The sequence below is a fragment of the Saccharibacillus qingshengii genome, assembly GCF_013185195.1.
Lineage (GTDB): Bacteria > Bacillota > Bacilli > Paenibacillales > Paenibacillaceae > Saccharibacillus > Saccharibacillus qingshengii.
Window position 1 is genome coordinate 1 of sequence record NZ_JAAZWC010000031.1, and the last position, 52,276, is coordinate 52,276.

The 52,276-nt window shown below is 57.4% G+C and carries 47 protein-coding genes, 1 pseudogene and 1 riboswitch; of the genes and pseudogenes, 24 read left to right on the forward strand and 24 right to left on the reverse strand.

What is annotated here, in order from left to right:
• Positions 1-678 (forward strand): annotated as a pseudogene (locus HRQ60_RS20015) (hypothetical protein); the annotation flags it as partial.
• A gap of 108 nt (positions 679-786) precedes the next feature.
• On the opposite strand, the gene HRQ60_RS20020 reads toward HRQ60_RS20015, so the two are convergent.
• On the reverse strand, positions 787-1,284 hold the full coding sequence (locus HRQ60_RS20020; RefSeq protein ID WP_172199339.1) for a hypothetical protein: 498 nt from the start codon (positions 1,282-1,284) through the stop codon (positions 787-789).
• Between the two features lie 426 nt (positions 1,285-1,710).
• Here HRQ60_RS20020 and HRQ60_RS20025 point away from each other — a divergent pair, with 426 nt between their 5' ends.
• The 7 genes from HRQ60_RS20025 (at position 1,711) to HRQ60_RS20055 (ending at position 9,288) form a co-directional block, all read left to right on the forward strand.
• Entirely contained in the window at positions 1,711-2,391 is a 681-nt protein-coding gene (locus HRQ60_RS20025) for a hypothetical protein (RefSeq protein ID WP_172199342.1), read from the forward strand.
• A gap of 110 nt (positions 2,392-2,501) precedes the next feature.
• Positions 2,502-3,251, forward strand: a complete 750-nt coding sequence (gene gpmA / locus HRQ60_RS20030) for a 2,3-diphosphoglycerate-dependent phosphoglycerate mutase (RefSeq protein WP_172199345.1) — start codon at positions 2,502-2,504, stop codon at positions 3,249-3,251.
• Positions 3,252-3,299: 48 nt separating this feature from the next.
• Positions 3,300-3,890 carry a GNAT family N-acetyltransferase gene (locus tag HRQ60_RS20035; protein WP_172199348.1) on the forward strand — a complete coding sequence of 197 codons (591 nt, stop codon included), beginning with the start codon at positions 3,300-3,302 and terminating at the stop codon, positions 3,888-3,890.
• A 588-nt stretch (positions 3,891-4,478) separates the two neighbouring features.
• Positions 4,479-4,838 carry a class Ib ribonucleoside-diphosphate reductase assembly flavoprotein NrdI gene (nrdI, locus tag HRQ60_RS20040; protein ID WP_172199351.1) on the forward strand — a complete coding sequence of 120 codons (360 nt, stop codon included), beginning with the start codon at positions 4,479-4,481 and terminating at the stop codon, positions 4,836-4,838.
• Positions 4,825-6,909: a class 1b ribonucleoside-diphosphate reductase subunit alpha gene (gene nrdE / locus HRQ60_RS20045; protein ID WP_172199354.1), complete on the forward strand. Its 2,085-nt coding sequence runs from the start codon at positions 4,825-4,827 to the stop codon at positions 6,907-6,909. Before nrdI ends, nrdE begins: the two co-directional genes overlap by 14 nt.
• Before the next feature lie 283 nt (positions 6,910-7,192).
• Positions 7,193-8,182: a class 1b ribonucleoside-diphosphate reductase subunit beta gene (gene nrdF, locus HRQ60_RS20050; protein WP_343044761.1), complete on the forward strand. Its 990-nt coding sequence runs from the start codon at positions 7,193-7,195 to the stop codon at positions 8,180-8,182.
• A gap of 149 nt (positions 8,183-8,331) precedes the next feature.
• Entirely contained in the window at positions 8,332-9,288 is a 957-nt protein-coding gene (locus tag HRQ60_RS20055) for an NAD(P)-dependent alcohol dehydrogenase (protein ID WP_172199360.1), read from the forward strand.
• Positions 9,289-9,450: 162 nt separating this feature from the next.
• Here the strand turns inward: HRQ60_RS20055 and HRQ60_RS20060 are convergent, their stop codons facing one another.
• The 3 genes from HRQ60_RS20060 to HRQ60_RS20070 all read right to left on the reverse strand — a co-directional run bounded on the left by HRQ60_RS20060 (position 9,451) and on the right by HRQ60_RS20070 (position 16,632).
• Positions 9,451-12,855 (reverse strand): S8 family serine peptidase, encoded by a 3,405-nt coding sequence (locus HRQ60_RS20060; protein ID WP_172199363.1) that lies wholly within the window; start codon positions 12,853-12,855, stop codon positions 9,451-9,453.
• Positions 12,856-13,393: 538 nt separating this feature from the next.
• The gene (locus HRQ60_RS20065; protein ID WP_172199366.1) at positions 13,394-15,685 is read right to left on the reverse strand and encodes a YcdB/YcdC domain-containing protein; all 2,292 of its coding nucleotides are present in this window, start codon (positions 15,683-15,685) and stop codon (positions 13,394-13,396) included.
• A gap of 263 nt (positions 15,686-15,948) precedes the next feature.
• A complete protein-coding gene (locus HRQ60_RS20070; protein WP_172199369.1) occupies positions 15,949-16,632 on the reverse strand; it encodes a TIGR00266 family protein in 684 nt (227 codons plus the stop codon).
• Positions 16,633-16,778: 146 nt separating this feature from the next.
• Between HRQ60_RS20070 and HRQ60_RS20075 the strand changes: the two genes are divergently transcribed.
• The 3 genes from HRQ60_RS20075 to HRQ60_RS20085 are packed head-to-tail and all read left to right on the forward strand — an operon-like array spanning position 16,779 to position 18,536.
• Entirely contained in the window at positions 16,779-17,483 is a 705-nt protein-coding gene (locus HRQ60_RS20075) for a peptidylprolyl isomerase (protein WP_172199372.1), read from the forward strand.
• A gap of 1 nt (position 17,484) precedes the next feature.
• A complete protein-coding gene (locus tag HRQ60_RS20080; RefSeq protein ID WP_172199375.1) occupies positions 17,485-17,751 on the forward strand; it encodes a YkgJ family cysteine cluster protein in 267 nt (88 codons plus the stop codon).
• A gap of 38 nt (positions 17,752-17,789) precedes the next feature.
• Entirely contained in the window at positions 17,790-18,536 is a 747-nt protein-coding gene (locus tag HRQ60_RS20085; RefSeq protein ID WP_172199378.1) for a hypothetical protein, read from the forward strand.
• Positions 18,537-18,570: 34 nt separating this feature from the next.
• Here the strand turns inward: HRQ60_RS20085 and HRQ60_RS20090 are convergent, their stop codons facing one another.
• Positions 18,571-19,317 carry a metallophosphoesterase gene (locus tag HRQ60_RS20090; RefSeq protein ID WP_216671656.1) on the reverse strand — a complete coding sequence of 249 codons (747 nt, stop codon included), beginning with the start codon at positions 19,315-19,317 and terminating at the stop codon, positions 18,571-18,573.
• 168 nt (positions 19,318-19,485) lie between these two features.
• Here HRQ60_RS20090 and HRQ60_RS20095 point away from each other — a divergent pair, with 168 nt between their 5' ends.
• Both HRQ60_RS20095 and HRQ60_RS20100 read left to right on the forward strand, forming a co-directional pair.
• Positions 19,486-20,412 carry a substrate-binding domain-containing protein gene (locus HRQ60_RS20095; protein ID WP_172199381.1) on the forward strand — a complete coding sequence of 309 codons (927 nt, stop codon included), beginning with the start codon at positions 19,486-19,488 and terminating at the stop codon, positions 20,410-20,412.
• Positions 20,413-20,566: 154 nt separating this feature from the next.
• Entirely contained in the window at positions 20,567-20,713 is a 147-nt protein-coding gene (locus tag HRQ60_RS20100; protein ID WP_172199384.1) for a hypothetical protein, read from the forward strand.
• Positions 20,714-20,927: 214 nt separating this feature from the next.
• Here the strand turns inward: HRQ60_RS20100 and thiD are convergent, their stop codons facing one another.
• The 4 genes from thiD to HRQ60_RS23935 all read right to left on the reverse strand — a co-directional run bounded on the left by thiD (position 20,928) and on the right by HRQ60_RS23935 (position 23,984).
• Complete coding sequence (thiD, locus tag HRQ60_RS20105; RefSeq protein ID WP_172199387.1) at positions 20,928-21,764, reverse strand: bifunctional hydroxymethylpyrimidine kinase/phosphomethylpyrimidine kinase; 837 nt, start codon at positions 21,762-21,764, stop codon at positions 20,928-20,930.
• Complete coding sequence (gene thiM, locus HRQ60_RS20110) at positions 21,761-22,606, reverse strand: hydroxyethylthiazole kinase (RefSeq protein WP_172199390.1); 846 nt, start codon at positions 22,604-22,606, stop codon at positions 21,761-21,763. Before thiM ends, thiD begins: the two co-directional genes overlap by 4 nt.
• Before the next feature lie 47 nt (positions 22,607-22,653).
• Positions 22,654-23,319, reverse strand: a complete 666-nt coding sequence (gene tenA, locus HRQ60_RS20115; protein ID WP_172199393.1) for a thiaminase II — start codon at positions 23,317-23,319, stop codon at positions 22,654-22,656.
• A 128-nt stretch (positions 23,320-23,447) separates the two neighbouring features.
• Positions 23,448-23,552, reverse strand: a riboswitch (TPP riboswitch).
• A 69-nt stretch (positions 23,553-23,621) separates the two neighbouring features.
• Positions 23,622-23,984, reverse strand: coding sequence for a YesK family protein (locus tag HRQ60_RS23935; RefSeq protein ID WP_281358147.1), 363 nt, complete (start codon positions 23,982-23,984; stop codon positions 23,622-23,624).
• Between the two features lie 333 nt (positions 23,985-24,317).
• Here HRQ60_RS23935 and HRQ60_RS20125 point away from each other — a divergent pair, with 333 nt between their 5' ends.
• Positions 24,318-24,623, forward strand: coding sequence for a hypothetical protein (locus tag HRQ60_RS20125; RefSeq protein ID WP_172199399.1), 306 nt, complete (start codon positions 24,318-24,320; stop codon positions 24,621-24,623).
• Between the two features lie 350 nt (positions 24,624-24,973).
• On the forward strand, positions 24,974-27,382 hold the full coding sequence (gene abnB, locus HRQ60_RS20130; RefSeq protein ID WP_172199402.1) for an arabinan endo-1,5-alpha-L-arabinosidase AbnB: 2,409 nt from the start codon (positions 24,974-24,976) through the stop codon (positions 27,380-27,382).
• Positions 27,383-27,561: 179 nt separating this feature from the next.
• Here the strand turns inward: abnB and HRQ60_RS20135 are convergent, their stop codons facing one another.
• The 5 genes from HRQ60_RS20135 to HRQ60_RS20150 form a co-directional block, all read right to left on the reverse strand.
• Complete coding sequence (locus HRQ60_RS20135; protein ID WP_172199405.1) at positions 27,562-29,463, reverse strand: DUF2357 domain-containing protein; 1,902 nt, start codon at positions 29,461-29,463, stop codon at positions 27,562-27,564.
• A gap of 6 nt (positions 29,464-29,469) precedes the next feature.
• Entirely contained in the window at positions 29,470-29,724 is a 255-nt protein-coding gene (locus HRQ60_RS24045) for a membrane dipeptidase (RefSeq protein ID WP_343044762.1), read from the reverse strand.
• Entirely contained in the window at positions 29,688-30,446 is a 759-nt protein-coding gene (locus tag HRQ60_RS20140) for a dipeptidase (RefSeq protein ID WP_343044758.1), read from the reverse strand. Before HRQ60_RS20140 ends, HRQ60_RS24045 begins: the two co-directional genes overlap by 37 nt.
• A 5-nt stretch (positions 30,447-30,451) precedes the next feature.
• Positions 30,452-31,795: a cryptochrome/photolyase family protein gene (locus tag HRQ60_RS20145; RefSeq protein WP_172199408.1), complete on the reverse strand. Its 1,344-nt coding sequence runs from the start codon at positions 31,793-31,795 to the stop codon at positions 30,452-30,454.
• A 321-nt stretch (positions 31,796-32,116) separates the two neighbouring features.
• Positions 32,117-32,560 (reverse strand): GNAT family N-acetyltransferase, encoded by a 444-nt coding sequence (locus HRQ60_RS20150; RefSeq protein ID WP_172199411.1) that lies wholly within the window; start codon positions 32,558-32,560, stop codon positions 32,117-32,119.
• 131 nt (positions 32,561-32,691) lie between these two features.
• On the opposite strand from HRQ60_RS20150, the gene HRQ60_RS20155 reads away from it, so the two are divergent.
• Positions 32,692-33,096 (forward strand): cupin domain-containing protein, encoded by a 405-nt coding sequence (locus HRQ60_RS20155; RefSeq protein ID WP_172199413.1) that lies wholly within the window; start codon positions 32,692-32,694, stop codon positions 33,094-33,096.
• A 415-nt stretch (positions 33,097-33,511) separates the two neighbouring features.
• Positions 33,512-34,024: a hypothetical protein gene (locus HRQ60_RS20160; protein WP_172199416.1), complete on the forward strand. Its 513-nt coding sequence runs from the start codon at positions 33,512-33,514 to the stop codon at positions 34,022-34,024.
• A gap of 630 nt (positions 34,025-34,654) precedes the next feature.
• Here the strand turns inward: HRQ60_RS20160 and HRQ60_RS20165 are convergent.
• The 7 genes from HRQ60_RS20165 to HRQ60_RS20195 form a co-directional block, all read right to left on the reverse strand.
• The gene (locus tag HRQ60_RS20165; RefSeq protein WP_172199419.1) at positions 34,655-35,677 is read right to left on the reverse strand and encodes an NADH:flavin oxidoreductase/NADH oxidase; all 1,023 of its coding nucleotides are present in this window, start codon (positions 35,675-35,677) and stop codon (positions 34,655-34,657) included.
• Positions 35,678-35,876: 199 nt separating this feature from the next.
• Positions 35,877-36,323 carry a MarR family winged helix-turn-helix transcriptional regulator gene (locus HRQ60_RS20170; RefSeq protein WP_172199422.1) on the reverse strand — a complete coding sequence of 149 codons (447 nt, stop codon included), beginning with the start codon at positions 36,321-36,323 and terminating at the stop codon, positions 35,877-35,879.
• A 268-nt stretch (positions 36,324-36,591) separates the two neighbouring features.
• On the reverse strand, positions 36,592-38,604 hold the full coding sequence (locus HRQ60_RS20175; RefSeq protein WP_172199425.1) for an McrB family protein: 2,013 nt from the start codon (positions 38,602-38,604) through the stop codon (positions 36,592-36,594).
• A 131-nt stretch (positions 38,605-38,735) separates the two neighbouring features.
• Positions 38,736-40,034, reverse strand: coding sequence for a DHA2 family efflux MFS transporter permease subunit (locus HRQ60_RS20180; RefSeq protein ID WP_246281415.1), 1,299 nt, complete (start codon positions 40,032-40,034; stop codon positions 38,736-38,738).
• Positions 40,035-40,371: 337 nt separating this feature from the next.
• A complete protein-coding gene (nikC, locus tag HRQ60_RS20185; RefSeq protein ID WP_246281417.1) occupies positions 40,372-41,235 on the reverse strand; it encodes a nickel transporter permease in 864 nt (287 codons plus the stop codon).
• Between the two features lie 55 nt (positions 41,236-41,290).
• On the reverse strand, positions 41,291-42,295 hold the full coding sequence (locus HRQ60_RS20190; RefSeq protein ID WP_172199430.1) for an ABC transporter permease: 1,005 nt from the start codon (positions 42,293-42,295) through the stop codon (positions 41,291-41,293).
• A 116-nt stretch (positions 42,296-42,411) separates the two neighbouring features.
• A complete protein-coding gene (locus HRQ60_RS20195; RefSeq protein ID WP_172199433.1) occupies positions 42,412-44,085 on the reverse strand; it encodes an ABC transporter substrate-binding protein in 1,674 nt (557 codons plus the stop codon).
• Between the two features lie 525 nt (positions 44,086-44,610).
• Here HRQ60_RS20195 and HRQ60_RS20200 point away from each other — a divergent pair.
• Both HRQ60_RS20200 and HRQ60_RS20205 read left to right on the forward strand, forming a co-directional pair.
• Positions 44,611-44,868 (forward strand): hypothetical protein, encoded by a 258-nt coding sequence (locus HRQ60_RS20200; RefSeq protein ID WP_172199436.1) that lies wholly within the window; start codon positions 44,611-44,613, stop codon positions 44,866-44,868.
• 132 nt (positions 44,869-45,000) lie between these two features.
• Positions 45,001-45,714, forward strand: a complete 714-nt coding sequence (locus HRQ60_RS20205) for a hypothetical protein (protein ID WP_172199439.1) — start codon at positions 45,001-45,003, stop codon at positions 45,712-45,714.
• Between the two features lie 29 nt (positions 45,715-45,743).
• On the opposite strand, the gene HRQ60_RS20210 is transcribed toward HRQ60_RS20205, so the two are convergent.
• The gene (locus HRQ60_RS20210; RefSeq protein WP_172199442.1) at positions 45,744-46,913 is read right to left on the reverse strand and encodes an NAD(P)/FAD-dependent oxidoreductase; all 1,170 of its coding nucleotides are present in this window, start codon (positions 46,911-46,913) and stop codon (positions 45,744-45,746) included.
• Positions 46,914-47,213: 300 nt separating this feature from the next.
• On the opposite strand from HRQ60_RS20210, the gene HRQ60_RS20215 reads away from it, so the two are divergent.
• Positions 47,214-47,540: a hypothetical protein gene (locus tag HRQ60_RS20215; RefSeq protein WP_172199445.1), complete on the forward strand. Its 327-nt coding sequence runs from the start codon at positions 47,214-47,216 to the stop codon at positions 47,538-47,540.
• Between the two features lie 101 nt (positions 47,541-47,641).
• Here the strand turns inward: HRQ60_RS20215 and HRQ60_RS20220 are convergent, their stop codons facing one another.
• Positions 47,642-48,085 (reverse strand): hypothetical protein, encoded by a 444-nt coding sequence (locus HRQ60_RS20220; RefSeq protein ID WP_172199449.1) that lies wholly within the window; start codon positions 48,083-48,085, stop codon positions 47,642-47,644.
• Positions 48,086-48,237: 152 nt separating this feature from the next.
• Between HRQ60_RS20220 and HRQ60_RS20225 the strand changes: the two genes are divergently transcribed.
• The 4 genes from HRQ60_RS20225 to HRQ60_RS20240 all read left to right on the forward strand — a co-directional run bounded on the left by HRQ60_RS20225 (position 48,238) and on the right by HRQ60_RS20240 (position 51,497).
• Positions 48,238-48,582 carry a hypothetical protein gene (locus HRQ60_RS20225; RefSeq protein ID WP_172199452.1) on the forward strand — a complete coding sequence of 115 codons (345 nt, stop codon included), beginning with the start codon at positions 48,238-48,240 and terminating at the stop codon, positions 48,580-48,582.
• 126 nt (positions 48,583-48,708) lie between these two features.
• Complete coding sequence (locus HRQ60_RS20230; RefSeq protein ID WP_172199455.1) at positions 48,709-49,935, forward strand: FAD-dependent monooxygenase; 1,227 nt, start codon at positions 48,709-48,711, stop codon at positions 49,933-49,935.
• A gap of 46 nt (positions 49,936-49,981) precedes the next feature.
• Positions 49,982-50,326, forward strand: a complete 345-nt coding sequence (locus HRQ60_RS20235; RefSeq protein WP_172199458.1) for a hypothetical protein — start codon at positions 49,982-49,984, stop codon at positions 50,324-50,326.
• A gap of 661 nt (positions 50,327-50,987) precedes the next feature.
• A complete protein-coding gene (locus HRQ60_RS20240; RefSeq protein ID WP_172199461.1) occupies positions 50,988-51,497 on the forward strand; it encodes a hypothetical protein in 510 nt (169 codons plus the stop codon).
• Between the two features lie 573 nt (positions 51,498-52,070).
• Here HRQ60_RS20240 and HRQ60_RS23515 read toward each other — a convergent pair.
• Positions 52,071-52,276: transposase (locus HRQ60_RS23515; protein ID WP_425501727.1), on the reverse strand; the 206-nt coding region annotated here is incomplete at its 5' end.

Here is a 52,276-nt window from a genome sequence, read left to right on the forward strand (position 1 = left end):
CAAATGTCTAGGCTGGAAGTCTACACACGAATCGTTTCAGGACGAAGTGTTGCACTTGGATTGACAATCCGTCATATCGAAAACGCAGACGGGGAAGTTTTGGACGGCAATAACAATTCCCCTTTCAATGGCTCTCCGATCTTCGATCAATGGAGCGGCAGGTCGCGCTGGTTCTATACGCTGCATGATTCTGTTTATAACAGCAGTTCCCTTCGCTTCGTCTTGGACAGCTATGTCATCGCGGAGAAGAGCAAGGCTGCCGTGACTTTCGACCCGGCCGAAATTTCGCCGGAAAATCCGGCTTTATTCAACGATTCCGCTGATCGTTTCCGTTTTACCGGATTTGCGGTCGAACCCAATCCGAATAGCGGGCCAACGGGTTCTGAGGCGGGTGTCCTTACCCTGAGCGGGTCCTTCAATAATCCCGGATTCATAGACGATACGTGGATCGCCGTGGATGAAAACGGACACGAATATCCGTTATCATTCAGAGGCGCGGTCAACATAGACATTCGCGGCACGAAACTCGACGGCGATCAGCAGTTTATTGCCGAAGGTATGAAGGTCATGCCGAAGAAGCTCACTGTTAAGCGCACCGTCGTGCATCATCTATACCGAGATGCGGATTGGTCGTTTCCAATCCCGCAGGGCGGAAGTCCGGGCGTTATCGCAGAATAGTCGAAGGAACGCCGCATTCAAATTCTTGTTCCATCTTTGCCAAGTTAACCTAAAAAGGCGACACGGCCCAATGCCGTGTCGCCTTTTTCGTCGCAGCCTTCTATCCGTTTACTCTTCCGCTTCCAGCTCTTTCCGGCGTGTCTCCTGAATCTCCACGTAATCCTGCATGGCGCGCAGGCTGTCCACCGGTGTGAACCAGCCCTGCTCGCCTTCGTTGAAGCGTACGCCGTACAGCCCCGAACGACCGATCTCTTCCAGCCAATCGATCATCGCGTCCACTTTCATCTTGGCAATCAGCACGTTGCCGCCCGGGGTGATCAGATTATTGTTGCGGCCGAATACCTGCGCGTGCATCGGATCCGTAAACAGGAATGCCCATCCGTGTCCGTCCATATTGCCGAAGAAAGGCTCCGGCTGCTGGGGATCGTCGGTCGGCTTCATCAGAATCAGCCAGCTGTCCAGCTTGAACGCTTCCGTCCAGATCAGCGTCTGCCCTTCCGCAAACTGCATTTCTCTCGCCTGTTCGACCGTTACGTCGAAATGCGCGGCCAGATCCGCAGCCTCGCGCACCTGCTGCTGTCGTTGTGGGTCCTGCTCTTGGGTCATCGTCAAACGCTCCTCTCGATTGTCGCCCGGTGCATCCCGCCTGATCGGGGGTACCGGGCATTCGCATAATGAACACTCTTATCCATTGTACCCAATCGGAAGGCGAATGCGAAACCCGAAGCCGCCGATTCGTCTAAACCGGACAGGCAGCAGGATGTTGGCCGTTAGGTTGCTTCTATTATAGAAGCAGGCGGAATGGAGAATCGTACCCCAACAAATCCGCAGCCGCGGTCCGCTTTTCTTATTCTTCCGGGGCGGCAAGTTTGCATCCGGCTCGCTTTTTGGGTAACAATACGAAGGAAGACTTTTCGCGAAGCTCCCAAACTTCGCAGACGCGGCCGCACTCTCGCCTTTTTTTGCGGCGGCCGGCCGCCGTGTAACTTTTGAGAGACTTCGGCGTATAACCATTTGGAGGTGTTTGACTGAATGAATAAAATGAAATCTTTATCCTATCTGGCCCTGACTCTGATGCTGACGGGCGTATTGGCCGCATGCGGCAGCGACGAAGCGAATTCGCCGGCACCCGCCTCGCAATCGGAATCGGATGCGACTACGCTGCCTCCGGAAGAGACCAAGACCAAGGAAGACAACGCGAACCATCCGACCAACGAGACGGATATCGATCTCGACGAAGATGCACCGGCCGCCGGCACGACGGACAACGGCGACACACCGGAGAGCAAGGATTCCCAAAAACTGCCGGACGCCAAGGATTCGAGTATCACGATCGATGAAGGCGCGACGACGCAGGGCAATACGACGGAAACTCCTGTTCCAAGCGACGATGACAAAGACAAAGATAGCTCCGCAGCCGCAACGACCCCTTCCAAAGACAGCAGTGCAGAGACCAAGCCTGCCGAGACCAAACCGGCCGATACCGCTGCAGCCGCGCAAACGGCGGCAGGTGAATATGTCGGTCTGGCAGACGGCCATACCGCTGAGATTGAAGTCAAAGGCGAAGCGGTAGCGTACCAGCTGTCCGAAGAAGCGCAGGCGCAGATCGGCAAGATTCCTGCGGATGCCAAAGTCACGTTCACGTATACGGAAGAACAGTTTGATGCCGAGACCAAAATTCTGACGATTACCGACATCAAAGCCGCCGAGTAATCGGTTCAACCGCTCCTTTCCGTTTCGGCTCCGGCCTGGCGGAAAGGAGTTTTTCTTTTTGTAATTCATCCACGAGACCTGTTAAGTTTTTGCCAAAAGGAGATGCTTCTATGTATCGGGTAGTCATGATCAGACACGGTCAAAGCGAGTGGAACAAACGCAATCTGTTTACCGGCTGGACGGACGTCGACCTGACGGAGCAGGGCATCGAAGAAGCCAAAGACGCCGGACGCATCCTGCGCGAATCGGCTTATACGTTCGATGCCGCTTACGCCTCCGTCCTGCAGCGCTCGATCAAAACCCTGCATTATGCGCTGGACGAGCTTGGACTGCTGTGGATTCCGGAAGAGAAATCGTGGAAGCTGAACGAACGGCATTACGGGGCCCTGCAGGGTCTCAGCAAACCGGAAACGACCGAAAAATACGGCGAAGACCAGGTTCACCTCTGGCGCCGCAGTCTGACGGTCCGTCCCCCGCTGCTGGAAGCCGGCGACAAACGGCTGCCGGGCAGCGATCCGCGGTATGCCCACCTGCCCCCAGGCGAACTGCCGGCCGGCGAAAGTCTGCAGGACACGATCCGGCGCGTCGGCGAGTTCTGGGAAGAGGAAGTCGCGCCGCGCGTGCGGGAAGGCCAGCATCTGCTGATCGCCGCGCACGGCAACACGATCCGGGCCCTGATCAAGTTTATGGAAGACCTCGAAGAGCATGAACTGCTCGATCTCAATATTCCGACCGGAGTACCGCTTGTCTACGAACTCGACGACGACGTGAAACCGATCCGGCGGTTTTATCTCGGGCATCCCGACCATGTGGAAAAGAAAAAACGCCAGGCGGCCGATCCGGATCACGATCCCGATTGAGAAGCGGGCCGCTTCCTGGCTGTCTTTATTCCGAAAGGGGCAGACGAAATGACCTATTCTTCCTTATTTGAGATCTATCCGGCCGAAGCAAAAGATGCGGAAGCCGTCTCCCGGCTCATGTATGAAGCGATCGGCGATATCGCGCATACTCTCGCGGGCACCACGGATCTGCCGGAGACCCTGGAGACGCTCGCGGAACTGTTTCGTTCGCCGGGCTGCCGCTTAAGCCGCGAGAACGCGCTCGTCTGCAAAGACGAATACGGCCGGTTGGCCGGATTCGCGCTGAGCTATGCCGGTGCCGACGCGGAGGCGCTGGACGCGCCGCTGCTTCGGCGCCTGCGGGAGCGGGGGCTTCCTACGGCGGGACTGCTGCCGGAAGCCCGGCCGGGCGAATACTATCTGGATTCGCTGGCGGTGGACGGGGCTTACCGCGGGGCCGGACTCGGGACCCGCTTGATCGAAGCGTTCGAGCGCCGGGCGTCGGAGCTGGGCGAGCGGCAGGCGATGCTGCTCGTCGACCGCGCGAACGTTAAAGCCCGGGCGCTCTATGAGCGCCTGGGCTACCGCGAAGACGGCCCCATCGAGCTGAGCGGACATCTGTACGACCGGATGATCAAGCCGGTCGGGTCGGAAGGCTAATAGAACGAAGCAGGCTTTCCCGCTTCGCTTTACCGGGAAAGCCTACCTTCCGTCTCTTCTTCCTTGACCCGATGCTTCGCTTTCGAGCGGACATCGGGTTTTTGCGTACGGCGCCGGCCCGGCGGATATCCCCATGATCCCCGTTATCCACAGTTTGCTTTTTGGAGATATCCCCGCCATCCACAGATTTTCCTTCCATAGAAACGCTTCGATCTGCAGACGCCTCTTCATCCTTTTCCCGCATATCTAACTTTTTTTCACTTAGGAATTCCGAATTTCCGAACGCCTCTTTGCACTTCTTCACCTTTTTTGCTTTGGGGCCTGTCTTGCGTTCCGCACCGCTGCGCCATTCTCCAGAAACTCCCTCTGCTTTCGTGCCCGTCAATCCCCGTATAGGCATTCTTAGGCTGCAAAACCGCCTTTTTCCCTTCGATTGCTCGCTTTTTCGCGTCCGCAGACAATTTCAACGGTTTTATTTTCTAAAATTTGTGCTTTGACAAACCCCATATCTGGTTATAAAATGAGTAACACTGACCCGGTTAAAACTAGATATAGATTTAAGCGGGCAATCGAGGAGCGTGAAAGCACATGGTGATCGCTTACGATTCCAAGACTGGAAACGTACGGAGATTTATTGATAAATTGGAACTTCCTTCAGTTCAGATCGACGAGACGATGAAGCTGGACGAGCCTTTCATCCTCGTTACCTATACGACGGGCTTCGGTCAGGTACCGGACAAAGTCAATCTTTTCCTTCAGCAGAACGCACAGCAGCTGCGCGGCGTATCCGCCAGCGGCAACCGCAACTGGGGACACAGCTTCGCCAAGAGCGCGGATACCATTTCCCAGACTTACGGTGTGCCTGTCCTCTGCAAATTCGAACTGTCCGGAACAAAAAAAGATATTTTACATTTCAAAGAGGAGTTGAACAGCCTTGCGGCATATTGAACTGAACAACCAACTGATGCTGAGAAACGCCGACGGATTTTTCCGACTGGAGAAAGACAAGGAAGCCGTAGCCGTATTCATGGAGGAAGTCGCCCAGCGCAGCCTGACTTTCCCCGACTTCGCTTCCCAGGTCGATTATATGATCGAAAACGACTACTACGAGAACGTGTACGAAAACTACACGCGCGAAGAAGTCGTGTCGGTGTTCGAGACGTCACATAACGTTCCGTTCGAATTCGCTTCGTATATGGCCGCTTCCAAGTTCTACACGGATTACGCAATGAGAAGCAACGACAAGTCGACTTACCTGGAAACCTACGCCGACCGCGCCGCGATCGTGTCCCTGCATCTGGGTGCCGGCAATGTCGACAACGCCAAGTCGCTCGTAACGGCGATCATGGAGCAGCGCGTACAGCCGGCGACCCCGACGTTCCTGAACGCGGGCAAAAGCCGCCGCGGCGAACTGGTCTCCTGCTTCCTGCTCGAAATGGACGACGCGCTCAACTCGATCAACTACGTGCTCTCGACCTGCATGCAGCTGTCGAAGATCGGCGGCGGCGTAGCCGTCAACTTGTCGAAACTGCGCGGGCGCGGCGAGCCGATCAAAGGCGTCGAAGGCGCAGCCAAAGGTGTGATGCCGGTCCTGAAATTGATGGAAGACGCGTTCTCCTACGCCGACCAAATGGGTCAGCGCAAAGGTTCCGGCGCCGCTTACTACAACATTTTCGGCTGGGACGTGCTTGAATTCCTGGACAGCAAAAAAATCAACGCCGACGAGAAATCGCGCCTCAAAACGCTGTCGATCGGCCTCATCATCCCGAACCGTTTCTACAAGCTTGCGGAAGACAATCAGCCGCTCGTGGTGTTCGGTCCTTACTCCGTCTACAAAGAGTACGGCAAACATCTGGACGATCTCGAGATCGACGAGATGTACGACGAACTGCTCGCGAACGACAACATCAAGAAAAAGACCGTGATGAGCGCCCGCGACATGCTGGTGAAGATCGCCATGATCCAGCTCGAATCCGGCTACCCTTATATCATGAACAAGAGCAACGCCAACAACAATCACGCGCTCAAAGATCTGGGCATGGTCAAAATGTCCAATCTGTGCACGGAAATCTACCAGCTGCAGGAAACGTCGACAATCGGCGATTACGGCCAAGCGAACGATATCCGCCGCGATATCAGCTGCAACCTGGCTTCCCTGAATATCGCAAACGTCATGGGCCTCGGCAAAATCCGCGAGTCCGTGCACGAAGCGATGATTGGCCTCACCGCCGTCAGCGACATGACCGAAGTGCAGAACGCTCCGGGCGTAGCCAAAGCGAACCGCGAGATGCATTCCGTCGGTCTTGGCGCAATGAACTTGCACGGCTACCTGGCCAAGAACAAAATCGCGTATGAAAGCGACGAAGCGATCGACTTCGTGCGTACGTTCTTCATGATGATGAACTACTATTCGATCGAGAAAAGTATGGAAATCGCCCGCGATCGCAATGTCACGTTCGCAGGTTTCGAGAAATCCGAGTATGCCAAAGGTACATACTTCGACAAGTACGTACAGACCGACTACAGCCCGCGTACCGACCGGATCAAGTCGCTGTTCGAAGGCATGCACATCCCGACGACGGCGGATTGGAACCATCTGCGTACGCTCGTTCAAGCCAACGGCCTGTACCACGCTTACCGTCTGGCGATCGCGCCGACGCAAAGTATCTCGTACATCCAGAACTCCACGTCGAGCGTTATGCCGATCGTCGATGCGATCGAGACGCGCACGTATGCCAACTCGACGACGTATTTCCCGATGCCTTTCCTGGCTCAGGAAAACTTCTTCTACTACAAATCGGCTTACCAGATGAACCAGTTCAAGGTCATCGATCTGATCTCCGAGATCCAGGAGCATATCGATCAGGGCATCTCGGCCATCCTGCACGTCAACAGCAACGTAACGACGCGCGACCTGGCCCGTTATTACCTGTATGCCGCTCGCAAAGGACTCAAAGCCCTGTACTACACGCGGACGAACCACCTCAGCGTGGAAGAATGTATCAGCTGCGCCATCTAAGTCGTACTTGACCACGAATAGGGCAGGAACGAATACACTCACCTGTTTTTAAAAAGCTTGAACGATAATGTGACACTGCGGGGCGCCTTTTCCACGATCCGGACATTCCGGTCTCGAGCAAAACGCCCCGCTTTACTTTTGCTTGGTTTACGCCGATAATAAGAATTCTGTGCAGCCGTCCCGGATTGCCCGCAATCCGGTTCATCTGTGCTCATGAATATCCAACATTGCCCACAATTAACTTAATTTATATAACCCACACCGAAAGGGATGACTAGACATGATCAAAGCCGTCAACTGGAACCGTCCCGCAGACGACTTCACCCTGATGTTCTGGAATCAAAATATTATGCAGTTCTGGACCGACGACGAGATCCCGCTGTCCGACGACAAAATGTCCTGGATCACGCTCACCGAAGACGAGCAGGAAGCGTACATGCAGGTCCTCGGCGGCCTCACGCTGCTCGATACCGTGCAGGGCGGAGTCGGCATGCCGCAGATCATGGAGCATGTCGAAGACCTCCAGCGCAAAGCGGTACTCGCGTTCATGGGCATGATGGAGCAGATCCACGCCAAATCCTACAGCAGCATCTTCACGACGCTTGCCTCCACCGAAGAGATCGACAAGGTGTTCCGCTGGGTCGAAGAAAATCCGCTGCTGCAAAAGAAAGCCGAAATCATCTCCAAGTATTATCAGAACATCCAGACGCCAAAAGATCTTTATCTGGCGATGGGCGCTTCGGTTATGCTGGAAAGCTACCTGTTCTACAGCGGCTTCTTCTACCCTCTCTATCTGGCCGGACAAGGCAAAATGACGAGCAGCGGCGAAGTGATCGACCTGATTCTGCGCGACGAGAGCATTCACGGCCTTTACGTCGGCGTGCTGGCCCAGGAAGTGCTGCGCGATCTCCCGGCATCGGAAGCCGAAGCGGCGACGAAGGAACTGTACGAGCTGCTGCACACGCTCCAGGTTAACGAAGAGCTGTATACGGAGCAGCTGTACACGAAGATCGGCCTCAAAGACGAAGTCGACAAGTTCGTACGCTACAACGCCAACAAAGCGATGATGAACCTGGGCCTGGAGCCGCAGTTCGAAGAAGACGAGGAAAGTATCAACCCGATCGTCATGAACGGCCTCAAGACGCAGACCAAACAGCACGATTTCTTCTCCAAAAAAGGCAACGGCTACGTACGCACGGTTCACGTGGAACCGCTGCGCGACGAAGACTTCCTGTTCGATACGCTGGAAACGCCGGTACCGAGCGTCCTGTAAGTCCACATACAGTTTCATAAGGAACATTCGGAGGCCTCGGCCGCGAAAGAACTGCAGGATTTGGGTTCTATCGCGGACGGGGCTTCTTTTGGGTGTCGAATAGGGTAATAGCACAAGTGACCCAAGCGAAAAGAAAGCAGGCGATTCAAATGAAAGCGGCAGTGATACGAAAATACGGAGGACCGGACGTCTTCCGGATCGAAGAGGTCAAAGAACCCCAGCCGCGTGCCGGAGAGATCAAAGTACGCGTACGGGCCACGTCCATCAATCCGATCGACTTCAAAGTACGCAAAGGCTATTTGTTTTTCCTGTCCGGATTTCGTTTCCCCAAGATTCTGAATTCCGATTTCGCGGGTATTGTGGAAGAATGCGGCGCCGGCGTCGACGAATTCGTTCCCGGCGATGAAGTATACGGCTTTACCAACGGTGCTTCGCAGGGCGGCGGACTGGCGGAAGCGCTCTGCTGCAAAGCTTCCGTCGCTTCCCGCAAACCCCTTTCGCTGAATTTCGACGACGCGGCAGCCGTTCCGCTGGCCGCCTCGACGGCTTATCAGGCGCTTGTGCCGATCGGCAAGCTGACGTCGGGCATGCGGGTGCTGGTGATCGGCGCAACCGGCGGCGTCGGCCATTATGCGGTTCAGATGGCCGCAATCCTCGGTGCCCATGTCACGGGCGTCTGCCGGTCTTCCGGCGAAGCCGCGGCAAGAGCGCTGGGCTGCGAAGACGTGATCGCTTACGACCGGGACGATTTTCACAAAAGCGGAAAAACGTTCGACGTCATCTTCGACGCCGCGGGCAAATACGGATTCCGGGACTGCCGCGTCTTATTGAACGAACAAGGAACCTACGTGACGACGGTACCCGGTCCTTCCTCGATGGTCGGACGTGTCCTCTCCGGTTCGACAGGGCGCAAAGCACGCTTCATTATCGCAAACTCCAACGACGCGGACCTGAGCCTTCTGCGGCAGTGGTGCGACGAAGGGCTGATGCAGCCGCTGATCGAAGCCGTGTTTCCGCTTGAAGAAACAAGCGCCGCCTACGAACTGGCCGAATCCGGCCGCACCCGGGGCAAGGTTGTCATTCGTACCCATTCTTCCCGCAGCTAAAAGAGTTCCACGGCCTGCCCTGCCCCATGTCTGTTCAAACCTGACCGGCCTCCGCCCAGCGGAAGCCGGTTTTATCGGGTTTCCTCTATGATCCACAACTATCCACAAAAAAAACGCCTTTACGGGAAATCCCGTAAAGGCGCCGGAGTCAAACATACACGCTTACTGCTTCGGCAGCAGAGTCACCGGTACGATAAACGTTTCATTGATCTTGGAATTCTTCTTGTAGGAAGCGGTCACTTCCAGATTGACGACCGTTGGTGTCGACGGCAGGGCGCGGAGAGCGCCTTTGCTGTTGATGAGGTTCGGATGATCGCTTCCGGTCACCTGGAACTTCACTTCATTCGTCGATTTCAGCTCCAGTACATTCGGTCCGATCCGGGTCGTGTTGACGACTGCAGCCGCTTTGTCAAAAGCTGCAATCGCTTCGTCGACCAGCAGTTCTTTGCGATCGGCAATACGGTAGCTGGAATAAGCCAGGTACTGGATTTCGTCAACGACGGCGCCGGAAGAATCCAGCTGCGCAGCCAGCAGTTCGAGCTGGTAGGTTCCCGGCTCAAGCTTGCCGATCTTCATCGTTTTCTCGTCCAGATAATAATCGTCGATATCTTCAAAGACGTAGCGGCCCGGTTCCAGCATCTTCAGGCTGCCGTTCTCGTCTTCGTCGACAATTTGTCCCACCAGTCCGATATACTCATCGTCGATGCCGTAAACGGCGATCTGGATATAGTTCACATCATCGGCCGAGAGGGTGAAGGAGACATCGGTCGCATCGCGGTTTCCGTCTCCGTCAGGAGTAATGATACGTTCCGACAGCTCGATATCCTGAAGTCCGAAGCCCGTTGCCGGCTTCTCATCGCCGATATGGACGGCGAACGGCAGATGCAGATCCGGTCCTGCCGAAGATTTCAGCAGCACTTCGCCTTCATACACGCCTTTGGCCGCATCGGACGAAGGATCGATCGCCAGACCGAATTCGGCCGGAGTGCCCGCCGAAGCGCTGACCGATCCGCCGGACAGTCCCGTCAATTTCGCCGAAATCTTGCTTGTATCCGGCGTAGCGATCGGGTTGGTCGGATCGGAAGTCACGTTGTCATGCCACACTACGCTCGCCGTATAGGAGACCGGCGCGCCCGTTACGCTCTTCAACTGCAGGTCACGGCTTACTTCGCCGCTGTCCGCGCTCAGAACACCGAACGAGGTGGAAGAAGCGTAGTTGGTCACCGGCACTTCGACCAGATCGGTATTCAGCACGCGGATTTCTTCAACCGCCTGCAGCAGGGCAGGCGTATCGAGCGCATCCGCTACATAAGCGCGGCCCGCACCCTGCGAATAGACATCGTAAGGAGTGCCCGCATCGTCCGCAATCGTATCGGCCGTATTGGCCAGTGCCGCCCGTACATCAAACGGCGTCCAATCCGGATATTTCTGTTTCAGCAGCACAGCCAGACCGGCGATATGCGGAGCCGCCATGCTGGTACCGCTGGAACGCGCATACGCTTCATCATAGCTGATTCCGTCATCGAACTTGCCGTATTCCGGGTAAGTCGACAGCAGATTGACGCCCGGCGCCACCACGTCCGGTTTGATGCTCAGGTTCTCGTCCCCATTCGGGCCGCGCGAACTGAACGACGCCATCTTGTCGCCTTCCACAACCGTCTTCGGATATTCGTCGCCGAACGAAATTTCAAATTCCGGCGATCCCGATTCGACCAGCTGTCTCGCAAGCTTGCGTCCTTCGACGCCGCTCATGTCGAAGTAAGGGACGTAATCGAAGCTGTCGCCCAGGAAGGCTACCGAACCGACCGGCGCATCACGGCCCGGAAGCGACTCGGACAAGTCGGCCAGATTCGGATTGCCTGGAACCGTGTTGCCGTTGAAGATAACGACGGCTTTGGCTCCGTGCGCCGCAGCGCCGCGAACTTTGGCATCGAAGGTCAGATTGCCGCGGGAGACCACGACGACCTTACCCGCTACTTCGACTCCGTCCGCAGCCAGCTTGTCGTAATCCGCATCCGTACCGAGATTCGCATATACGGCTTCGTTTGGCTCCGTGCCGAGCAGCGAAGCGAAATCTTCCTGGCCGGTTTTCCAGGCCAGAACATCCGTCTGATAGGGACCGTATTCGCCATAGACGGCCTGCGTCACCGTATCGGCCGCGTCGCTTGCGGCCGGTGCTGCCGCGGTTTCTTCCGCTGCCGGAGCCGCTGCCGCTTCGCCTTCCGCCGCTTGCGCAGCCGGCTCTTCGCTTGGCGCCGGTGCTTCGGCCGTGGTTTCTTCCGCCGCTTTCGGCGCCGCTTCCGCTGCCGCAGGAGCGGCCGGAGCCGTTTCGACAGCCGCCGAGAACGTAGCCGCATAATGATTGCTTTCGCTTGTTACGGCGCCGACCGAGATGGCCAGCTGCGACGATGCCGGAGAGCCCATCGAATAATAGTAAGGACCTTCGTCCGCCGCATTGCCGCTTGCAATAACAGCCGTAACGCCGGACAATACCGCATTATTGATCGCTACCGCATCCGGCGAATTGGGATCTTTGTTCGAGTCCGATCCCAGCGACAGATTGATGACGTCCATGCCGTCTTTGACCGCATGTTCGATGCCGTCGATGACCTGCGCGGAAGAACCCGAAGCGCGGCCGGTCTCGAGGTTGCGGCCGAGTACCTTGTACACATACAGATCGGCATCGTAGGCCACGCCTTTTTGAACCAGTTCCGATGTCGGATTCGTGCCGCGTCCCACGATGGTGCCGGAGACGTGCGTACCGTGGCTGGTCCCTTCATAAGTCGTTCCGTCGATGACGATCGGCGGTTCTTCGTAAGGATCGTTGTCCTGCTCGAACGAATCGTAGCCGCCTTTGTAAGCGTCTTTGAGATCCGGGTGCAGATAGTCGACGCCGGTATCGATGACGCCGACTTTCAAGCCTTTTCCGGTAAATCCTTCGCTCCAGGCTTCATCCACGCCCATCTGCTTCAGCGGCTGGATCTCGAAGTTGTCGCCGGCGGACGCTTCTTTTTCATCGACCGGAATTTCGAGATACGTCTGGTTTTCGTCGATCGAGACGACATTCGGAATCGAAGCCAGCGCGGTCAGGTCTTTCGACGATACCGTTACTTCAAGACCGTTCAGCACGGTATTGTACTGGTAGTTGACCTGCAGATCGATGCCAAGAGCCGCAGCCCGGGCAATAAAATCGGTCTGTTCGCTGTCGACCAGCTGCTCCGCCGAAGCGGCCGAGAAACTTCGAAGCCCCGCCTGGCCGGCTGTCGATTCGGCAGCGGCAACCGGCTCGCGGCTGAGCTGCACGATAGCGCGCACTTTATGTAGGGATCGGGTATCCAGTTTCGGCGAGATAATGGAAGCGGGATCGCGGGTCTGAACGGCAAACGCGCTCATCGTATCCTGGGCCGCTCCGCCAATCGAATCTTTGGACAGGTTGTACGGAACCAGTTCGTTCGGCGATTTCTGCGACTGTGCGGATGCCGCGGTCGGAAGCGCCGTTCCCAAGACCAGAGCCAGGCTCAGTGACACGCCCGACCATTTACGGAACAAATGCTGTTCTTTTTTCAATGCAACTTCCCCTCTCTAATTGTTAAAATGTGAACGTCCAAGCTTACACCGCAGCACACTTGCTGTCAGCTATGTTTACAGATCAACGAAAATCGACTCCAGAAACCGTCCTCCCTTCGCATGGTGTCAAAAAGCTTGCCACCTATGTTAGCATCGGCACAAAGAGTTGACCACCTGTAAATTTTTCGAAAAAGGTGTTTCAACACTTACCCTAAGCGGATTTTGTCGAATACACTTTGCCGATTCTTTTCCCTTTTCTTCTTACCTGACATGTAAAGCAAGCAAAAGTCTCATTCATCCCTTTAATATGCAAAAGCCTTTCGCTTTCTCTGCATCTTTTGGTTGCTTCACCCCACTTGCTTATAAGTCCAAAGACTTAATTTTTCGACAAAAGGCTGTGTGGGTCTGTTGGAAGGTACAGCAGCCGGGTTTATTTCTTCGTTTGCGCGATCCTGCGGACCGCAAAAAAGCCCCGCACCAAAGGCGCAGGGCTTTCCCATTCTTATTTCCAATCATTTGGCTGTCCGAAAATCGGCGTTTACCAGGAATTCCAGTTCATGAACGTATCCGTTTTGCCCTGAAGTTCGGTGAGCTTGAGCAGCACGACCGCCGCATCCGCTTTGGTAACCGGCCGGTCCGGCAGGAAGCTTCCGTTTACGGCAGGCAGCAGACCCAGTTTGATGGCGATTGCCGCATCCCCCTTGTGTTCGATAGCCGCAGCATCCGCGATTCCCGGCAGCTCCACAGTCGAGTTATAGAAGGAAGCCAGTTTATCGTAATTCAATACGCCCATCAGCAGATGGGCCAGTTCGTCGCGGGTCAGTCCGGCTTCGGGTTTGAAGTCGGATGTCCGGTCGGGCGTCAGCCAACCCTGACTGATCAAGAAACCGATCGCGGCCCGGTACGGACTGTCTTCATTCGTATCCCGGAACAGGTCGCCTCCGTAATCTCCGTTATACATCGGATAATCCGGCTGCGCAGCTCGCGCCAGCATATCGGCCCACTCGCCGCGGGTCAGAGGGGTATCCGGATTCACGCGTCCTTCTGCGTCGGGAACCAGAACGCCGTGCTCGACCATCTTCTCCAGAGCCGCCTGGTTGGCGTGACCCGCAAAATCGGAAGCTTCGGGAGAATCCGGCTGCGCAGCATTGGCGCCGTACAGCGATTTCCATGTTCCGTCTGCCGCATCGAGGATCGTCGAGATGCCGAAATCTGCACCCGATGCCGATACCGGCAGATAGGTCAGGATCATCTTGGCGTCCGGCTGCTGGCCGGCATTGTCGGAAGGCCGATCGAAACGGCTGTACGCCAGGCGGAGTTCGGTCGCTTCCAGGAACTTGGCCGTTGCCTCGGCGGCAGTCAGCTTGGCCGAAGCGGCCGGCGGGAATGCTCCCACTTTCGAAGCCGAAGGCTCGCTGACATAAAACTCGCTGAGGCCGCCTTTTTTGTCGACCGTAACGATCGCCGTATCTCCAACAACGGGAAGCCCCGCTTCATAACGCTGGAACCCGTAAGCCAGCGTCCAGCTGCTGCTGCTTGGCACCGACACCAGCCGCCACTGCGCCGCATTCGGCAGCAGTTTGGCCGCCCAATCGACCGCATGGGACTTGTCCGCCGCCGTCGGCTGCACATTTCCGCCGGACGTATTCGGTTCATAGCGGTAGTAATTGTACAGCTGCCCCGTATCGGCGTTCAATTGGGCGTTTACATTGCCCGTCTCGCCCTGAACTGTCCGGTTCAGATCCAATACCCATACCTTTGTGTCTTTCTGCGGATAATCCTGCGTATAGGTCTGCTGACCGCTCAGTTTGTAGCCGTCCGGAATCAAGCCGAGCCGGGTCAGACGGTTCTGTGCGGCTTCTTCCGTCTTGAGCGGATTCATGGCCGCAGCCGACAGATTGGAAGACTTGATCGCTTCGCCTTCCCGGGCTACCGTATTGGCGTAAGGCAGACCGGTCGCCGTATCCAGCTGCTTGCCGGACGCGGCATCAATCGGAGCTGCCGATTCGTCGTACGGCATATAACCGAGATAATAGCGCGAACCGATACCGCCCCATCCGTTCTCGGGAATGTAAGCCAGTTTCAAGCCGAAGTCCGCTTCATAGGCGCGGCGCGCTTCGGCAGCCGAGAGAGTCGGAACCGCGGACGGATAAGGCAGGCGGTTGATGCTGCGCGTATAGTTGACGATTTCCCCGCCGCCCGACAAGGCTACGAAGACGGTCTCGCTCTGGGAAGGAACGCCGTTTACCTTGAGCCGGAACGAGAACGTGTGATTCGAACTGCCGAACAGCGGCGTGACCGAACCGCTGCCTTCATAAGCCGGCACGCCCGCTTCGACGGCAAAATCCGAGGCCGACTTGCCGGGCATCGCTTTGAGCACAAAAGCCAATGCACGCTCGGAGGCTTCTTCGCGCTTCAACTTCGCATCGCCTGCTCCCGAAGCCGGCAGATAGGCATCGACCAGCACTCCGCTGACCGCGTCGACCGATACCGAAGCGGAGGCATTTTCTTGGCCCGTAAACTCGTATGTAAGTCTCCAGGTCTTGTTCGCATCCGCTTCACTCGCATAATACGCGCTGTAATCGGCCGCTGCGAGGCGGGCCGGCGTGAGTTCCGGAAACAGTTTCTGCACCGCAGCCGCCGCGGCTGCGGACGACACTTTGGCGCCTTCCGGAATCGCTTTGGTCAGCGTTGCGCTCGAGAAGCTTTCCGCTCCTCCCGTCTCCGCCGCCGATACGATTCCGCCCGCAGGCGCACACAGCAGGGCCGCCGCCAATACGGCTGCCGTCGCTGCGCGCGGAGAAGCAAACTCCCATTTGCCTGTCTTCATGTTCTTATCCCCTCTCTTGGGTACATGCTGGATTTCTTCTTTTTGCCGTCGGACCTTCCGCCAAGCTTCAAACCGCGTTTTTCGCTCTCATTTTATCATCGGCACCGTCTGCAGAAGTTACGTTTCGGCTACGGAAAAATGACAATTCAACCGCTTACAAAAAAGAAAGAAACAGGAAGGCTTGCTAGGCGGATCCGCCCAAGCCAAAAAGCCCGCCTTGCGGCGGACTTCGCGGGTCAAACTCTTTCCCCTAAGGCCAGGTCTCAGCCCCGCCCTCCCGGTATGTACGGTCTGATCCATGCGCCGAACGATTTGGGACTGCGGGTCTGGATCAGGACGACGCCTTCGCCGCGGAACCGGCAGACCAGTCCTTCGCCGCTCGTAAAGCTCGATACCCAGCCTTTGGACGCTTTCTCGATGTCATACTGCATATAATCCGGCCAAGCCACAAGGTGTCCGTTGTCGACGACGACTTCCTGGCCCGCCTGCAGATTGATCGCGTGGATGCCTCCGTACGAAGACAGGAAGACCGTCCCGCGTCCGCTGATCTCCACGATGAAGAACCCTTCGCCGGACATCAACCCTTTGCCGAGATTCTGCATTTTCGTATTGACTTCGATCCCGGCCGTGCCGGCCAGAAATCCGTCTTTTTGCACAAGCAGCTTGTACGATCCGTCCAGCTCTACGGCTTCGATGCCGCCCGGACTGGAAGGTGCCAATGTCGCTTCGCCGTAACGGCCGACCGACAGCAGCTCCTGGAAGAAGAACGACTCCCCGCTGAGCATCCGGCCCAGACCGCGCATAAGACCGCCGTCGGTCGTGCCCCGCAGTTCGATATTCGGCGACATCGATACCATGGCTCCCGCTTCGGCTTTGATACTCTCTCCGCTTTCGAGCTGAACTTGCAGCAGCGGGAAAGCGCCTTGATACAAAATTTGATACTCCATACCTGTTAGCCCCCTCTCTCCTTCATCTTAAAGAGATTTCACCTGCGGCGCAATGGAGTTCGTACACGGCTGTGCTATAATCAAATGCAGCAATACGCAAGGCGGTACAAGATCGCCGCTATTATTCTTTCAAGGGGGCAACATCCATGTACAGAAACAAGAGAGTCGGGCTCCGGTTCACGCTGACCGCGCTCCTGATGCTGACACTGCTCGTACTCGCCGCGTGCGGCACCAAGGCACCTCAGGCATCCGCTCCGGCCGGGACCGAAACTCCGGGCAAGGAAGCCGGTACACCCGCTTCGACGGAACCGGCTCCGGGCAGCGAGGGCAAACCGGTCGTCACGATCGAAATGGACAACGGAGGCATCATCAAGCTCGAGTTGTATCCGGAGATCGCGCCGAATACGGTCAACAACTTTATTTCGCTGGTCAAATCGGGCTTCTATGACGGAGTCGCTTTCCACCGGATCGTGCCCGGCTTCGTTATTCAGGGCGGCGACCCCGAAGGTACGGGCGGAGGCGGTCCCGGTTATGCGATCAAAGGCGAGTTTACGTCGAACGGCTTCGACAATACGCTGCTGCACACCGAAGGCGTGCTGTCGATGGCGCGGACGGAAGAACCGGACTCCGCAGGTTCGCAGTTCTTCATCATGCTGGCCGACCAGCCAAGTCTCGATGAACAATATGCGGCGTTCGGCAAAGTGATCGAAGGCATGGACGTCGTGCAAGCGATCGCCGCACTGCCGGTCGACGGAAAAGACAAACCGACTTCGGCCGAAGGCGCCACGATGAAGACCGTAACGGTCGATACGCTGGGCAAAGAATATCCGGAACCGGAGAAGATCCAATAAGATGACAGCCGAGTTCGAATGCCGTCCGGACTGCGGCGCCTGCTGCACGGCCGTCTCGATCACCTCGCCGATTCCGGGCATGCCCGGCGGCAAGCCGGCCGGCGTACCGTGCGTGCAGCTGGACGAACGCAGACGCTGCCGACTGTTCGGCCGCCCCGAACGTCCGGACGTATGCGGCGGACTTCCGCCTTCGCCCGAGATGTGCGGTTCGTCCGCAGAGGAAGCTTTCGCTTATCTCGAATGGCTGGAGCGCGAGACAACGCCTTGAGCGAAACGGGGCATTACCGCCCCGGAAAGGAAGAAGATATGCCGATACATTCATCCCCCGATGCGCCGCGCCGCCCGATGCGCCGCTTGGCGGCGTTGATTCTGCCGATCGCGCTGTGCCTGCCGCTTGCCGCCTGCGCCCAGGGCGTAGTCGATGTAACCATCAACTGCGACGGCACCGCCGATATCCGGATGGACGCAACCATCGACGAATCGGCGCTCGATACAATCGGGCAGAGCGATCTGCCCGATCAGATTGCGGAGAGCCTGCGCAAGCAGGGACTCGAAGCCGAAGCCATCCATCAAGACGGACAGGCGGGTCTGAGCGCTTCGCACAAAGTCGAGCTCGACGGCGGAACCCTGCCCGAGATGCCGGAAGGCATCACCGTACAAAACAACAAGGAAACCGGATGGTTTACAACCACCCACAATCTTGTGGTCGTCGCCGATCCGCCTGAATTGATTCCCCGCGAAAGCTCGTCGCTGGCCGGCCGGATCGGTTCCAGCCTGCTGAGCAGACTCGTCGATAATGAATTCGATTTCGACTTCAAGCTGACGCTGCCGCTCAAGCCAGGTGCCAACAACGCGGACGAGATTTCAGGCAACGGCCGTACGCTGACTTGGAATCTGGACGTAACCCGCGAGAATCGGATCGAACTCAGCTTCACGGTTCCGAATATCCGCCGGATCGTCTATGCGGCTTCCGCCGTACTGCTGATCGTAATCGCGGCGGTCATCACGCTTCTGCTGCGCCGCAAACGCCGCAAAAAAGCGGCTTCCGCCTAAAAGCACGCAAAGAAAAGGCTGACGGAATCTTCCGTCAGCCTTTTCTCCATGTGCGGCGCGTCACTTCTGCGCTTGCACAGTTGTACAGCGCATAGTCGCCTCCGGTCAGATCCACCAGCGCCAGGGCGCGCGATTCCCGGATCGCATAGGTCTGCGAGCCGAGATCGCAGTTCAGCCGCGCTCCGTCGAAACAGATAAACTCGCAGGGCGTATGTCCGTGCACAACCGGACGACCGCCTGTGGCCCGCAGAATCGTATCGCACGGGTACGCATAGAATTCTTTTTCCGACATCCAGAGAATATCCCGGCTCTGTTCGTGCAGCGGCCGATCCGGCGCAAATCCGGCATGCGTATATACATATTCCTCGTCTTCAGCCACCATGGGCAGCGTCAGCAGCCAGTTCAGATTCTCCCGACTCTCCGCTTCGTCCTCGAAGGTGCGTTCGAAGCTCGCCAGCGCTTCCGCTCCGCCGTGGATCAGCCACATGTCGGTTTTGTCGGCGCGGTACCATTTGAGCATCTCTTCGTGGTTGCCGGTCAGCACCGTCACCCGCTCCGGATGCATCCGATGCAGCGTGCGCAAATAACGGACGACCAGCGCGCTGTCCGGCCCGCGGTCGATCAGATCGCCGCCTACCGTCAGCCGGTCGCTAAAAGCGTCATAGTCCATTTCCCGCAGCAGCTCGATCAGTCCGCGGTACTCGCCGTGGATATCCGTAACAAACAGCTTGCGCCCTTTTTCCACCCGATCCGCCCCTTCCGCTTCGGCTTGAATTCGCATTCGATCAAAGCTCTGTTTCTATTGTAGCCTCCGACCGCAGCAGCGTCCAAACCGTTTGGGGAATTGACACCTTTTTCAGGATGGTCTATCATTTTCATCAAAACCCGGTAAGCGCTACCATTCCTAGAGACACGCTGCTTGATTCATCTTGAGAAAGGAAACGATCCCATGAATCTTCCTCAAAAAAAGAACGCTCAATCCACTTCCCGGGAATCCGTTCTCCCGGACGATTCCATACCGACAAGGCGCCGGATTTCGCTGGCTATCGCTTTCCCCGAGCTGCCCCGGGAATTCTGGAGCCAGGTGGAGAAAGGCATCGATGCCGCTATCTTGCAGTACCGCGACTTGGGTCTTACGGTCCGCTCCGTCCGCTCCAAAGATTACGATCTCACCGACCAGAAACAAAAAATGCTGGAACTGGTCGATTCGGGAGAGTATGACGCGATCGCGATTTCTCCGAACGATCCGCAGGAAATGACCGACGTGATCGACTATGCGGTCAGCCGCAATCTGACGGTAAGCACGTTCAACAGCGATTCCCCGCTCAGCTCCCGTCTGTTCTATATCGGATGCGATTATCGCGTAGCCGGCCGTCTGGCCGCGGACACCCTGTGCCGATTCGTAGGCCGCAAAGGCCGCGTCGGCCTGATCATGTCGTATACCAACCTGCAAATGCAGCAGAAAGTAACGGGATTTCGCGAAGTCATCGGCAGCTATCCGGATGTCGAACTGCGTGCCCCGTTGAAGCTCGGTCCGGAAGAAGACACGCCGTTCGAGACCTTTGCCGAATATTTCGAAGGGCTGGACGGCCTCTATGTGGCGAGCGCCAAACTCCATCTGATCGCTTCCCACCTCGAAGCGGCAGGATTGGCCGGACGCCTCGCCCTGATCGGCCACGATATGAACGAAGACATTCACGAAGGCCTGAAGCGCGACGCGATCACGGCCACGATCTGCCAGGACCCGTTCAGCCAGGGCTACCTCATCGTCAAGTCGCTGTTCGAGTATCTTTCCTCGAGAAAACAGCCCGGTCCCGATGAGAAAAGAATCAAGCTGGAACTGGTGACCAAAGAGAATGCGCGGTATTATGTGTGAGTTTAGAGGGGGCTGCGGCGGAGGTGCCTCCTAAAACTTTAGTGCGTTCCGGCAGAAAAGAGAAGGAAATCATAGCTTTAGCCGCGAACCTCCTTTAGAATAGAAAAAAATTGAACTAATTTTATGCCGTCATCTTCAGGAAAAGGAGGAACCCATGCCGAACCGCAACAAAAACAAGTGGCTGATCGCGCTTGCCGCCGCTCTGCTGCTGCTGAACGTCTGGTCGTGGAGCCACGATGCCGCGTCGCTGGCCGTTAACAGCACTCCGTCGCATTCTTCGATTCTGACGTTTCTCGACTGACCTTCCGCCGCACGCCGCCCGGATGATTCACCCGACTGCCTACATCGCAGCTTCTCCTTCGCCTACATAATCCTGGACGCTTCGACTCCGGGCCTTTCCTACCCGAATACCTTATTCACACCCGCCCCCGGATGGCACTTGGGCTGCCTATCCCGCCGCGGGTATTTTCGGCATGCCAAAAGAGGCGGACAAAATCGTCCGCCTCTTTTGGCGTCTACCGCTTCACCTGCGCTTCCCGCCTTCTCCGGTACGCTCCATGATCGGTAGGGCCGTGTCCGCCGCCCAGGCCCAGGGCCGGCGCGTCTTCGATCGCGGCCTGGATAAATTCGCGCGCCGTGCGCACCGCTTCTCTCGGCTCCGCTCCGGCGGCCAGGCGCGCCGCGATAGCGGCCGAGAATGTGCAGCCGGTACCGTGCGTATGCCGGGTCGGAATCCGTCTCCCGCTCAAGGACTCGAAATCCCGTCCGTCATAGACCAGATCAACCACAATCCCGCTGTCCTCCTCCTGGCCTTCGGCATGTCCGCCTTTGATCACCACAATCCCCGCGCCGCAGCCGGCGATTCGCCGCGCCGCTTCGCGCCGGTCGTCCATCGTCCGAATCCGGATACCCGACAGCGTTTCCGCTTCCGGAATATTCGGCGTCACGATCAGGGCCAGAGGCAGCAGATGGTCTTGGATCGCTTGGACCGCATCGCTGCGCAGCAGTTCCGCCCCGCCTTTTGCAATCATCACGGGGTCCACGACGACCCGCTTCCAGCCGAATGCCGAGATTCGCCCTGCCGCCGAGCGGATAATCTCCGCATTCAGCAGCATGCCGGTCTTCAGCGCATCGACGCCGAGATCCGAACCGACCGCGTCGATCTGCTCGGCTACGGCTTCCGGCGTCATCGGATAGACGCCGTGAACGCCAAGCGTATTCTGCACGGTGATCGCCGTGATCGCCGACATGCCGAACACGCCAAGCTCCTGAAACGTTTTGAGATCGGCCTGTATGCCCGCTCCGCCCCCGCTGTCGGATCCCGCGATCGTCAGCGCCCGGGGAGCGGTCATCTTGCGCCTCCGCCGATCACCGGCGAAATATGCAGCTTCTTCACGGCACCGGAAGACGCGGACAGGCTGTTCAATCCGGCCAGCGCATCGAGAAACGCAATCTGGAAGCTGCCCGGTCCGCGTCCGCCGGCGGCTGCGGCCGCCGTTTGTGCAGCCGAGCCGTACAGCGCAAGCGCAGCCGCTCCGGCCCGCAGACAATCCCGCTCTACGGCCGCAAATGCTCCGATGACCGACGTCAGCAGACAGCCTGCACCGGTGACGCTCGCGAGCAGCTCGTCGCCGCCCGAGATGATATAGCCGGATGTTCCATCCGTAATCACATCCTCGCGCCCCGTAACGACCACGATCGTCCCCAGCTTCGCGGCTGCCCGCACCGCCAGTTCGACCGCGGCCGCTTCCGTGCCTTCCCCGGCATCCACCCCTTTGATCTGCCGCACTTCTCCGATCAGATGGGCAATTTCAGCCGCATTGCCCCGCACGACAGCCACCCGGACTTCGCGCAGAATCCGCAGCGCGGAATCGGTCCGGTACGGCGTGGCGCCCGCTCCCACCGGATCGAGCACCACCGGTACGCCGACTTCGTTGGCGGCCTGCCCCGCAAGAATACACGACTCGACCACTTCGGCCGTCAGCGTCCCGATATTGAGTACCAGCGCCCCCGACACTTTGGCCATATCCGCGACCTCTTCGCGCGCATACGCCATGACCGGGGACGCTCCCAACGCCAGCAGACCGTTGGCCGTAAAGTTCGTGACTACCATATTCGTGATGTTATGGACCAGCGGCCGCTCCCGGCGCAGTTTATCCAATAATCCGCCTATTTCTTTCTCCACGGGATTCACCCTCCTTGTTTGCTTCGTTCATTGGCTTCAGATTCAGACCGCCGACGCTAAACGGGCCATTCTTCCAACCGGTAAGCCATCTCCCAGAACATATATTCCAACCGGCAGCTCGCGTCGAATTGTTCTTTCAGTTTACGCTTGCGCGCTTCGCTCAGCGGCTCCGCCCATTCGTCGAGCAGGGTCCGCATCTTCTCCGTCACGCCCGCTTCCTCGCCCCCGTAGAAATGCATCCAGTCGTAGAACGGATGGTCCGGCGACGGATTCACTTCGTCCAGCAGACGCCGTCCAATCTCCGTATACGTCCAGGGACAGGGCAGCAGCGCGGCCAGAATATCTTCCAACGTGCCTTCATAGGCCGCATTCAGCATATGCCGGGTGTAATGATGCGCCGACGGAGCGAGCGGATATCCCTGCAGTTCTTCGTAAGTCACTCCGGCACGATCGCAGAAATTTTGGTGGGGATGGATCTCGCTGTTGAGGATAAAAGAAATCTGTTCGTTGAACAGCTCGATATGTTCGCGCTTCTCGCATCGGGAAATCGCGATCCCGTAGATCCGCATGTAGGCATTGAGATACTCGAAGTCCTGTTTGACATAATGGATCAGCTGCTGCTTGCTCAGACTGCCGTCCGCAATACCGCGAACGAACGGATGAGCGAAGATCGCTTCGTAAATCGGGTCCGCCCCGCGTCGAAGCTGTTCGGTAAAAGACATGGATGATGCACCTCCGATAGATGATCCCGCCCGAATAAGCCTCCGGAGGCTTTGAAAAGAACGCAAAAAAGCCGCTCCGAAATGGAGCGGCTCCCGTTTATACGCCAAATACAATAAATTCGCAAGGAAAGGGACCGTCTCCACTTCCCTACGCCGGTACGAGCCGGATCAGGTTCAAAGGGTCCAAGAATTGTTCTTGTCTCAGCCGCGCCGCGGCTCCCCCAGTGGATTGCATTATTCGATTGACGTCCGAAGACGCGGGTCTGGTTACGTGTCTACTGTATCCCCGCCGGCTCTTCTTGTCAATGCTGTCTGTAGCGCATAAAGTAATCGATCAAAGGCGAACACATAAATGCGGCCAAGCTTGCCAGTCCTACCGCCACGCTCATTCCGCTCAAGGTCATCCCGTCGAAATGGGACAAATCGAAGCTCATAAAAATCAACATAAAGCTTGCCAGCAGCGCTGCTCCGGACGGAATATAAGTCAGTTCCTGCCGATAAGGATATTTCTTGTAGATCAAGTATGAAACGCTCATCAAGATGATAAAAGTCGAGGCTGACAAAAACACGATGCCGTTCAGCTTGAACACCTCCTTGCACACGAGAATAGCACAACGATCCGCCGAAGAAGTGAAAATATTGTTAATATTGCAGAATGTTCCCATCTTCCGGGCGAAAGCGTACCCTTACCGGCACGACGGTTTTCAGCTTAAACAAAAAAGCCTCCAGCGTCAACCAAGCAAACGACCGTTCCCGATCCGCTGGTTTGAATGTTATTTAATGATTTTTATCCTTGTTTCTGCGAACCGGACAGGAATATCCTAGACGTATCTGCTTGGTAATTCGGAAGAATATTGTCGATTTTTGACTACTGGTTTATTAAACTTCTTTACGAAACAAACCTTTTTGTGCAAAATAGAGTCTAAGCAGATTCATTCGTTCATTAAAGCACAACAGCGAAACAGCGAAAACGCAGAAAAGCAAAAGGAGGCTTACTAATGATCAAATCTGGTGGAGTGGACTCGGAAGTGATTGCGGCACATTTGAAGGAGGCGCTGGAACAAAACCGGCTGCTGCTGACCGAACGTGCGGAACGGGACATGGAACGCGCTCATTTCGACGATGAGATGCTGGGTGAGTTCCTCCGCGCCCCAAGGCGGATCGACAAGTACGAAGGCCGGCGCGATAACGGCTGTTCGTACATCTTATACGGGGTTCGTACGACCCGCGCCGTTGTATCGGTACAAGACGGCTATGTGACACTCGTGTGTTTGAAGCACAACCCGTTCCCCGCCGTCGGCTGACCGCCGCGTACGGCTTCCGGGCTAACCCGGCGGAATCGCTAAGTTTTACAAGAAAGCTCCGACAGCCGGAATTCCGGGGGTCGGGGCTTTTTCCGTCTGTTTGTACATGAACAAAACCTGGAAGGTTTCTATACAGGAGCCGAGCTTGCTTAAGCTTGACTTAAATAAACATAATCATTACCTTCATAAAAAATATACAGCAAAAAAAAAATAAAGACTTGAACATCGGGGCTTTTTGCGTTTATTATTCTCTGTAAGCGGTAACAAAGTTTCCTTTATGATGAATCTAGTTCGAATAATGGTTATCTAAATAAACAAAATAATTAACAAAACATTCAAAGGAGAATTCAATGAACCGTAAAATCTGGATCAAAACCGGCGTAACCGCCTTAACCGCCGCCCTGCTGCTCCCCTTGTCCGCCGATGTTCTGCCGTCGTCTTCCGCAGCGTCCGCTTCTTCCGTCTCCGCTGTGCAAAAATCGGCGGTGTTCCCGACATTCAATGCCAAAGCGCCCGCTTTCCGCGAAGCGTCCGTGCATGATCCGTCCGTCATCAAAGTCGGCGACACGTTCTACGTATTCGGCTCGCACCTCGCAGCCGCCAAGTCGAAAGACCTCATGAATTGGGATCTGATCGCTTCGGGCGTGACCGATTCCAATCCGATCATTCCCCATGTGAAGACCGAGCTTAAGGAAGCTTTGGAATGGGCGCAGACCGATACGCTGTGGGCAGCCGACGTCATTCAGCTTGCGGACGGCAAATTCTACATGTATTACAACGCCTGCAAAGGCGACTCTCCGCGCTCCGCGCTTGGGATCGCCGTCTCGGACAAAGTCGAAGGCCCTTACAAGGATACGGGCATTATTTTGAAATCGGGCATGTGGGACCAGAAAAGCGAAGACGGCACGATCTACGATGCGACGAAACATCCGAACGCGGTCGATCCGGACGTCTTTTTCGATAAAAACGGCAAGCTGTGGATGGTCTACGGTTCGTATTCCGGCGGCATCTTCATTCTCGAAATGGATCCGAAGACCGGCAAACAGCTGCCCGGCCAAGGGTACGGCAAGAAGCTGATCGGAGGCAACCACAGCCGGATCGAAGGTCCGTATATGCTGTACAATCCGCAGACCGATTACTATTACATGTATCTCTCGTTCGGCGGGCTTGACGCGGTCGGCGGCTACAACGTACGCGTGGTCCGTTCGAAAACGCCGGACGGCCCGTTCGTCGATGCGCAGGGCAACGATATGGCGCAGGTAAAAGCCGATCCGTCCAAGCCTCTGTTCGACGACGATTCTATCGAACCTTACGGCGTCAAAATCCTCGGCAATTATTTGTTCGAACGCCAGCTCGGCGATCCCGGTACGGGACTGGGCGTAGGCGCCGTGTCGCCGGGACACAACTCCGCCTACTACGACGAGAAGACCGGCAGACAGTTCCTGATCTTCCACTCCCGCTTCCCGGGACGCGGCGAGCAGCACGAGATCCGAGTCCACGAGATGGTCATGAACGCGGACGGCTGGCCGGTCGTGGCGCCTTACCGCTATGCGGGCGAAGCCGTATCGGCGCCGGTCAAAGCCTCGGAGATTCCGGGCGACTACCGCTGGATCGCGCAGACCAAAGAAATCAGCGCCGATATCGTCTCCGATGCTGCGGTGACGCTCAAAGCGGACGGCACGCTTAGCGGCGCGGTATCCGGCACCTGGAAGCTTGAAGGCGAACGCGGCGTCACACTCACCGCGGGCGGACGGACGTACAAAGGCGTCTTTTTGCGCGAGACCCATCCGGTCACCGGTGAACAAACGCTTACGCTGAGCGCCCTGTCTGCGGAAGGCGTCGGCGTCTGGGCCAGCAGGACCGGCGTCTCCAAAGCCAAAGACGCGGTATCTGCCGTTAACAAAGCGCTTGCGCTGACCGCGTCCGGCGATACCTACTACGACCTTACGCTGCCGACTTCCGGTACGCAGGGGACGAGAATCGCCTGGACCTCCTCCCATCCGTCTATCGTCTCGAACACCGGCGCCGTTACGCGCCCGGCAGCCGGAAACCGGGATGCCAAGGTGACGCTGACCGCCACGATCACAAACGGCGAAGCCAAGAAAACCAAATCGTTCAAGCTCACTATTCCGGCCAAAGCCAAAGGACCGCTGATCGCTTCGTACGGCTTCGAAGACGCTTCGAAAAACCGTCTGAGCGATACATCGCCCAACGGCTATAACGGCACGCTCGAGAACGGGGCTTCCTATGCCAAAGGCGGCAAAAGCGGCAAAGCCGCGGCGCTGAACGGCAAAGACGGCTACGTCGATCTTCCGGGCGCGGTCACGGATGCCCAGGACTTCACTTTCGCGGGCTGGGTTAAATGGAACGGCGGTTCGGACTGGCAGCGAATTCTCGACGCGGGCAGCGGCATGGAGGATTTCCTGTTCCTGACCCCGTCCCAGGGCAAAGGCGTGCAGTTCACGATTCACCGCGAAGGCAAAGACCAGAGCATCGTCAGCGCGTCCCCGCTGCCGACCGGCAAATGGGTGCATGTCGCGGTAAGCCTCGCCGGAAATACCGGCACGCTGTACCTGGACGGCCAAGCCGCCGGCACCAATGCCGAAATGACCTATAATCCGCACGATCTGCAGAGCAGCGAAGCCTGGCTGGGCAAAAGCCGCTTCGCTTCGGATGCCTTTTTCAACGGCAGTCTCGACGAAGTGCGCTTTTACGATAAAGCGCTGAGCGCAGCGGAAATTGCGGCATTGGCGAAGTAAGGTTCGGCATCCGCCAATGCCTTCGAACGCCTTCGAACGCCTCTAATAAGTTTTTTCGAAAGTTCTCTCCAACTTAAAGCCCACGGATTTCGCGAACACCGCGAAACCCGTGGGCTTTTTGAAATAGAGCGATACAACTTTTGGCCGTCTCCATAATTTCGATCCATCCCCAACGCCTCTTACCGCTCATCCGGCAAACCGGCCGCTTCGAGCCGTTCATCCAGCCACCGCTCCGCAAGCTGCGTCGAACCGGGCAGAAACGGCAGCGCGCCGACGCCAACCTTGGCTAGACTGCGGTAAAAATGATGGCCGGCGAATTCCTTTTCGTCGGCGTACGGAAACAGGACGCAGGCGGACGTTACGCTCCGTTCGTATTCGCCGCTGCTCTCGCTGCGCCGGACGATGGCATCCCGGTAACGGTGCATGACATTGATGTCTTCTTCCAGCGGCCCCGGGGCTGCGTACAAGGAATCGTAACTCCCGCCGGGCACGGCCGGATCAAGCCGGTATTTGGCATCGAGTACGAATACGTTCTCCGCCGCGCCGCCTACGCGGCGCAGTGTCAGCAGCAGATCCGGCTTCTGCTCCGTCGTCGGGCGGCTGCGGCCCAGCATCGACGGATTGTACAGCAGGGAGAGCCGGGCTCCGCTCGCCCGATGTTCGTATTCGATCCGCGAGCGGCTGCCCCGAATCAGCGAAGGAAACAGCCCGCTCCGGTCGACGGCCGGACCCACTCCCCGGATGACCCGGCAGCGCTGCGCAAGCAGACGATGCAGCTTCAGGAAACACCAGTATTCGTACAGCTGCGCCATATCCTTGAGCGACAAACGCAGCAGGCCTTCGCGGAGCGACAGCCCTTGAAGCAGCAGCAGATGGACCTTATACATCTCCCGGTAGCCGGGCGCCATCTGCAGAACCAGACTGACGTTCATCCGGCGCATCGGCCCGGTTTCTCGCAGGAAATCCATATTCAGCATCGTGCCGATCCGCCTGCCCATCCGCTCCAGTTCGCGTTCGGGCAGCGGGTCGCGCCCGAATCGGCCCGACTTCAGTTCGCCGCGCAGCGTCTCGATTCGGCGCGCCGTCCGCTCCAGCATCCAGCGCAGAAACCGGTTCTCGTCCGTATCGGTCGAGAGGGTGCGCCGGGCTTCCCGCAGATGGGTCGGCACATAGCGCACGGCGTTCTGCTGCGAGCCGTTTCTTCCGGAGCCGCCGGGTCCGCGTGCTCCCGCCGCACCGGCATCGACTTCAAGCCATCCGTCTTCGTCCGCCCGCAGACGCTGCGGATGGCGCCTCAGGTCTTCCAGGCTCGAACGGTCCGTCCGGCGCACCCTCCCGCTCTCGAGCAGACGATGTTCGCTCTCCAGACGATGATGCGGATGCAGCGCGATACGCGCCATGGCGCTCTCCAGGCGATCGAAGACCCGCCGCAGAATCGTATGGAATTCCGTCAGACTCTGCCGCGGCGTCTGCGTCTCTTCGGTCGGCCGATAAGTCCGCCGCAGGAAATCGAACGACAGATCGTACGCTTCTTCGCCCACTTCTTCCATCAGGCGGACATAATCGCGCCGATAATCCAGCTTGGCCGGGAAGATCTCGAGCGTGATCGTCAGCACGGCCCTGCCGTTCAAGCGGATCTCCAGTTCGCTCTGGCCGATCTCGCTGCCGAAATCGAGCGTCCCGGACAGCACGCTGCGTCCTCTCGGCTTGATCCGCCGGCGCAGATTGAGATTCTCATGATGAAAAGTCAGATCGAGCGCCGGATCGGCCTTGATCAGCGTCAGCTCGTACGACTTGGTCTCATAGAAACAAGGGTAAGCGGGCATTCCCTTTTCCCAGGGTTCGAGCGCGCCGTTCTGCGGCGAGAACAGACGGACCCGGAGTCCGGTCAGGCGCGGCGAGCGCCGCTGCACATCGAACTGCGCCGGAATCCGCTCACCGGTGTCCGCGTCCCGATGCAGAGCCAGACGCTCGGCCGTCTCGTGCAGAGGCTCTCCCGCCATATACAATTCAAACAGAGGGCTCTCGATCCGCAGCAGCTCGATGCCCGAATCTAGAGAAGCCGGCGGATAAGAAGTCATCCTTGTTCAGTCCTTTCCGATCTCCGATACGTACCGCGTGAAATTGCCATAGGCAAAACCCCGCACCTGTTCTTCGCTGTAATGCTTCAGCAGTTCGTTAATGAGATTCTGGGTCTGTCCCGCGTGCTCCAGCCCTGCGGGCGTCGCGTCGATGCCGTCGAAGTCCGAACCGAAGCCGATATGCCGTTCGCCGCCCAGCGCGCACAGATGGTCGATATGGCAGATCAGGTCCGCGATCGTGACCGAACCCGGCTTGGCAATAGCGGAAGTGCCTTGTCCGGATGTTCCTTCAACCGCACAAACTCCGGATAATAGACGACATGCACCGGTGCACCGCGTTCGAACATCGCGCGCGCCTGCGCGTCGGTCAGATTCCTCGGGTGGTCGCACAGCGCTTGGGCGTTGGAATGGCTCGCGATCGGATAGGCGGCCAGCTCCAGCACTTCCCAGAATCCCCGTTCACTCAAATGGCTCACGTCGGTCAGCATGCGGTAGCGGTTGTTCAGCGCCACGATGTCCCGGCCGAGCGTCGTGAGCCCGCCTCCCCGCGGTTCCAGCACCCCGTCGGCCGCCTGATTGGCGTAATTCCACGTCAGCCCGACCGAGCGCACGCCCAGCCGGTACAGCAGATGCAGCCGTTTGAGATCGTTCTCGATCGGATCCACGCCTTCGAGCGTCAGCAGCGCCCCGGTCTGCCCATCTTGCAGCTGCGCGATCTGCGACCAGTCCGTAATCAGCGTCATGTCGTCGTGCTTGCCTAGAATCTCGTCGTAAAAGTAATGGATCTGGTCCAGGCACGACTGAAACCGCATCGAACCCGGCAGCGCCGGATCGACGAATATGGCAAACCCCTGAACGGCAATATCGCCTTCTTTCAGCCGCTGCCGGTTCGCCGCAAGCTCGGGCGCGTCCGCATACGACAACCTGCCGCGCGATGCTTCGATCTTGGCCAATACGTCGCAGTGCATATCGATGACCCGCATGGTATTCAGCCTCCGTTCACGATTGCTTTGTACGTTTCAATCGCCGCCGCGCGGGAAACCTTGAGATCGACGATAGCGTCTTTTCTCGGTTTATGCACCGTTTTGACGTCTTCGTCTTCAAGCTCCGGCAGCCATTCGCGAATATGTTCGCCGTTCGGATCGTATTTCTCGGATTGGGTCACCGGGTTCACGACGCGGAAATACGGAGCGGAATTGGCGCCCAGCGACGCGCACCACAGCCAGTTGCCGCGGTTCTGCACGTTGTCGTAGTCCAGCAGCTTGCGGCGGAAATAGTTCTCCCCGAGCGTGAACGGGCACTGAAGGTTCTTGGTCAGGAACATGGCGCACAGAATCCGCAGCCGGTTCGGCATGAGCCCGGTTTCGTTCAGTCCCCGCATCGCCGCGTCGATGACCGGAATGCCGGTGTCCCCTTTGGCCCAGCGTTCGAAATGTTCGTCGGTCAGGGCGGACAGGTCGTATTTTTTCTCATAGGCAAAATAGTCTTTGTCGTAGATCGCCAGATAATAGTAGAAGTCGCGGAACGCGAGCTGGCGCACCCATTCGTCGCTGCCTTGGCGGCGAATCGCCCGGGCGTACAGCTCGCGCAGCGACACGGCGCCGGCATTCACGTGCGGATTGACGCCGCTTGCCGGCAGTTCCGGGTAATAGTCGCGCTTGTCGCCGTACTCGGCTATCTCGTTTTCCAGAAAAGGAGTCAGCTTCTCTTCCCATTCGTCCGCCGGCTCGTGTTCGGATAGGCTCTGCGGCACGTCGAACTTCTGCGGCCAGTCCGGCTTCGCCTGCCCTTCTTCCAGATCGTCAAGCTTGACGGAAGACGGTTCGTTCGGCGCGTGGGACAGATACTCCAGCCACTTTTTGTGGAACGCCGCGAAGATTTTGTAATGGCCGTCTTTGCCCGTGAACTCGGCGAACCGCTCCGTGTCGATCATCAGCGAGTCGACGAGCAGCGTGAACGGAATGCCATGGTTGTCCGCCGCCTGCTTCATTTTGCGGTCGCGCTCGCGCGCGTACGGCGTGAAGTCGCGGTGCGCCACCACTTCGTCGATCTCGCTTTCGCTGCCCTTCAGCTCATCCAGCAGCCAGTCCAGCACTTCGGACGGATCGCCGTGAACGACGTGCAGCGTGCGCCCCGCGTCGCCGTACAGTTTGCGCAGGCGCGCGACATGACGCAGGAAGTTGACGCCGCTGTGCTCGTGGTCCCGGCCTTTTTGCAGCAGAAAAGGATCGAGAACCAGCAGATGCATCACCGGAGCTTCGGCCTCCCGCAAATAGTCGAAAGCTACCAGATCTTCGGTGCGCAGGTCTTTGCGGTGAATGAACAGTTTCAATCGGGCGTGCCCCTTTCCGGCGTTGGCTGAATAGTTTTCCCATTATCTTACCCGAGCGCGGCGCGAAACGGAACTCGGACGCTATTCGGATCCCTATTAGCCCGATCGTGCCGAATCTGTGCCCAATCCTGCCGCAGGCCGTGACTCCCGGGCGAATCGGGTTCTATAATAAGAGCGCATGAGGTTGGAAACAGGGTAAAAAAACTGAAGCGGCCGGATGTGCGTGAAGACAGATATTCGGGAGGGGCCGGTACACAAAGAGCGCGCCGCACGGCCTGACAGATTCCGGTTCGGCTTAAGGTCCGGCTTCTAGTCTGGATTTTAAGCCTGGTCCGCCAAGTCTTTGACCATCAGCAGATGAGGGATGCCGTCTTCCATAAACTCGTCCGACGCGGCGCGGTAGCCGAGCTTCTCGTAGAAGCCTCTGGCCTGGGTCTGCCCGTGCAGCTTGACCTTTGGGAGTCCCTGATCGGCGGCAAGCTGTTCCAGCCCGGCCAGAATGACTCTGCCGATCCCGAACTTGCGGTGCGACGCCAAGATGCAGATCCGCTCCAGCTTGCCTACTCCGTCGACGGCGCGAATACGGCCCGTGCCTACCGCCCGGTCTTGGTCAAGGACAAGAAGATGCTTGCACGCTCCGCCTTGGATATCGTATTCGTCGAACTCGTCTTCGAGAGGGACTCCCTGCTCGTCGACGAACACTTCCCTGCGGATCGCAAAAGCCTGTTCCAACTGTTCGTTTGTCGTGATCTGCAGCGTTTCCATGTCTGCTCATCCTTTCGCTGAAACCGCATAAGGCGGCGTATTCCAAAAACCTGTTTTCCAGTATAGCCAAAGTCCTCAACAAAGTCTATTTACGTGCAAATACAACATTTTTCGAAAAGGAGAGATTTAACATGGCTTACGAAGAACTGAACGGCGGCGGGTTGTTCCCGCTAGGCAGCAAAGTCGAAAACGATTATTTTACCGGCGATACGTACCTCAATAGGGTCTTCACCGACAGCTCCCCGCTGAACGCCGCGATCGGCAGCGTCACGTTCGCACCGGGTTCGCGCAACAACTGGCACACGCACAAAGTCGGCCAGGTGCTGATCGTCACCGGGGGCGAAGGCTGGTATCAGGAAGAGAACAAACCGGCGCAGCCGCTCAAATCCGGCGATATCGTCAATATTCCTCCCCATGTCAAACATTGGCACGGCGCGAACAAAGACAGCTGGTTCGTTCATCTGGCGCTGACGCCGGGCGAGACGCAGTGGCTGGAGCCGGTAGACGACGAAACGTACGGAAAGTTAGGCGAGTGAGGCGGCGTCCAAATAACTGCACCACGACCTTTATTTGAGCATCTCTACCGCGCCGCGACAAAATAACTGCGACGCAGCACTTATTTCAATCGTTATCCGCTAATTCGTCTTCTTATGCCATAAATAACGGCTCTCTCGCAGCTATTCGGCTTAAGTCGACCGATTCCAGCCGATTAAGTGCCCTCTCGCAGCTATTCGAGCCGAGGCGTCCGATTCGGTTGAATCGCCTCCGAAAACCCGGTTTCCACCGGGTCGAGGCAGGCGGTTCCCTTTGTGGCACTCGTGACATAAGGTGATTCAGCAGGCACCATTTCGTCCAAGAGCATAGGGTACAGCCAATCTGACAAAACTGCTTATTTTTCGACAGATACCCGATTGCGAAAAAAGCAGCTGTCTTCCAACGGAGGTAGAACCCATGAATAACAAATGGAGAAAAACAACCGCCCTGGCGACAACGACCCTGCTGGCCGCAGCGATTGCCGTGCCGGTCTCGGCAGCTCCGGCTTCCGCAGCCGCCGCTTCGTTCTCGGCGTCTTCTTCGACCGCGGTCTCGACCGTGGAGAAAAAGCTCGTCGACGTAGCCGGCTTCAAAAGCGCAGCCAACTTCAAAGCCTTCTACGCGAACTTGAAGCGCGCCGTCGCCAAAGGCGACAAAGCCGGCGTAGCCGCGCGTATCCATTATCCGCTGTCCGTCTATAACCACGATGACGACGCGTCGAACAAGAAAATGACGATCAAAAATAAAGCCCAGTTCCTGAACAATTACAACCGGATCTTTACGGAAGATGTACGCGAGAATCTCGCCGATACGTCGTTCTCCGAACTGTTCGTGAATTACAAAGGCGCTTCGACCGACGACGGCGATCTCTGGTTCACCCCGTCCAAGTCCGGCATGCCGGGGATTTCCACCGTGAATCTGGACGACTAGTACCTTGACCGAATCAAATCTGAGGTTTGCGTTCATCGGAAACACGCACGGTTCAAGTGGGTTTTCGAGGGGCGTAACCTAACATCGTTATCGGTCAAGGTACTAGTACCCTTTCAACTCTTAATCACAGGTTACGTTTCCCTGAACTAACAATTCCGTCGGAGACTTCGTACACGCTTCAAGTACGAAATCTCAGGGGAGCGTAACCTTACCTTTAGTGTTGACAAGGTCCTAGACCCAAGACTGCCGCTGCACCGAATGTGTGGATAGCATGAAAAAGGAGGCTCCCTTTTGGGAACCTCCTCAACGTGTCGAGAAAGGTCTGCTGCCAAGTGAAGCGAGGAGGCGGAGGGAAAAATTCAGTGTAGGAACGATAGTGTTCGCCTTTGAAATTGGGAAAATTCCGCTAAAATCCAATCCTTTTTCCCGATTTCAACACGCGACCTAAAGGCTTTCGAAGAAAGGCACATCGTAAGCATCTACTAACGAATTTCTCCCGCAGCCGACGAGCTTCTACAACGAATAGGACTTTCTCGACAGCCTGAGGAGGCTCCCTTTTGGGAACCTCCTTTTTGCCGGTCTATCCTGACAGTCCGCCCACTCGCGGCAGCCCGCTTGGAACCAGCCGCTTTAGAATCCGCGGCTGTACGCTTTTGGCGCGGTAGACGGCAGCTTCAGAGCCGCTTCCGCTTCCAGCGCCCAATACGGATTGCGCAGCAGGCCGCGGCCGACGGCGACCAGATCCGCGTCTTCGTTGCCGATGACGGCGTTCGCCAGGATCGGATCGTCGAGACGGCCGACGGCGGCGACCGGAACGTTCAAGTGTTCGCGGATCGCCCGTGCGAGCGGAACCTGATAGCCGGCATGCGTGCCCGGTCTGCCGCTTGCGCCGATCGGACCTTCTCCGCCCGAAGAGATGTCGAACAGATCGACGCCTGCTTCCAGGTAAGCTTTGGCGAAGACTTGGCTGTCTTCGATTCCGTAACCGCCGTCCACATATTCCTGCGCGGAGATTCGCATCATCAGCGGCATCTCCGCCGGCATGACTTCGCGCGCGGCGCGAATGATCTCGCAGCCGAAACGCGTCCGATCCCGGCCGTATTCGTCATCGCGCTTGTTCGTCAGCGGCGAATGGAACTGGTGGATCAGATAGCCGTGCGCGCCGTGCAGCTCGATCGTATCGAAGCCGGCCCGAACCGCGCGCTCCACCGCATCGCGGAACTTGCCGACCATCTCCCGGACTTCATCCGTCGTCAAGGCGCGCGGTGTTTTCCAGCCTTCGTCGAACGCGATCGCGGACGGCGCGACCGGCACGGGAGCGTCTTCCGCTTTGCGTCCGGCGTGCGCGATCTGGATGCCGATCTTCGAGCCGTGGGCATGCACGGCATCGACGATGCGCCGAAGAGCGGGGATCTGCTCGTCCGACCACAGGCCGAGATCGTTGTCGGTAATCCGGCCGTCCGGTTCCACATCGGTCATCTCGACGATGATCAGACCCGTTCCACCCACCGCGCGGCTGACATAATGCAGATCATGCCAATCGTTCGCGATCCCGTCTTTTTGCTCCACGGAATATTGGCACATCGGCGGCATAACCACGCGGTTTTTCAATTCCAGGTTTTTCAACGTAAACGGACTGAACAGGTTTTTCATCAGGAATCGCCTCGATTTCATTATAGATGTATGCGTCTGCATGTAATTTAACATATTCTTTTTTGTTCTGTCAATCTTCCCTGCCTCTGCGATCTCTCTGCGATCCTCTGCGATCCTCTACAATCCCTCTCAATTCCGCCGCCAAAAAAAAGCCGAAGCCGCAGCTCCAGCCTTGCGTGTATGACTCTATCGGGATTTTCTATTTCGCAGGTTCGACCGCTGTTCGGCTCATGAAGCTTTGCAGCTCCGTCGGCAGTTCGCCCGAAGATACCGACTCCTGCAGCACCCGTTCGACGATCCGGCGGCCCCGTTCAAGCTTGTCCGCACCGATTTCCGTCATTTCCGTATAGACGCCGCGCCGGTCGTCTTCGCAGATATTGCGGCGCAGCGCGCCGCATTTGGGCGCTTCCATCCGCACGACCAGGCGCGACATGGCGCTCTGGCTCAATCCGACATGTTCCTGAAGCTGCTGCAGGCGAAGCTTTTTCTTGTCGTTCAACGACAGGAAATGCAGCACGTAGAATTCGTTCAGCGACAGTCCCGGTTCTTCCTTCAGCGCTTCTTCGAGCCGACGGTTGATCGCCGCTCCGATATTCGCAAGTTCCAGCCAGTTCGTCAAAAGTCCGTTCGATCGATTCGAATGCATCGGTTCACCTGTTTCGTATGCTTAGAATGGAAAAGATGTTTTTGTATTATACCGCCTAATCCGATGCCGCGCCAGAGCGGGACCTCGCGTTCCTGTGCCTTATCGGCTGCCGGAAGCTCCGCTCTCTTTTCCTGTTCTCCAAAGGATAGGCAAAAGCGGGCGGACTCACAAGACGCAGCGAACCCGCTCGCAGTCTCTTTGTTCGGCGCCGACCCCGCGGCTATTCCCGGCACCGCCCGCCTGCGCCGCTGCTGCTGCTGCTTCGCATTCAGTTCAGCCAGTACGACGTAAACCCGTCTTCGTCCAGCCGCCGCAGCATGTACGCGATCTTGCGCGCGCTCTGCGGATAACGCGCGGCGGCGAGGCTTTCGCGGCTGCGGCGTCCGGTATAGACGTCTTCCGCCGAATCTTCCAGCTCGCGCCAGTCGAACGCTTTGGACGCTTCGCCGCCGAGCGCATGCTTCAGCAGGTCGAGCAGTACCCTTTTGACGGAATGGCGGCTTCCCTGGATGCGGGGCAGAATCTTCTGCATCAGCTGGTTGTCGAACGCCTCCGCGCGGGTCATCAGACCGAAACGCTCATTGTAGATCAGATAAAAACAGACCGAGTCCCGTACGCGGAACCCCACATGCGCCTGGATCTCTTCCAGGATCCCGTTGATCTGCGCCAGCTCTTGCGCCGTGCGTCCGATCAGTTGGCCGTATTCCTGCATCGCGTCCACCAGTTGGAGATAATCGCCGCCGAGCAGGTGCCGGTCCGCCAGCAGCGGCTGCGCTTCCTCCTCGGCTTCGGCGTGCACCTGCGGCAGCTGCATCAGGTCGATATGATTGAACTCGATCGTGCCGGCGCGGTCGAGCACCTTTTTGCTGAACGGATAGGTCGTCTCATCCATATTCACCGTACCGATCACGTAGACATTGCCGGGAATAGAAAGATTGCCGTAAGCGGCGCGGTCGGCTTCCCGTTCGAACATCGACTCGGGCAGCAGCGGCTGCGTCACGATCTCTCCGGCCGGATGCGCGGCGGAATCCCCGTTCCGGTCAGGCAAAAGAATTCGGCGCCGCGTCTCCATCAAGCTCAGCACATCGCTGAAATAATGTTCGACCCGCGCCAGATTCATCTCGTCCAGCACGATAAAATGCGGCTTGTCCGCATTCTGCGGCCGCGACGCTTCCTTGAGCGCAAGCGTGAGCGGGCCGGGCTTGAACGCGCCGGACAGGTCTTTGTAGCCGATCAGGTCGGCGGGATCGTTCCAGTCCGGGCGCACGGGAATCAGCGTAAACCGGCCGTTCTCCGGCAGGGCGCCCAGCGCTTCGGCGAACAGCCGGGCCAGCTGCGTCTTGCCCGTGCCCGAGATGCCGGCAAGGATCACGAACGGGCGCGCTTTGAGCGACAGGTAATAATGCTGCACCAGCCCGCCCGGGAACGAGAAGCCGCGCTGCCGGATATATTCGGACACTTCCGCGATCGCGGCTCCCACTTCGGCGTCCGGAATATGACGCGGAGCGGGCTCGGCGGCAGAAGCCTCCCGATCGGCCGCCGAACCGAATCCTTCGCTCGGCGGAGCGATCAAATATTCGCCGCCGGTCTCCGCGACGAAGAAGTGCGCCGGACGCATCTCCTGACCGCCCCGCGGACGCAGTTCCAGCCGATACGTAAACGGCGTGTCCGTCCGGTACAGATACAGATATTCCGCGCGGTCTTCACGCGGCAGATACGCGTCCGGCGTATCGAACGGACTGCGCACGGTGCCCGCTTCCGCCGCTTCGCTGCGCGGCGGAATACGGCGGCTGCCTGAGGCCGCATCCGAAGCGGCGCCTCCCTGGCGCGCTTCGGCCGCCGCGGCATAGACGCCGGCCGGACCGTATTCGCGGCCCTGCACGCGCGAAGGGTCCGGGCGGCCCGCCTGGCCGACGAACCGGGCCGCCCATTCCTCCACTTCCAGATACGTGGAGGAGAAGACGGACAGCAGGAACTGCTTCAATTCTTTGTTGGAGTCGTAGCGGACTTCAAGCGAAGATTTGCCGCTGGGCACGGCGATACGCCAGTGCTCCAGACGGGCTTCATAGGTGGCGTATTCGCCGCCGTTCTCGTGCAGCAGGCGGATCGGCCGGCTCTCGCCGATATTCGGCAGCGTACCGCCGCAGGCTTCCGCGAAATCCGGATAGAACTCGGGCGGAATCTCGAATCCGTGCCCGAACAGGAATCCGTCGACCTGCTTGCGCGCGATCAGGCCGGGGATCCGGTCGTCCGTCCACCAGCTTCCGTTTTGTTTGATCATGGTGCGGCATTCCTCCGGTCATGGGTTGATCTTTCTATTATAGACGTTATCCCCATGCGACAAAAGCCAAGCCCAAACGCGATGCGGCAAAAGCCAGACCAAAGATGATGCGGCACAAGAAAGCGGCCGTCTTACTCCGGACTGCCGGCCGCGCCCTGCCCGCGGCCTCTTCGGCCTTCAAGGCGCAGCGACACCGCGAGACCGGCCGCGGCGCAGGCCGTCAATATGCCGAATGCGGCGGTGATCCCCAGCCGGGTATTCTCGGGAACGGGAAGAACACTCAGATCCGTCACCGGCGTCGCGACGGCGACCAGCACGGCTCCGCTCACCGCTCCGCTGAACGAACGGATCATGATCGTCATCGGCGAGGCATGGCGAATCTGCTCGGCGGGAATACCGGACATCGCATAAGCCGTAATCGGCGACATGACGAAGCCGACGCCAACCATGAACAAAGCAAATAACGACGTCAGGAGCCAGGGCGATGCATCCAGTCGAATCGAGCACGTCATCAGCAGCAGCGAGGCCGCAATCGCCCCAAAAGCCAGCCGGGTCAGCAGAGCGGCACCGAAGCGGTCGTACAGCCGGCCCGATACCACACCGGACAAGCCGAACAGCAGCGCTCCCGGCAGCAGCATCAGCCCCGATTCGCGCGGCGTCAGGCCCGCTACGTTCTGGGCATACAGCGGCAGGAACAGCTCGGTTCCGATCATGACGAAGAACAGGATCGCCCCGATCCAGGAAGCGAGCCTGAACGAACGGCTGCGCAGCAGGCCGAAGTCCAGCAGCGGCTCGGCAAGCCGGCTCTGGCGCCGCACGAACAAGGCGGCCCCGGTCGCTCCCGCGGCGATCGCCGGCAGCGCATACCCGGCAGTTCCGGAACCCCCAAGCGAACCCAATCCGTACAGCAAACTCGAGAAGCCGACGGACGAGTACAGCAGCGACAGCAGATCAAGCTTGGCCGAGCTGCGTTCGCCCACGTTTCTCAGCGTCAGATACGCCAGCAGCAGATTCGCCGCGGCGATCGGAAGTACACCGTAGAACAAGATCCGCCAGGACCGGTCTTCCAGCGCGAAGCCGGACAGCACCGGACCGAGCGCGGGCGCAAGGCCCATGACCAACCCCACGATCCCCATCGCCGTCCCCATTTTTTCTTTGGGAAATACGCGCAGGATCGTGGTCTGGAACAGCGGCATGAGCAGACCTGCGCCGACCCCCTGAATCAGCCGTCCCGCAAGCAGCGGCGCATACCCGGACGACACGGCCGCCAGCAGCGTTCCCGTGATAAAAGCTCCGCCCGAAGCGAAAAACAGCGTCCGCGTCGAGAATCGTCCGACGAGAAATCCGGCCGCCGGCACGACGATGCTGGTCACCAACAGATACACGGTGATGAGCCACTGCCCCCGATCGGCGCGAATAACCGAGATCAAGCATCATCTGCGGCAGCGCCGTATTGAGCATGGTCTGCATCAGCTGCGCGAGAAAGTTGGCCACGATCAGCGACGCGACGATCCATCCCGGCCGCGCGAACCTCGCTCTCCTGTTCTTTTTCTCCTCCTCTTCCTCTGCAAACCGCTCGCCTTGTCCGTTATCCCCTGCCGTTTGTGCCGTGATGGTCATGGAACCGCCTCCGTCTCCCGAAATTCAAAATAGTAAACCCACCGAAGCATATCATAGACTTCATATATCCACAATATATTTTATTAATCAAAAAAAGAAACCATCCGGAGCTTCAAGCTTCGCTCCGAACGGTTTCTTTTGCTTTCGTTATCTGCCTTTCATTTTCGGATCGAACGTATCCCGCAGTCCGTCGCCCATCAAGTTGAATCCGAGCGAGGTGAGCAGGATGCACAATCCCGGGAAAATGACGGTCCACGGCGCAGTCTGGATAAACTGGCGCGAGTCGGACAGCATCTTGCCCCATTCCGGGTCCGGCGGCTGGGCGCCGAGCCCAAGGAAGCCGAGTCCCGCCGCTTCGATGATCGCGGTGGCGACGCCGAGCGTACCCTGCACGATGATCGGCGTCAGACTGTTCGGCAAAATATGCTTGAACAATATCCGCCCGTCGTTCGCGCCAAGCGCCCGGGCCGCCGTGATAAACTCTTCCTGCCTCAGCGAGAGTACCCTGGAACGGACGAGCCGCCCGTAAGTCGGCACATTGACGATCGCGATCGCGTACAGCGCATTTTGCAGCGAAGGACCGAGAATGGCCACGATTGCGATCGCGAGCAGAATGCCCGGGAACGCAAGCAGAATATCGAACACGCGCGAAATGAGCATATCCACCCATTTGCCGTAGAAGCCGGCGATGATGCCGAGCAGCGTCCCGATCACGATCGAACCGGCAACCGACAGCAGCCCGACCAGCAGCGAGATACGCGCTCCGTAGATCACGCGGCTGAAGATATCACGTCCAAGATCGTCGGTCCCGAACCAGTGGTCGCCGGACGGCGGTTTGAGCCGGTCCGTCAGCACCTGCGCTTTGTAGTCGTACGGCATGATCAGCGGAGCGACCAGGGCCAGCAGGGCGAAGAACAAGACGAGGCACAGACCGACAACCGCCGTTTTGTTGCGCCCGAAAGACCGGATCGCTTCCCGCCAGGGGCCGGGCTGCGCTTTGCGCTCCATCATGTCGGAGGACGGCCGAATCTCGGCTTTCAGAAATGCGTCGCTCATGGTAATCCCCCTATTTGTACTGGATCCGCGGATCGAACACGACGTACAGCAGATCCACCAGCAGATTGATCAAGACGAAGATCACGGCGACAATCAGAATACCGGACTGGATCACCGGATAATCCCGATTGCTGATCGCCTCAAAAATGTAGCGCCCCACGCCCGGCCAGGCGAAGATGGTCTCGGTCAGTACGGCTCCGCCAAGCAGCGCGCCGGTCTGGATCCCGATCACCGTCAGCACCGGGATAAACGAATTCTTCAAAGCATGCCGGTACACGACCGCGAACTGCGACAGTCCTTTGGCCCGCGCCGTACGCACATAATCGAGCTGCATCACTTCGAGCATGCTCGAGCGGGTCATCCGCGCGATAACCGCCATCGGAATCGTGCCCAGCGCGATCGCCGGCAGCACCAGATGTTTGCAGACCGTCCAGAGCTGGGCAAACTGCCCCTGAATGATCGCATCGAACACATAGAACCCGGTGACCGCTTCCATCGGATCGCGCGCGTTCATGCGTCCGCTGGAAGGCAGCCAGTGCAGCTCATTGGCGAAGATCCACTGCTCCATCAGCCCCAGCCAGAAGACCGGCATCGATACGCCGAGCAGCGCGATCAGCATACAGATGTAATCGAACCACGAATTATGCCGCCAGGCGCTGATAATCCCCGCATTGACGCCGAAGAATACCGCGAACAGCATACTGGCCATCGTCAGTTCGAACGTGGCCGCAAGATACGGCACGATCTCTTCCGAGATCGGCGCCCGCGTGCGGATCGAATTGCCCAGGTCGCCGCTCAGCAGTTCGCCCAGATAACTGAAATACTGCTGCAGCCACGGCTTGTCCAGCCCGAGCTGGTCGCGCAGGGCCTGCTTGGACTGCTCGGTCGCTTTCTCTCCGAGAATGGTATCCGCCGGGTCGCCCGGTATGGCGTGAATGATCGAGAAAACGATAATCGTCATACCGAGCAGTACCGGAATCAGCACCGCCAGCCTTTTAAAAATGTAAGTCGTCATTGTGCATCACCCGCCGTAGGTTTGATAGAAGTCGAATGAGATCGCTCTCGGAAGCCCCAGCAGAGACGAAGACCGGGCACGATCCGCCCCGGTCTCCGTTATGGTTCAGGCCCTGCTTACTGCTGAATCGAAATTTCCGCGTACGGCTCCGAGCCTGTCGGCGACGGAACATACCCTTCCACTTTCTTCGAAGCGGCCAGAAGCGGCGTGGAGTGAACGAGCGGTACCCAAGGCGCGTCGTCGTGCACGATGACCTGCGCTTCTTCGTACAGCTTCGTGCGCTCTGCCTGTTCGGTCTCCTGCTGCGCTTTCACCAGCACTTCGTGCAGCGGATCGCTTGCGTATTGGCTGTAGTTGTTGCCGCCAATGGAGTCTTTGTCGAGCAGCGGGTAGAAGAAGTTGTCTGGGTCGCCGTTGTCGCCCGTCCAGCCGATGATAAACAGATCGTCTTTCTCGCCTTTGCTCAGGTCGTCGAGGTAAGTCGCCCATTCCGGCGATTCGATATTGACCGTTACCCCGATCTCCGCGAAGCTGGCTTGAATGACTTCGGCGACTTTGCGGCCGTCCGGCATATAAGGACGGGATACCGGCATCGCATAGAAGGTCAGCGGCTGCTCGATGCCGTTCGCGTAACCGGCATCGGCCAGCAGCTTCTTGGCTTGTGCCAGATCGTACGGGTAATCTTCGATGGTGTCGTTATAGCCCCACAGGGACGGCGGAATCGGGTTCTTGGCCGGTTCGGCTTGTCCCGCGAAGAACGCGTCCACGATCCCCTGCTTGTCGACCGCGTGGCTGAGCGCGATCCGGACTTTCGGATCGTCGAACGGCTTCTTCGTGACGTTGAAGCCGAGATACGCCACGTTGAACGGAGGACGGTTGAACTTCTGCAGGTCCGGGTTGCTTTCCAGCGTCGCCAGATCGTCCGGGCTGAGATCTTCCATCATGTCGATCTCGCCGTTCTGCAGAGCGTTGAAGCGGGCCGTGTTGTCCGGGATCGAACGCACGATAACCGAATCGACCTTCGGCAGACCTTCCTGCCAGTATTCCGGGTTCTTCTCAAGCGTAATGGAATCGCTTCTCTTCCATTCCTTGAAGACGAACGGGCCGGTTCCGACCGGGTTCGCTTTGAAATCGGCACCCGATTTCTCAACAGCGGCCGGGCTTGCGATCGAGAATGGAGGCATGGCCAGATTCTGCAGGAAAGGAGCCTGCGGCTGGTTCAGTACGAATACGACCGTCGAAGGATCCGAAGCCGTTACGCTCTTGATGACGCGGGCTTCTTCCGGTCCGAACATGGAATCGTAGTAGTCGAACGAATCGCCTTCGAACTTGAACTTGCTCTTCGTATCGTTCCAGCGGGTGAAGTTGAAGACCACCGCGTCGGCATTAAAGTCGGTACCGTCATGGAACTTGACGCCTTCACGCAGTTTGAACGTGTACGTCAGGCCGTCGTCCGAGATTTCCCAGCTCTCCGCAAGAGCCGGTTCCACTTCGGTCGTGCCCGCTTTGTAAGCAAGCAGCGGATCGAATACCTGCTGCGCGATCTTCAGCGATTCGCCGTCGGTCACGATCGCCGGGTCCAGCGCGGCCGAATCGCCGCCGCGTCCCACGATCAACGTACCGCCGCTGCCACCGGCGGCAGGATCCGCAGCCGGTTCGGTCGAAGCCGCTTCGCCCGGTTCCGTAGAAGCCGCAGGTTCGGAAGTTCCGCTTCCGCCCCCTCCGCATGCTGCAAGAATCAATACCAGCGACAACATTAGAGTAAACAGCCAACCCATTCTTTTTCTCATCAACCGTACGCTCCCCTCAAGATCGCTTTAATGCCCGTGCACGCAGCCCGCCAAGCCCGACATTTTTTAATTATTATGTATAGGGGATGGTCTTTTCGGTAAGGGCTTCGTATCGAGTGAATTTAACTTACATGAACAGCGGTCGATTCGCAATATTTTTTTCGTTATTTCTTTCTATATGTAAAGTTTCATCACTCAAAGGGGTACAATTTGAAGATTTTTTCCTTCATATAGAGTGTAAAATCGAAACGTTTAGAAAATCTCATAAATTTTTTTTATCGACCTCTGTTCAATTGAAAGCGTAAAACATTCTTTGATAAACGGAGATGTTCACGCTCGGCCGAATCTCCAAATTTTACATTTTCCACAAACAGGATATCTGCCCTAATACCACTTCCCGGCTGCCGAATTCCGCCTTTTTTCATTTGGGACTTCCCAACTCTCCCGCTTCTGCGAACGTTCAATCCATAGATCCCAATCCGTCCAACGAAAAAGGAGGTCTGCCTTCTGCGTCTCACGCAACGCTTGATCGCTGTGGCCGTTCTGCTGCCGAGCGTCTGTGCCCTTTACCTGTTTGTCACTCCTCTCGATATTCGGCTGTACGGTTCCCAGTGGCTGCCCGGTTTCCTGCTTGCCCTGATCGGTTCGGCCTTTGGCCTGCGCTTCCTGTTCCCGCACCGCAAACAGTCTTTTGTATTCCGGATCGCGACATTTTTGTCTCTGGGCATCCTGGCGTTGTATGTGCTGTGGTTGACTCCGATCGCTTATTTGTTTGACACCTAGGCCCATTCGCTGCGCCTCAGGTGTCAACGAAGCAACGATCGCAACGCCAACAAGACCGGAGCACGCTTCGCAAGAAGTCGGACTCCGGTCTGTTTTCTTTTATAGACTCATTACGAACAGGAGGATCTTACGATGAGAAAAAGCAAACCGGCTGCCGTCTATACCCTTATGCCGCTCACCGCTGTGCTCGCCGCATCCCTGTGCCTTGCTGGATGCGCTTCGGAGCGACCGGCTCCGGAAGCTGCGCAGTCTTCGCTCAAGGCCGATTCCCCGGCTTCCGATTCATCGCATACACCGGACGGGGACCGGGCCAAGCCGGATTACGAAGCGCCCAACATCGATCAGAGCCGCGCCCGGCACCGCCGGACATCGAATCCGGTACAGCCCGAATCACCAGATCTCTCCAGAGGTACGCCGGAGCATTGGGTCTATGCCGACACCCACTCGCATCCTTACGAAGGCCAATTGGTTTCTTATCGAATGGACGGGGATCGTCTGGTCAGTCTCGATTTCAAACCGACAGCCGCCCTGATCACCTCTACCAATCCGGCGAACATCATCACGATCGGCAGCGAAAACCTGAACAAGGTCTCGACGTTCCCGGTACGAAACGATCCCGATGAACTGGCTGCATTGGACGATCGGCAGCTGCGGCATCTGAAGGCAGGCGGTCCCTATATCGTTTATCTCGACTCGTGGAGCAGCGGTTCGGATTCTTCTGTTATTGCGACGCAAGTCTCTACCATCTACTACGCCGAAGACGGTGAATTTCACAGTCTGGCCGACGATTCGACGTTCGATATCTGCACCGGCGTCTCCAATGAATGTCTGAAACTGACGAAGTAAGCGGCGGCCTGCTTATTTTCTTCCGCCTGTTATCTTCCGCCCAGCGCTTTCTCCACCGCATAATCGTCCAGCGGCAGATCCGGTTCCAGACCCAGCGCAAGCTTCGCCAGCTGCCGGCCGAGAAACGGGCCCATCGTCAGTCCCGACGCGCCGAGGCCGTTGGCCGTAATCAGTCCTTCCCAGCCGGGAACCCGTCCGATCACGGGCAGAAAGCCCGGCGTAAACGGCCGGAATCCGACCCGCACCTCGCCAAGTTCGCCGCCAGCCAGCCCCGGAGCAAGCTCCAGCCCTTTGTTCAGCACTTCGTGTACGCCGCCCGCCGTGACGCGGATATCGCCCAGCTCCATTTCGTTCTCGTGCGTGGCGCCCACGACCATCCGGCCGTCTTCGAACGCCAGCAGATATTGATCCGTCGGCGGAATGACCACGGGCCACTGCCCGCTGTCCGGCCGATCCGGCATCCGCATATGCAGAATCTGCCCTTTCTGATACGTCACGCGGAAATCCAGGCCCAGCGGCCGCAGCAGCTCCCCCGCCCAGGCGCCCGCGCAGACGATTACCTCGTCCGCTTCCAGCCGCGCGCCGCCGACGGTAACGCCGGCGGCGCGTCTTGGCTGATCACCGTCTGCGCTTGCCGCCGCTTCCGTCTGCGCCGGATGCAGCACCGCTTCGCCTTCGCGCACCGTTACGCCGCCGCGCTGCGCCGCCGACACAAGCGCATCCCGCAGGGCGCGCCCGTCTACCCGGGCCGCTCCGCTTACGCGGACCGCCTGGTAGTCCCCGCCCAGCAGCGGGAACCCTTCCTGTACCTGTTCGCTGCCCAGCACCTCGATCTCTCCGATCTCCGGCGCGTCTTCGCGCCGCTTCACGGCCCGTTCGCGCATCTGCCCGATCTTGGCCGGATCGGAATGCAGACTGAGCGCTCCGACGCGCGCATATCCGGTCTCGCTCTCGCCCAGCCGGTGCAGTTCTTCCGTCAATTCGGCGTAATAACGCGCTCCGCCCCGGGCGAGCCGGTACCAGGCCTGATTGCGCCGCTGCGACAGCCACGGACAGATAATGCCGGCTGCCGCGTCGGTCGCCCGGCCGGGATGCCGGGCGTCGACCAGAGTCACCTGTACGTCCGCACCCAGGCGCGACAAATGGTAAGCCGCCGAAGCCCCGAGAATCCCGGAGCCGACAACAATAATTTTTTTCATGGGATATGATTCCTTTCCGTATCCGTAAATCCGGGTTGTTCAGACCTTCTCCATTCTACCACCCGAAGCCCCCGGATACCGAGAACGGACCCAAAACGTTTCGCTTCGGCGGCGGTCGGGCTTCTTTTTGCGGATATCATATTGTTGGCTAACTGAATTAGATATCCGGTTCTAAGATAAGTCTATCTCTTCGGGCCCTTCTCTCCCAAGACACGTAGGCTTTCCCCCACTTCTGCAGTTCCTCCTCCACGATTGTCGACGATTCGCCATGTATTCCTATCCCAAAGGAGCGATTCCCCTATGTCCACCACGCCCGGTTCCCTGCAGGCCCTGATTGCGCATCCCCTTACCCTCGAACAAATTCTACAGTTCCAAGTGAATAACCGGATCTCTGCCGTGATTCCGATCCGTTTGGACGAAATCTCGACCCTCACTCCCGAAGAACTGTCCGACCATCTCTCGCTTAAGCTCGTCGACAGCGACCTGCTGACGGATGTGCAATACGAACGTGCCGGTATCCAAGACGAAGAGACCGTTCTGCTGCACGTATCCGGAGAGACGACGCTGCTGCTCGAGACGCTGGAGCTGTTGACGACGTATGCGGAAGACGAGGAAGAGTTCGAGTAAAAGGACGGACAGGATCGCATTCATACCGTCTTATAAAAAAGATAAAGCGTCTGCTCCGGTTGATTGGGGCAGACGCTTTTTGGTGTGAAGAAGAGCCACTCTCAGTCCCGCACCCGCACTTTCAACGCATATAAGGCCGAACCTTCCATCCATTCTCCATTGATGCCGTATACATATTCGCCCGGCTGATCCGGGATGTCGAAGCTCGCTTCCGTCGATTCGATCTCCTTAAATTGGGAGGAACCGGTCATCAGCCGTACCCTGATCTTGTCAGGAGCTTCCGGGGCAAAAGACAAAACAATCTTGGAGCCGGCGGGTACGGTTACCGCTTCTTCGTCCGCCATAGACTCCCTCGGCCCTCCGTACGTCATCTCTCCGCCCCAGTTATACGTGGAGATTTCGGTGGGCACATCGACCTCCGAACCGCTTCCGCTGCCTGCGACTGCGCTCAATTCCGGCGGTTCGCGCAGAGGCTCCGGCACGGAGCAGGCGCTCAGGGACAAGGCTGCAAGCAGCAGCGCAGACCCTATGGTTTTCTTGAACATTCGAATCTTATTCACTCCTTCATGACCGGGATCTATCGATTCGTCCGGCTTACCGGTTCTTGTCTAGACGATGGGAGAAAAGGATTTGTAGCCAAAGCAGGGAATTTAGGGGATAAGAAAAAATTTCCGCACTTTATACAAGGAGTACAAAAATGAAAAAGAAGCGTATGCGAGGCGGGCTGTTAATTGTATTGATCCTCGCCTTACTGGGAGCGGCTCTGCTGTACATCGTTCCGGATCAGCAGGAGCAAAATATCGCCGCGGCTTTTGCTTTGCACTATGTCGAAGAACATTACGAAGATCCCGAGGGGTTAAAAGTCTTGGAAACCTGTCACCCTTTCTTCGGAAGCGGCATGCACGAAGTAACCCTGCTGGATGCCAAGCACAATCCTTATTATCTGTACGTCAAAATAGGCCCCCGCCGCTCGCTGACTTCGATCGAAGACAGCACCTCTTACATACGGGACAGGGACTATCAATTTGGCTGTAAGCGGTGATTATTCTAAGCTTCGTTTCACTAACCCGCCTACGGGTAAGGTGTCTCTAACTGCCTCTCTATCTGGCACCCTTTATTCCCGATCCTTTGATCCGTACGCCAGTCCCACATCGAGAGGAGAACGACCATGTCCACACGAACAGTACTCATTTCCGGAGGAAGCATTGCCGGCCTCAGCGCAGCATACTGGTTGAGCCAAGCCGGCTGGACCGTAACCGTTCTCGAACGCGCCGAAGCTTTCCGGGATGGCGGACAAAATATCGACGTACGCGGCCTGGGCCGTGAAGTATTAGCCAAAATGGGACTCGAAGACCAAGTGCGCGCCCAAACGACGACCGAAGAAGGCACCGCGTTCGTCGACGACAAAGGTCGCACCGTCGGGGCTTTCCCGGTCCCGGGGACGGACGGTCTGACCGCCGAGCTGGAGATCCTGCGCGGAGACCTGGCCCGCCTCATTCTGGAGGCGCTTCCGCCTGAAGTCTCGATCCGCTTCGGAGACTGGATCGAGCACGTGCACAACCAGGAGGAGAGCGTCGAAGTCGATCTGCATTCCGGCCAAAAAGAAACCTACGACCTGCTCATCATCGCCGAAGGCGTCCGGTCGAGAACGCGGGACAGCGTGTTCGCAGGCGGCGTCTCCCGGCGCGAACTGGGTCTGAACATCGCTTACGGCACGATCGAACGCACCGCCGAAGACGACCGCTGGTGGCGCTGGTACACGGCTCCGGATCGACGCCAGGTATCGCTGCGCCCGGACAATCAGGGCACGATTCGCGCCATGCTGGCTTTTACGAGCAAAGACCGGAACTTCGCCTCCCTGCCGCCGGACCAGGCCCGCGCCGAACTGCGACGCGTCTTCGAAGGCGCCGGCTGGCAGACGCAGCGCGTCGTCGACGGCTTCGCCACTTCACAGGACGTCTACTTCGACTATTTGACGCAGATCCTGATGACCCGCTGGTCTACAGGCCGGACCTGCGTCATGGGCGACGCCGCCTGGTGCGTCACGCCGATCGGAGGCGGCGGTTCGTCGCTTGCGCTGATCGGCGGATACGTGCTGGCCTCGTTCCTCTCGCAGGCTCCGCCGCAGGAATCCGGTACTCGGCAATCCGGCGACCTGCAGCCTTATCTCGAACAGTATGAGCAGTGGATGCGCCCGCTGATCGACAAAGCCCAGCAGCTGCCTCCCGGAGTGCCCAACCTCGTCTATCCCAAAACCAGAATCGGAGTCGGCACCATCCGCACCCTGATCCGGATCGCCAGCCTCGGCCCCGTCCGCAAAGTCGCTTCCCGCTTCAATCCGGTTGCCAAGAAGCAGCAGGAACTGCCGGAGATTCGGTTGGTGCAGCGGGTTTGAGGTAAGGAGTGGACTTGAGGTGAGGAATGGGAGTTGAAGTTCATTTATGAAAAAAAGTGAAAAATCAGCGGCTGTATTTATCGTTGGCCTGCTGCTGTATGGGGTTATCGAATTCGCCATTTTTATCACAGGCCATGTCGGTTCGTTCAACAGCATCCGACGGGTAATCGCCGATGCTCCTCAACTTGTATGGCGCAGCGAAACTTTGGCTTATGCCGCTACCGAGAACATCCAGGCCGGCGAACTAGAACCTCTTGATCATGAAACTCATGCCGATCTGGTCGTGTACAAACTTGCGACCGCCCCAGATAATCCGCCTTATGTATACGTGTATAAGAGCAGCGGAACTTATTTTAAATATCGGATTCCCAGAGCCGCCTGGTCGATGTGAATTTTGGGTGATAGAATAAGAATAGAAGTGCAGAATACACCCCTTACATCCTAAGCTTACGATCTGAATATGAATTGAAATAAATCTTAGGATTGGAGTTATGCGAATGTTGTACTGGGCATTTCCGGGCTTAAACCCTTTGCTGCCGACCTTTTTACTTTGTCCTTTGCTTGCAATTGTATTTGGTATGGTATGCCGTTATCTCAGATTGAACGCAGTGTGGCCTATTTTACTTAGTCTCCTTCTTCCGGTTCTTTTTATCTTTACTACCTTGCAGACGCTCCAATCCAATATAGGCACTTGGCTGCTATACGGTATCGTCTATGCTCTTCTGTCTTTTGGAGCATACAAGCTTTCTAACCTCGCAAAGAAAACCGCTTAGACCCAGGTCGGCGAATCGGACACAGAAATGTTCTGCTCAACGTAGAACCCTTCTGTGTCCGATTTGTTTTGCAGCTCCAATCCGCTTCACTATAATCACACTACTCAATAATCTCCTGCAGCCAAACCTCGCACAACCTTCTGTCTTCGTACGTCTGTAAGTCCTATTCATAGCAAGGAGAAGCTTCACTGCATTTGGGTAAAATAAGAGTAGACCGACTCATCGGCGAATGGGAACCAGCCTCTGCTCAAATTGATGATTCGGTAAAGGAGAATGACAATGAACAAGAAAATCGGGATCGGTGCTGCGGTATCTCTTTTCATGCTGGGTTTTATCGCGATTTTCTATATACACGGCGCTTCGACAGGCAGCCCCCGGCATTATGCTTTTCATATCGAGACCGAAGATTTCGCGATCCGCAATATCGGCTGGTTCACATACGGGGATTCCGTCTACGTAGACGGTTCGTATTATCTGGAGAGCGAGAAGCCGGATTCGACGTTCGACGGCATCAGTCTCGTCACCCGAATCGACGACGAACCGCTGCTGTCTTTTGCCCAGGCCGACGATCCGTTCCAGCTCCCCGATGCGGCGAACGGTCGGTATCATATGGGAGATCGGGGCAGTATACACAAACCCGGCATCGCACCAGGTGACAACGTGCATATTTGGATCCAGTACAACATCGACGGCATGTCCAAAACCTATCAGCAGACCGTTCCCGTAAGCCAGCTGCAAGCAAGACCGTCCACGACTGCTGAAGTGATCCTGGTGAGCAGCGAGGAATAGGACGACTGATAGGCGGTTGGTCGGTTGTCTCAAGCTAATCCGTATTGAAAAAACGGCTTCATCATTAAGATGGAGCCGTCTATTTTTATTTCAACTTTTCGTTTGATCCCGCCGCTCAAAATGCACATGCAGCCGAACTCCGCAAACCTCCCGCGTCCACCGGTGCAGCAGCTCCTTATGCTCTTCCGCAACTTCAAACGCCAACCGGAACTCCCAATCCGCGAACTCCACCTGACTGCTTTTCGCCCCTGCTGGCCGTCTGAGTGCCGGGCTAATTGCCTGGGTACTGGCTCTCTAACTGAGCTTCCTCGTTCGATTAAAGTAAGAGGAGTATAGTCCATGATTAGATTCTTCGATGAATCTTACTCCCTATACTTATATTTTTTATTCTCTTTATTCGAATCAAGAACCGATAACTGGATCCATCCGTCATCTTCTATATTTACATACTGATACTTGATTTGTGGTTCATCTTGAAACACTACATTCACCGGAAAAGTGGGCATCACACTTATCTTAGCCTCTACACTTTGGATTTTTTCTGAACTAATTCTTTTTTCTTTTGACGGATTGTCAATCCAAGTGCAACAGTTCGTCCTGAAACGATTCATGCGTCGACTTCCAGCCTAAACATTTACGAGGCCGGTTGTTGATGAGATCCAGAGCTCGTCCCAGTTCGGCATCGGTCACCTGCGCAAAATTGTAGCCTTTGGGGAAAAACTCTCGAAGTAGACCATTCGCGTTCTCGTTGGAGCCACGCTGCCAAGACGAGTAGGGAT

Excerpts from the sequence above, each read along its gene's own strand:
- HRQ60_RS20080 (WP_172199375.1), top strand. The coding sequence starts at position 17,485 with ATGACAGCCGAGTTCGAATGCCGTCCGGACTGCGGCGCCTGCTGCACG.
- HRQ60_RS20085 (WP_172199378.1), top strand. The coding sequence starts at position 17,790 with ATGCCGATACATTCATCCCCCGATGCGCCGCGCCGCCCGATGCGCCGC.
- HRQ60_RS20225 (WP_172199452.1), top strand. The coding sequence starts at position 48,238 with ATGAAAAAGAAGCGTATGCGAGGCGGGCTGTTAATTGTATTGATCCTC.
- abnB (WP_172199402.1), top strand. The coding sequence starts at position 24,974 with ATGAACCGTAAAATCTGGATCAAAACCGGCGTAACCGCCTTAACCGCC.
- HRQ60_RS20210 (WP_172199442.1), bottom strand. The coding sequence starts at position 46,913 with ATGAAAAAAATTATTGTTGTCGGCTCCGGGATTCTCGGGGCTTCGGCG.
- HRQ60_RS20140 (WP_343044758.1), bottom strand. The coding sequence starts at position 30,446 with ATGCGGGTCATCGATATGCACTGCGACGTATTGGCCAAGATCGAAGCA.
- HRQ60_RS20095 (WP_172199381.1), top strand. The coding sequence starts at position 19,486 with ATGAATCTTCCTCAAAAAAAGAACGCTCAATCCACTTCCCGGGAATCC.
- HRQ60_RS20125 (WP_172199399.1), top strand. The coding sequence starts at position 24,318 with ATGATCAAATCTGGTGGAGTGGACTCGGAAGTGATTGCGGCACATTTG.
- HRQ60_RS20065 (WP_172199366.1), bottom strand. The coding sequence starts at position 15,685 with ATGAAGACAGGCAAATGGGAGTTTGCTTCTCCGCGCGCAGCGACGGCA.
- tenA (WP_172199393.1), bottom strand. The coding sequence starts at position 23,319 with ATGTCTTTTACCGAACAGCTTCGACGCGGGGCGGACCCGATTTACGAA.
- nikC (WP_246281417.1), bottom strand. The coding sequence starts at position 41,235 with ATGATGGAGCGCAAAGCGCAGCCCGGCCCCTGGCGGGAAGCGATCCGG.
- thiD (WP_172199387.1), bottom strand. The coding sequence starts at position 21,764 with ATGACCGCTCCCCGGGCGCTGACGATCGCGGGATCCGACAGCGGGGGC.
- HRQ60_RS20190 (WP_172199430.1), bottom strand. The coding sequence starts at position 42,295 with ATGACGACTTACATTTTTAAAAGGCTGGCGGTGCTGATTCCGGTACTG.
- HRQ60_RS20160 (WP_172199416.1), top strand. The coding sequence starts at position 33,512 with ATGAATAACAAATGGAGAAAAACAACCGCCCTGGCGACAACGACCCTG.
- HRQ60_RS20155 (WP_172199413.1), top strand. The coding sequence starts at position 32,692 with ATGGCTTACGAAGAACTGAACGGCGGCGGGTTGTTCCCGCTAGGCAGC.
- HRQ60_RS20055 (WP_172199360.1), top strand. The coding sequence starts at position 8,332 with ATGAAAGCGGCAGTGATACGAAAATACGGAGGACCGGACGTCTTCCGG.
- gpmA (WP_172199345.1), top strand. The coding sequence starts at position 2,502 with ATGTATCGGGTAGTCATGATCAGACACGGTCAAAGCGAGTGGAACAAA.
- HRQ60_RS20020 (WP_172199339.1), bottom strand. The coding sequence starts at position 1,284 with ATGACCCAAGAGCAGGACCCACAACGACAGCAGCAGGTGCGCGAGGCT.
- HRQ60_RS20205 (WP_172199439.1), top strand. The coding sequence starts at position 45,001 with ATGAGAAAAAGCAAACCGGCTGCCGTCTATACCCTTATGCCGCTCACC.
- HRQ60_RS20170 (WP_172199422.1), bottom strand. The coding sequence starts at position 36,323 with ATGCATTCGAATCGATCGAACGGACTTTTGACGAACTGGCTGGAACTT.
- HRQ60_RS20230 (WP_172199455.1), top strand. The coding sequence starts at position 48,709 with ATGTCCACACGAACAGTACTCATTTCCGGAGGAAGCATTGCCGGCCTC.
- HRQ60_RS20090 (WP_216671656.1), bottom strand. The coding sequence starts at position 19,317 with ATGCGAATTCAAGCCGAAGCGGAAGGGGCGGATCGGGTGGAAAAAGGG.
- HRQ60_RS20075 (WP_172199372.1), top strand. The coding sequence starts at position 16,779 with ATGTACAGAAACAAGAGAGTCGGGCTCCGGTTCACGCTGACCGCGCTC.
- HRQ60_RS20235 (WP_172199458.1), top strand. The coding sequence starts at position 49,982 with ATGAAAAAAAGTGAAAAATCAGCGGCTGTATTTATCGTTGGCCTGCTG.
- HRQ60_RS20215 (WP_172199445.1), top strand. The coding sequence starts at position 47,214 with ATGTCCACCACGCCCGGTTCCCTGCAGGCCCTGATTGCGCATCCCCTT.
- nrdI (WP_172199351.1), top strand. The coding sequence starts at position 4,479 with ATGGTGATCGCTTACGATTCCAAGACTGGAAACGTACGGAGATTTATT.
- HRQ60_RS20150 (WP_172199411.1), bottom strand. The coding sequence starts at position 32,560 with ATGGAAACGCTGCAGATCACGACAAACGAACAGTTGGAACAGGCTTTT.
- HRQ60_RS20220 (WP_172199449.1), bottom strand. The coding sequence starts at position 48,085 with ATGTTCAAGAAAACCATAGGGTCTGCGCTGCTGCTTGCAGCCTTGTCC.
- HRQ60_RS20195 (WP_172199433.1), bottom strand. The coding sequence starts at position 44,085 with ATGAGAAAAAGAATGGGTTGGCTGTTTACTCTAATGTTGTCGCTGGTA.
- HRQ60_RS23935 (WP_281358147.1), bottom strand. The coding sequence starts at position 23,984 with ATGGGAACATTCTGCAATATTAACAATATTTTCACTTCTTCGGCGGAT.
- HRQ60_RS20165 (WP_172199419.1), bottom strand. The coding sequence starts at position 35,677 with ATGAAAAACCTGTTCAGTCCGTTTACGTTGAAAAACCTGGAATTGAAA.
- HRQ60_RS20135 (WP_172199405.1), bottom strand. The coding sequence starts at position 29,463 with ATGACTTCTTATCCGCCGGCTTCTCTAGATTCGGGCATCGAGCTGCTG.
- HRQ60_RS20175 (WP_172199425.1), bottom strand. The coding sequence starts at position 38,604 with ATGATCAAACAAAACGGAAGCTGGTGGACGGACGACCGGATCCCCGGC.
- HRQ60_RS20240 (WP_172199461.1), top strand. The coding sequence starts at position 50,988 with ATGAACAAGAAAATCGGGATCGGTGCTGCGGTATCTCTTTTCATGCTG.
- HRQ60_RS20100 (WP_172199384.1), top strand. The coding sequence starts at position 20,567 with ATGCCGAACCGCAACAAAAACAAGTGGCTGATCGCGCTTGCCGCCGCT.
- HRQ60_RS20025 (WP_172199342.1), top strand. The coding sequence starts at position 1,711 with ATGAATAAAATGAAATCTTTATCCTATCTGGCCCTGACTCTGATGCTG.
- HRQ60_RS20035 (WP_172199348.1), top strand. The coding sequence starts at position 3,300 with ATGACCTATTCTTCCTTATTTGAGATCTATCCGGCCGAAGCAAAAGAT.
- HRQ60_RS20070 (WP_172199369.1), bottom strand. The coding sequence starts at position 16,632 with ATGGAGTATCAAATTTTGTATCAAGGCGCTTTCCCGCTGCTGCAAGTT.